At 46.9% G+C, this 46,420-nt stretch carries 40 protein-coding genes; 14 read left to right on the forward strand and 26 right to left on the reverse strand.

Annotated elements, in window-relative coordinates; genetic code table 11:
• The 9 genes from HA052_RS27430 to HA052_RS21570 form a co-directional block, all read left to right on the forward strand.
• Positions 1–183, forward strand: a 183-nt coding sequence (locus tag HA052_RS27430) for a hypothetical protein (RefSeq protein WP_206118995.1), incomplete at its 5' end; no start/stop codon positions are given.
• Positions 184–490: 307 nt separating this feature from the next.
• Positions 491–862: a hypothetical protein gene (locus HA052_RS21535; RefSeq protein ID WP_166453527.1), complete on the forward strand. Its 372-nt coding sequence runs from the start codon at positions 491–493 to the stop codon at positions 860–862.
• Positions 863–887: 25 nt separating this feature from the next.
• On the forward strand, positions 888–2,930 hold the full coding sequence (locus tag HA052_RS21540; RefSeq protein WP_166453528.1) for a type IV secretion system DNA-binding domain-containing protein: 2,043 nt from the start codon (positions 888–890) through the stop codon (positions 2,928–2,930).
• An 8-nt stretch (positions 2,931–2,938) separates the two neighbouring features.
• Entirely contained in the window at positions 2,939–3,409 is a 471-nt protein-coding gene (locus HA052_RS21545; protein ID WP_166453529.1) for a hypothetical protein, read from the forward strand.
• A gap of 2 nt (positions 3,410–3,411) precedes the next feature.
• Positions 3,412–6,900: a MobF family relaxase gene (mobF, locus tag HA052_RS21550; RefSeq protein ID WP_166453530.1), complete on the forward strand. Its 3,489-nt coding sequence runs from the start codon at positions 3,412–3,414 to the stop codon at positions 6,898–6,900.
• 157 nt (positions 6,901–7,057) lie between these two features.
• Positions 7,058–9,682 carry a type VI secretion system Vgr family protein gene (locus tag HA052_RS21555; RefSeq protein WP_166453531.1) on the forward strand — a complete coding sequence of 875 codons (2,625 nt, stop codon included), beginning with the start codon at positions 7,058–7,060 and terminating at the stop codon, positions 9,680–9,682.
• A 3-nt stretch (positions 9,683–9,685) separates the two neighbouring features.
• On the forward strand, positions 9,686–10,537 hold the full coding sequence (locus HA052_RS21560) for a hypothetical protein (RefSeq protein ID WP_166453532.1): 852 nt from the start codon (positions 9,686–9,688) through the stop codon (positions 10,535–10,537).
• Positions 10,527–11,087 (forward strand): DUF3304 domain-containing protein, encoded by a 561-nt coding sequence (locus HA052_RS21565; protein ID WP_166453533.1) that lies wholly within the window; start codon positions 10,527–10,529, stop codon positions 11,085–11,087. The genes HA052_RS21560 and HA052_RS21565 overlap by 11 nt, the downstream gene beginning before the upstream one ends.
• A complete protein-coding gene (locus tag HA052_RS21570) occupies positions 11,084–13,195 on the forward strand; it encodes a phospholipase effector Tle1 domain-containing protein (RefSeq protein ID WP_166453534.1) in 2,112 nt (703 codons plus the stop codon). Before HA052_RS21565 ends, HA052_RS21570 begins: the two co-directional genes overlap by 4 nt.
• Positions 13,196–13,210: 15 nt before the next feature.
• On the opposite strand, the gene HA052_RS21575 is transcribed toward HA052_RS21570, so the two are convergent.
• Genes HA052_RS21575 through HA052_RS21600 form a run of 6 tightly spaced genes read right to left on the reverse strand, consistent with a single transcriptional unit; the run spans position 13,211 to position 19,182 of the window.
• Positions 13,211–14,116 (reverse strand): hypothetical protein, encoded by a 906-nt coding sequence (locus tag HA052_RS21575; RefSeq protein WP_166453535.1) that lies wholly within the window; start codon positions 14,114–14,116, stop codon positions 13,211–13,213.
• A gap of 4 nt (positions 14,117–14,120) precedes the next feature.
• Complete coding sequence (locus HA052_RS21580) at positions 14,121–14,453, reverse strand: hypothetical protein (RefSeq protein ID WP_166453536.1); 333 nt, start codon at positions 14,451–14,453, stop codon at positions 14,121–14,123.
• 27 nt (positions 14,454–14,480) lie between these two features.
• Positions 14,481–15,860 carry a conjugal transfer protein TraN gene (traN, locus tag HA052_RS21585; protein WP_166453537.1) on the reverse strand — a complete coding sequence of 460 codons (1,380 nt, stop codon included), beginning with the start codon at positions 15,858–15,860 and terminating at the stop codon, positions 14,481–14,483.
• A 15-nt stretch (positions 15,861–15,875) separates the two neighbouring features.
• Positions 15,876–17,456 carry a hypothetical protein gene (locus tag HA052_RS21590; RefSeq protein WP_166453538.1) on the reverse strand — a complete coding sequence of 527 codons (1,581 nt, stop codon included), beginning with the start codon at positions 17,454–17,456 and terminating at the stop codon, positions 15,876–15,878.
• Positions 17,453–18,007 (reverse strand): hypothetical protein, encoded by a 555-nt coding sequence (locus HA052_RS21595; RefSeq protein WP_166453539.1) that lies wholly within the window; start codon positions 18,005–18,007, stop codon positions 17,453–17,455. The genes HA052_RS21590 and HA052_RS21595 overlap by 4 nt, the downstream gene beginning before the upstream one ends.
• Entirely contained in the window at positions 18,004–19,182 is a 1,179-nt protein-coding gene (locus tag HA052_RS21600) for an SEL1-like repeat protein (RefSeq protein ID WP_166453540.1), read from the reverse strand. The genes HA052_RS21595 and HA052_RS21600 overlap by 4 nt, the downstream gene beginning before the upstream one ends.
• Before the next feature lie 148 nt (positions 19,183–19,330).
• On the opposite strand from HA052_RS21600, the gene HA052_RS21605 reads away from it, so the two are divergent.
• The 3 genes from HA052_RS21605 to HA052_RS21615 all read left to right on the forward strand — a co-directional run bounded on the left by HA052_RS21605 (position 19,331) and on the right by HA052_RS21615 (position 22,008).
• Positions 19,331–20,845, forward strand: coding sequence for a GspE/PulE family protein (locus HA052_RS21605; protein WP_166453541.1), 1,515 nt, complete (start codon positions 19,331–19,333; stop codon positions 20,843–20,845).
• Complete coding sequence (locus HA052_RS27435) at positions 20,842–21,486, forward strand: hypothetical protein (protein ID WP_206118996.1); 645 nt, start codon at positions 20,842–20,844, stop codon at positions 21,484–21,486. Before HA052_RS21605 ends, HA052_RS27435 begins: the two co-directional genes overlap by 4 nt.
• 159 nt (positions 21,487–21,645) lie before the next feature.
• Complete coding sequence (locus HA052_RS21615) at positions 21,646–22,008, forward strand: helix-turn-helix domain-containing protein (RefSeq protein ID WP_166453542.1); 363 nt, start codon at positions 21,646–21,648, stop codon at positions 22,006–22,008.
• Between the two features lie 1,443 nt (positions 22,009–23,451).
• Here the strand turns inward: HA052_RS21615 and HA052_RS21620 are convergent.
• The 20 genes from HA052_RS21620 to HA052_RS21715 form a co-directional block, all read right to left on the reverse strand.
• On the reverse strand, positions 23,452–26,538 hold the full coding sequence (locus HA052_RS21620) for a conjugal transfer protein TraG N-terminal domain-containing protein (protein ID WP_166453543.1): 3,087 nt from the start codon (positions 26,536–26,538) through the stop codon (positions 23,452–23,454).
• A 6-nt stretch (positions 26,539–26,544) separates the two neighbouring features.
• Positions 26,545–28,050 (reverse strand): conjugal transfer protein TraH, encoded by a 1,506-nt coding sequence (locus HA052_RS21625; protein WP_166453544.1) that lies wholly within the window; start codon positions 28,048–28,050, stop codon positions 26,545–26,547.
• A gap of 4 nt (positions 28,051–28,054) precedes the next feature.
• Positions 28,055–29,032: a conjugal transfer protein TraF gene (gene traF, locus HA052_RS21630; protein WP_166453545.1), complete on the reverse strand. Its 978-nt coding sequence runs from the start codon at positions 29,030–29,032 to the stop codon at positions 28,055–28,057.
• A 10-nt stretch (positions 29,033–29,042) separates the two neighbouring features.
• Complete coding sequence (locus tag HA052_RS21635) at positions 29,043–29,588, reverse strand: S26 family signal peptidase (protein ID WP_166453546.1); 546 nt, start codon at positions 29,586–29,588, stop codon at positions 29,043–29,045.
• Positions 29,585–29,968 carry a hypothetical protein gene (locus HA052_RS21640; protein WP_166453547.1) on the reverse strand — a complete coding sequence of 128 codons (384 nt, stop codon included), beginning with the start codon at positions 29,966–29,968 and terminating at the stop codon, positions 29,585–29,587. Before HA052_RS21640 ends, HA052_RS21635 begins: the two co-directional genes overlap by 4 nt.
• 30 nt (positions 29,969–29,998) lie before the next feature.
• Positions 29,999–32,599 (reverse strand): TraG/VirB4 family ATPase, encoded by a 2,601-nt coding sequence (locus HA052_RS28160; RefSeq protein WP_166453548.1) that lies wholly within the window; start codon positions 32,597–32,599, stop codon positions 29,999–30,001.
• A gap of 42 nt (positions 32,600–32,641) precedes the next feature.
• Entirely contained in the window at positions 32,642–33,049 is a 408-nt protein-coding gene (locus HA052_RS21650; protein ID WP_166453549.1) for a hypothetical protein, read from the reverse strand.
• A gap of 28 nt (positions 33,050–33,077) precedes the next feature.
• Positions 33,078–33,758 (reverse strand): TraV family lipoprotein, encoded by a 681-nt coding sequence (locus tag HA052_RS21655; RefSeq protein WP_166453550.1) that lies wholly within the window; start codon positions 33,756–33,758, stop codon positions 33,078–33,080.
• Positions 33,755–35,056 (reverse strand): TraB/VirB10 family protein, encoded by a 1,302-nt coding sequence (locus tag HA052_RS21660; protein ID WP_166453551.1) that lies wholly within the window; start codon positions 35,054–35,056, stop codon positions 33,755–33,757. Before HA052_RS21660 ends, HA052_RS21655 begins: the two co-directional genes overlap by 4 nt.
• Positions 35,053–36,039 (reverse strand): TraK domain-containing protein, encoded by a 987-nt coding sequence (locus HA052_RS21665; RefSeq protein ID WP_166453552.1) that lies wholly within the window; start codon positions 36,037–36,039, stop codon positions 35,053–35,055. The genes HA052_RS21660 and HA052_RS21665 overlap by 4 nt, the downstream gene beginning before the upstream one ends.
• Complete coding sequence (locus HA052_RS21670; protein WP_166453553.1) at positions 36,036–36,632, reverse strand: TraE/TraK family type IV conjugative transfer system protein; 597 nt, start codon at positions 36,630–36,632, stop codon at positions 36,036–36,038. Before HA052_RS21670 ends, HA052_RS21665 begins: the two co-directional genes overlap by 4 nt.
• Positions 36,622–36,996, reverse strand: a complete 375-nt coding sequence (locus HA052_RS21675; protein WP_166453554.1) for a hypothetical protein — start codon at positions 36,994–36,996, stop codon at positions 36,622–36,624. Before HA052_RS21675 ends, HA052_RS21670 begins: the two co-directional genes overlap by 11 nt.
• Entirely contained in the window at positions 36,986–37,459 is a 474-nt protein-coding gene (locus HA052_RS21680) for a hypothetical protein (protein ID WP_166453555.1), read from the reverse strand. Before HA052_RS21680 ends, HA052_RS21675 begins: the two co-directional genes overlap by 11 nt.
• 78 nt (positions 37,460–37,537) lie before the next feature.
• Positions 37,538–38,050 carry a type-F conjugative transfer system pilin assembly protein TrbC gene (gene trbC / locus HA052_RS21685; protein WP_166453556.1) on the reverse strand — a complete coding sequence of 171 codons (513 nt, stop codon included), beginning with the start codon at positions 38,048–38,050 and terminating at the stop codon, positions 37,538–37,540.
• A 9-nt stretch (positions 38,051–38,059) separates the two neighbouring features.
• On the reverse strand, positions 38,060–39,082 hold the full coding sequence (locus HA052_RS21690) for a TraU family protein (protein ID WP_206118997.1): 1,023 nt from the start codon (positions 39,080–39,082) through the stop codon (positions 38,060–38,062).
• Between the two features lie 2 nt (positions 39,083–39,084).
• The gene (locus tag HA052_RS21695; protein ID WP_166453557.1) at positions 39,085–39,729 is read right to left on the reverse strand and encodes a conjugal transfer protein; all 645 of its coding nucleotides are present in this window, start codon (positions 39,727–39,729) and stop codon (positions 39,085–39,087) included.
• Between the two features lies 1 nt (position 39,730).
• On the reverse strand, positions 39,731–40,312 hold the full coding sequence (locus tag HA052_RS21700; RefSeq protein WP_166453558.1) for a lytic transglycosylase domain-containing protein: 582 nt from the start codon (positions 40,310–40,312) through the stop codon (positions 39,731–39,733).
• A gap of 4 nt (positions 40,313–40,316) precedes the next feature.
• Positions 40,317–40,565 carry a hypothetical protein gene (locus tag HA052_RS21705; RefSeq protein ID WP_166453559.1) on the reverse strand — a complete coding sequence of 83 codons (249 nt, stop codon included), beginning with the start codon at positions 40,563–40,565 and terminating at the stop codon, positions 40,317–40,319.
• Positions 40,558–41,271 carry a DsbC family protein gene (locus HA052_RS21710; protein WP_166453560.1) on the reverse strand — a complete coding sequence of 238 codons (714 nt, stop codon included), beginning with the start codon at positions 41,269–41,271 and terminating at the stop codon, positions 40,558–40,560. Before HA052_RS21710 ends, HA052_RS21705 begins: the two co-directional genes overlap by 8 nt.
• A gap of 10 nt (positions 41,272–41,281) precedes the next feature.
• Positions 41,282–41,554: a hypothetical protein gene (locus tag HA052_RS21715; protein WP_166453561.1), complete on the reverse strand. Its 273-nt coding sequence runs from the start codon at positions 41,552–41,554 to the stop codon at positions 41,282–41,284.
• 924 nt (positions 41,555–42,478) lie between these two features.
• Between HA052_RS21715 and HA052_RS21720 the strand changes: the two genes are divergently transcribed.
• Together HA052_RS21720 and HA052_RS21725 are read left to right on the forward strand one after the other, a co-directional pair.
• A complete protein-coding gene (locus HA052_RS21720) occupies positions 42,479–43,687 on the forward strand; it encodes a DUF1173 domain-containing protein (RefSeq protein WP_166453562.1) in 1,209 nt (402 codons plus the stop codon).
• A 44-nt stretch (positions 43,688–43,731) separates the two neighbouring features.
• The gene (locus HA052_RS21725; protein WP_206118998.1) at positions 43,732–44,667 is read left to right on the forward strand and encodes a replication initiator protein A; all 936 of its coding nucleotides are present in this window, start codon (positions 43,732–43,734) and stop codon (positions 44,665–44,667) included.
• Positions 44,668–46,420: the final 1,753 nt, after the last annotated feature.

Genomic DNA, 46,420 nt, shown 5'->3' on the forward strand with positions numbered 1-46,420 from the left:
TTCGGCAAAACGGCGACGCTGCGCCGGGCGGATCGACCGCCCGTCACAACGATTGCGCCGGCCCGCACACGGTGGGTCAGTCCGACGCAATACGCCAGCTACTGCGCTGACGCGCAGCTGGCGCAAAATCAAAACCTTTGGCTCTATATCGTCCTGTTTGCTTCTTGCGAAAAAGCGATTTAGTTGAGGGGGTGTAGAAAAGCAAAAACAGAAAAAATTTTTCAGGGGGAGTTCCGTTTTTAGGGGTGATTCAGGCACGATAAAGCCGTGCCTAAACCACCCCTAAAAACGGACACACATTACGCACGCTTACGCTGTGTCTCCATTTGTGAGGTAAACATCTGATTGCAAAGGATAAAGTAATGAATACTTTATTGCTAAGGTGTGTTGCGTGTTCCTAAATTATATCAATAAAAACATATACTTAATTTGTATGATATTGTATGATGCTATAGTTTTAACTTCATAAAATTAGGGAGGGCAACTGTCCATGGCGATGGTAAGAAAAACGATCTGGATTGACAGCGATACTGTTGAGCTAGTTAAGAAAATTGCAGAGAAGCAGCGTGTTCGTGAATCGATTGTTTATCGCTCTTTGATCACGGACTCACTGCGACAACATGATGTGAGATTTGATCTAATTTTTGACAGGCTCAATGATATTTCTGAGTTGATAAAACACGGTAATGTCATGTCTGCAAGCGCACTTGTGGCTTCAGCAATGACAGATGCAGGATTGAAAACTGGTGATGGAGACAATGATGCATTTAAGAGCCATGTCAAGGCTGTTATTAGAACCGCAATAAGGACTGGAGAGGCCGTAGACAAGCAGCACTCAGATGGAACTCTTGTGCAAAGTTAGCAAAAAATTTTAAGTAGGAATTTATATGAAAAATTCAGGAGCTACGGATTCTGGTGTTGGTAGAGCGCTACTAACAACAAAGGTTAGGCTATCAATCCAAGCCGCTATCATGTGTTTCACTTTTGGCTGGATACCTGGTGTTCTACTTCCATTAATATTGTGGTTTTTTCTTGCCACTCCGAAAGATATTGATGTTGTAAAAACTGATTTTCTTATATCTGTTCTTGATAGCAAAGCCTACAGGAAATGGCGAATCAGGGATGATTTTGGTGATCGTAAAGTTGTTAGTATTGAGATAAATAATGGAAAAATAATTCAATACTTTTCGCCAGTTGAAATGTCAAAAATAATACTTTTTGAAAGCAAATCAATCGCATCTTTTAAGATGACTGTAATTGCTTCACTGCTCAGTGGGTTGCTTGGTCATTTATTGATTTGGAAGATTCTATCCAGGCTCGGTAGGAAAGGGCAAGAGAGCAAAAGATTAAGAGGTGCGGCTGATATTGTTTCAAATAAAATATTGAATAATATGGTGGAAAAAACGTCAGGAAGTAAGTATGAATTTGCCACAGTGAAGTTGCCAAAGATGGCTCCAATGAATGGAATAATGGCTCAAGGGTCACAAGGCTCAGGTAAGTCACTAGCGATACATGACTTGATGAGACAGGTATTTAAAAATAAAAAGAAATGTATAATTTATGACCATAGTGGTGAGTACTTCAGAGCATATTTTAGACCAGGGAAAGACTATTTTTTTAATCCAGCACTCATAGGATCTGTGCCGTGGTCTATTTTTTCAGAACTAAAATATGATTATGATTCTGATACTTTAGCTCAAGCTTTTTTGCCTCCAAAGGGTGGGGTACAAACAGGTCCAAATGCTTTTTTTGAAGATGCAGCAAGATCTCTATTTTCAGTAATTTTGCTGAGACTGAAAAAGCTAGGAGTAGAAAATACTTGTGATATTTCTAATGCATTCCTTGAGATGCCAGAAGATGAGATGGCAGAGCTAATCAAGCATTCTGTAGCAAGCTCCGCTGTTGGAGGAGACTCAAAAGGACAAAGGCAGGGTGTGATAAGTTCGATTGCAATTTATCTTAATGGTATTGCTGCGGTAGAACCTGGAAATTGGTCAATAAGAGAGTTTTTAGATAGAGATGATGACGCAAGGTTTTTCATCCTAAACACTGAAGATACTCAGGCTATGTTCGCTCCGCTTTATCGTCTTATGATAACTGTTTCTTTTTCATTGATTGCTGCAAAGCAAGAAATTGTGCACGAAGATTTGTATTGGTATTTCTTGGATGAGGTTTTGCAATTGGGCGATATAAAAATTGATAAAACACTTGCGACAATTAGAAAATTCGGAGTTTGCATTGCAACAGGGATTCAGAGTGAAAGTCAGGTATCGTCAATTCTGGGAAAGGATCGGTCTGAGACTGTTTTGAACTGCTTCAATACGATACTTCAACTTCAAAATAATGAGCCAAATATGAAGGAAAGAGCGGCAAAGCGGTTGGGGCACATGGAAGTGAGCGTAGTATCAACGAATCAAGCATTAGCTGTAAGTGATTGGCGTGATGGTGCTGGTTTGTCAAATCATGAGCGCGATAAATGGGTGGTAAGGCCGGAAGAAATTGGTGAACTATCTGTTTGTACTGGGTACATAAAATTTAGGGAATATCCCGTCTCAAAGGTAGACTATTCTTCTTGGTTAAAATCTGGATTTTTCAGAAAGTGCTATGCGGCCAGGATGACTGTAGAAGTGAATGAAACTCCACCAAGAGATCCAAAATTTTTGATCGAACAAGATGGGGAGGAGATCAAGCGAGTTTCCTTCCAAGAAGTACGTGAATCTATGAAAGCAAAAGTTGACGCAGGGTCTGAGGAAAGTTCTAGTAATAGCGCTGGAGGCGCTGCAGGTAAAGTTGTTGTAATAGAGGAAAATTGTAATGAAGCGGATGGGGTGCCAGAGGCTAAAAATGGGGAAAATGGAAAGGTTATTCCGATGATTAGAACAAACCAGCTGATCACTGACAATAATACAGGTCATAACCTTTTGGACTGAAATCTATCATGGAAAAAACTAAAAAAGGTGCCATTGTAATTTTATGCTTTGTAGTGGCTTTCATGATTTTCATCTGGCCAGATTTAAAGGATTTTGGTCATGATTGGATGTACGACTACAGCCCTACAAAAGAAGAGTTGATGCCCCCTGGATATCTAGAAAGTATTCGTGGTTATACTTTAAGACCTGAGCGCAATGATGCAAAATTAATTCATATTTCAGAGCTAAACGTTGTAGCGGTCAAGGCAGATGGTGTTCAAGTAACGTTCTACCTACGAAGCCGTAGTGAGAATGACTATCCATCATTAAGAGTGAAGCTAGTAAACGCAGGTCACAATCAAACTCGAGTCGTTGTCTTCGCGCCTAATGAGTATTCTCATGGAAATAAACTGCGATCTGAAAAGATTTCATTAATTGTTCCAACGATGCAGGGCGAGAAGGGAATGATTATTGAACCGTTCTATGTTGATGGTGAGTGATAATGATTTCATATAAACAAATTGGTGGTGGAAAAGGTGCGCCGACATCATCTGGAGCTGTCTCATACTATGAGGCGGCCTTCGTTGAGCAGGGTAGGGCGAGCAATGTCGATAATTACTACGCAAATGAGTTAGCTTTTGCCAGCTGGCAAGGAAAGACAGCGAAGCTTCTTGGTATGGCAGCTTCAGGAGTGACCCGTGATGACTTTAAAGCTCTTCTTGAAGGTAAGTTGAGCAATAAGGAGACTGGGGAGTTTTTTGACTTGTCTAAAGGAGCAGGGAAGAATCGTCGCTTAGGTTATGATTTTACTGTTTCAGCTCCAAAAAGTGTTTCTGTTGTTGCATTGGTTGGGCATGATCAACGTGTTATTGATGCTCATGTTAGAGCTAATCTACGGACCATGGAATGGCTGGAGAAGCATGGTGCATATGTCAGAGTTAAAGATGAAAATGGCCAAAATAAATTACAGGCTACTGGGAATCTAATCTATGCAACAGTTGGCCACGAAACCAGCCGCTCCAATGAGCCTCAGCTTCACAATCATAATGTAGTCATAGCAGCGACGTTTGATTCTGAAAAAAATAAATGGAGAAGCTTAACTAATGATGTTCTTCTTGAAATTAGATCTCAAGCGGATATAGTTTACAAATCTGAATTAGTAAGAGATTTAAAACGTTTAGGCTATCAAATCGAATATGACCAAGATGGAAGCTTTGAAATTGCTGGAATCAAAAAGGAGCAACTCGAAGCATTTAGTACAAGGTCAAAGGAGATCGATGCGTTATTGACCTCATGGGGCATTAATCCCAATACCGCGAGTTATGAAGAGCGACAGAAGGCAACGCTTGCTAGCCGAGATCAGAAGATAGAGCTTCCTCGCGATGAGCTATATAAACAGTGGCATGAAATGGCGGCGAGGTCAGGCCTGGATTTGTCATCCATAGTGAGGAAGGCACAAAGTCGAGAACAGGCGGCATCCAATAATCCTGATAAGGGAATGGATAGCAATCTTGGACAGAGCAAGGATGAGCAGCGAGATGCGCTTCATTGGGTTTCTTGGGCCGTTGAACACCTTTCTGAAAGAGAGCAAGCATACCGACCGGCGAATATTGAGACAACTGCTCTGACATTTTCAAAGGGTGACATTAGTATCGATAGGGCTGAGTGGGCTTTGGCACGCCTGCTCAAAGAAGGTGTATTAGCAGAGACGAAACAAACCTCTGGGGAGGTGTATGTTACTACAGCTCAAGCGATTAAAAGCGAATTAAATTTATTGAGCAGCATTCAGAATGGTAAGAATTCTGGCTGTGTTGTTATGAAAAATGAATTGGAATTCAAGGAAGCTATAGCCTCTTTCGAGGAACGGAAAACGGTTGAGATTGGAGTTGCATATAAGTTATCCAATGAGCAGGTTCAATCGGCACGAAACATTTTGATGCATGAAGATAAATATCAGGGAATTCAAGGCGATGCGGGTACAGGCAAAACTGCTGCCTTGGAAATGGTGTATGCGGCTGCAGCTGAAAAGGGATGGACTGTTTTAGGTGTGGCTACATCATCCAACGCGGCGAAAGAGCTACAAGAAAGTAGTGGCATTCCAAGTCAGACGGTTGCAGGGTATATATTTGATCGAGAAAACTCAATTAAAATTTTACAAGCAGAGATAGCACAACTACGTGATGAAATTAGTCGCAGTAGTGACACTAAGTCTCGATTTGAAACTGTTCAGCTAAATGCTAGTAGTGTCTCTCATGCATATCGCGATAAGCGCTACACCTTTGACTTGGAAAATGGCGACGTTTTTTCTTCGCCGGATTCTTTCCGGCAACGGATTGGTGAGAGAATATTGAGAGGATCCGAAAATTCCATTGAAGCATCAAGGAGAAATTTGGAGTTTCCTGGCACCGGTAATGAAGTTGTGCGTGCCCGTGCCTCTCAAGTCTTTGATGATATAAGAGGCAAAGTAGGTAGAGCCTTGACCTCATATGATCGAGTTGAAACAGCTGAGGCAATCTCCGCTCGAGCGGCTCTCTATTCCCAGAGGAATGACCAGGGGGAAATAATACAGAGAGATATAGAAAAGAAGCTTGCTGAGCTGGCAAATCTTGAAAAAACTGGCAACAGAGAAGGTAAGCAAACACTTCTTGTAATGGATGAGGCGTCTTTAACAGGGGTGAAAGACACCGCCAGTATCACAATGCTTGCAGACATGATAGGTGCTCGTGTTGTGTTTCAGGGGGATACAAAGCAGCATGGATCGGTTGCGGCTGGTAAAGCCTTTGTGCAGGCTCAGAAGGCAGGAATGAACACCTCTGTGCTAAAGGAAACACGCCGTTTTGATAACGCTACGCCTCAAACTCGACAGGCGGTAATGCTTAAAAGCCAAGGAAAGTATGGTCCAGCTTTGGATTCGCTTGATAGGATTGATGTGCCAAAGGATATGGAGTTGGCGGAAGTTGTAGCGAAAAGATATCTGGAGCACCTAAAGGATTTGCAATTAAAAAATATTCAAGCACCTAGAGTCGGTGTCGTCGCGTTAACAAATAAGGACCGGAAGCAAATAAATCTTGAGATCCATAATGAGCTTGCGAGAAATGGACTTATTTCAGATGCAGATTATAATAAGTACCATTTGGAGGATCCAAAGCTGACCGGGGCTGAAAAAAATCTGGTGAATATTTTGTATAAAAATGGAGTAAATCACTTCATATTTCATAAGCCATACAAAGATATTGGAGTGAAAAGTGGAGATGTTTTGCGAGTTGCGAGTTTGGACGTCGCTACAAACCGAGTTGAATTAGATTTGGGTGATGGCAAGACAAGGTGGATCAATCCTCATCAATATGAAAGGTTTTCTCCGGCAAAGTTAGAAAGCAGAAAATACTCAATGGGTGATCTTATTGAGGCGCGCGCCAATATTAAGAATGCAATTCTGGTTGATAGTGGTGAGATGCATAAAGTTTCCAATGGCACAAAAGGGGAAATTGTATCGATTGATAGAGATGGTATGTCAGTTAAGTGGAGTGATGGCAGCATAACAAAACTGGATAATATGCAGTCCCAATTTGTGGATCATGGCTATACACATACTAGTTTCAAGGAGCAAGGTGCCACTAATCATAGGGAAATTATTGCGGTAAGTGATACGGGTGCAAAAATATTTAATCGTGAGGCTGCAGATGTTGTACTTACACGGGCAAAAGATAATGCGGAGATTGTTACAACAAGTTATAAACGGCTACGGAGAAATGCTGATAAATCTGTAGTAAAAACGACTGCTATTGAAATTGAGAATGAGACCTTTGTTAAAGGAAGGGGGAGAGAGTTGAAATCAATCAAAAATATCAACTTCTCAGGCATTGATAATGCAATTGACAATATGAAATTACCGCAGGAAACACGGCAGTCTTCACTATCTCACCATGCTCCTTCTGAGCATAATAAGGAACAGAAGGTCGTTAAGGAAAATGGTCGTACTCTTGGAATGTAAATCCTTGACAAGTCTTACCTGTCCAAAAGTACGAATTAGCTGGTGAAGTTGTGGTTGATGGATTGCCTCAGCTAAAATTTGCAAATTAGAATGCCATTGCTATCTTTTTGTTGGTACCTGCGGCATCTAATCGTCTGCATTTAGACAGGGCTATCCGATGATCTCCTTCCCCCTGCTTACAAGCTTCGCCTCCGCCTTCAACCAGGACCAGCGCCTGCTCACCCTCAGCCTGGGCGACGGCAGCGTGGCGGCCGAGCAATTGCTGCCGCTGAGCTTGGCCGGCGAAGAAGGCGTGTCCCGGTCTTACGCCTACCAGTTGACCTGCCTGTCTCCGGACGGCAAGATCGAACTCAAGAGCCTGCTCGGCCTGCCGGCCCGGCTCGGCATCCTCGACGCCGCCGGCGCGGAGAGCCTGCGCTGCGGCGTGGTGTCCAAGGCCGAGTGCCTGGGCTCGGACGGCGGCTTCAGCCGTTATCAGCTGACCATTGAGCCGCCGTTCGCGCTGCTGCGGCACCGCGTCAGCTCGCGGGTGTTCCAGGATCAGTCGGTGCCGGACATCGTCACGCAGATTCTGAGCGAGCATCAGCAGGCCAATCCGGTGTTCGCCCGCGTCCAGACCCAGGACTTCAAGACCGGCCCGGCGTCGCCGCGCAGCTACTGTCTGCAGTACCGCGAGAGCGATTACGACTTCATCGTGCGCCTGCTGCACGAAGAGGGTTACGCCTGGCGTTTCGACCATTTGGACGGCGACACGCCACAAGTGCGCTTGGTCGCCTTCGACGACCCTTACAGCCTGCCGCCGGCCGACGTGGAGCGGGTGCGCTTCCACCGCAGCGACGCCACCGAGGCCGAAGACGGCCTGACCGAGTGGAACGCCCAGCGCCAGATCGTCCCCGGCGCCGTGGCTTTGGCCAGCTTCGACTACCAGCCGGTGCAAACCCAGCACAGCGGCGACGACAGCCGCATCGACCAGGGCCAGAACGGCAAGGCGCTGCAATCGTCCTTGAATGATTACGACCCGCAATCGCTGTACTACGCCGGCGACGCCGACCAGCTCAGCCACTACGCCCAGCTGCGCCAGCAAGCGCATGATCTCAACGCCAAGCAGTTCAGCGGCGGCGGCAGCGTGCGCGGCCTGGCCGCCGGCCAATGGTTTCGCCTGGACGACCATCCGGCCCACGACGGCGACAGCAGCGAACAGCGCGAATTCGTCGTCACCCGCCAAACCCTGAGCGCGCGCAACAACCTGCCGGCGGACCTCAAAGCCTTCCAAGACGGCAAAGACGCCCAACCCTTCCGCGCCGAGTTCGACGCCCAACGCCGCGGCGTGCCGCTGACCCCGGCCTACGCCCACACCGAACTGGCCAAGCCCAAGTCTCGCGGCGTGCAGACCGCCACCGTGGTCGGCCCCCAGGGCGAAGAGGTGCACACCGACCAGCACGGCCGCATCAAGGTGCAATTCCACTGGCAGCGGCCGGACGAACACCCGAGCATCGGCGCCAACCTGGACGACAAATCCTCCTGCTGGCTGCGCGTGGTCATGCCCAGCGCCGGCGCCGGCTGGGGCCACCAATTCATCCCGCGCATCGGCCAGGAAGTGCTGGTCGATTTCATTGAAGGCGATATCGACCGCCCAGTGATCACCGGCGTGCTCTACAACGGCAGCCACCCGCCGCCGGACTTCAGCGGCGCCGGCGCCTTGCCGGCCAACAAAACCCTGTCCGGCATCAAATCCAAGGAACACCAGGGCGGCCAGTACAACGAACTGCTGTTCGACGACACCCCCGGTGAAGTCAGAACCAAGCTATCGAGTGAACCGGGCAAAACCCAGCTCAACCAAGGCTTCCTCACCCATCCGCGCAGCAACGGCAAAGCCGAGCCGCGCGGCGACGGCTTCGAACTGCGCACCGACAGCCACGGCGCCATCCGCGCCGGCCACGGCCTGCTGCTGAGCACCGAAGCGCAGAACGGCGCGTCCGGTAAACAGTTAGCGCGCGAACAGGCGCAAAGCCAGCTGGACGCGGCCCTGGCTCTGAGCCAAAGCCTGGGCGACACCGCCAGCGGCCAGCAGGCCGACACCATGGAAACCGGGCCGGAAGAAATCGGCCCGGACAACGCCAAAGCCGCCAAGAAAACCGAAGGCCACCTGCAACACCAGGCCGCCGCCTTGAAAGCCTGGGAGGCCGGTTCCAACACCGACAAGGACGGCAAAACCGCCAAGGACCAAGCCGGCCAACAGCCCTTGATCGTGCTGTCCGCCCCGGCCGGTATCGCCAGCCTGAGCCAGCAAAGCCAGACCGTGGCCGCGGGCAGCAATCTGGACCTGGTGGCACAGCGGGACACCAACCAAACCTCGGGCCGGCGCTGGATCCACAATGTGGGCCAGCACATCAGCTTGTTCGTCGCCGGGGTCAAGGACCAGATTGCGCTGAAGCTGATTGCCGCCAAGGGCAAGGTGCAGATGCAGGCGCAGAGCGACAGCATCGAGGTGACCGCGGACAAGGATGTGACCGTCACCGCCTGCAAGGGCCAGCAGCTGTGGAACGGCAAGAAGGAGATTCTGCTGACCAGCGGCGGCGCTTATGTGCGGATCAAGGACGGCAAGATCGAGCTTCACGCGCCCGGCACCGTCAGCTTCAAGGGCGGAAGCCACGATTGGAGCGGGCCGGCCAGCATGCACCCGCCCTTGCCGCAGTTTCCCAAAGGCGTGTGCGTGGAGTGCATGCTCAATGCCTTGAAAGCGCGCAGCCCCGTGGCGGCGACCACGCCGGGGAGCGCCTAAGCCATGTTCCTGCAAAACCCCCACGCCGCCGACCTGTCCATGCAAATCGAAGCCTGGATCGCCCACTCCCCGGCCGCCCAATATGGCTGGGTCGTGGATGGCTGCCAGCTGGAGTCCGGCGACTGGCGCTGGCTGCGCCGCCACGCGCCGCCGTTTGAACCAGCGTATGCTGAAGGGCCGATGGAAGCGCTGGGCGATGCCGGCATCCTGCTGTGGCCGGGCGACGCGCGGCGCCAACTCTGGTGGCCGCAATGGCTGGCCCGCGCCTCGGGCCGGCCGCTGCTCAGCCTGGCCGAATACCGCCCCACCCCGCCGGACAGCGAGTTCTGGCACTGGCTCAGCCAGTTGGACACAGAGGACGGCGCCTGCCTGGTGCTGCGCATTGCCGACACCCATGCCCTGGCCAACGCCCTGCCGCTGCTACAGGTCGAACAAGCCGCCGCATTGGCCGGCAGGCTGGCTCGCTGGGGCTGGATAGAGCGCGATGGCAGTTGGACCGGCGTGGCGCTGCCCGATGCCGCGCCGGGTCCGCTGCCGCCACGGCTCACCTTCAGCGCCGAGCAGTTCCGGCAACTGATGCGGCGCGCCCAGCCGGACATGCTGCTGCCGGTGCTGGCGCATTTCGATGTGGCCTTGCCAGGGCTGGCGCCTAACCGCCTGCACCAGCAATTGCAGCGGCTAGCCGCCACGATGGACGGCTATGGCATTGCGGACACCCCCAGCCAAGCCTTGTTCGTCGCCACCGCCTTCGAACGCGGCGACGACTTCCACCAGGCGCCGGAATGGCAACCCTACTGGCGGCAGACCCGCGCCGGACAAACCTGGATTCGGATGCAGGCCACTGATGAACGATAAGGAACACTCTATGCAGTTGGGACGCTTTACTTTGCTCATTGCCATGCTGGCCACGTTAACAGGATGCTGGGAACACGAGCCAATCGGCGTACCCGTCGCCAACTACAACTTCTCGCAGCACGATATCAATTCAGTCTGGGTGAATGGGAAATGGGCCGGTCTGGTTCGTGTCGAGGAGGGCGGTGCTCAAGCGGGTTGGGTGAGCCTGCCCGCCACTTACCAACCTGGCATCACGGTTACTGTGGACTGGGAGCGCAACGCTTGCGTGCATGGAACCTCCGAATGCGCCAAGCGGGATAAGGATGGGGAAATCATCCAGGTGAAGTTTCGCAAAACGGTTGCCGTACAGCCTTATGACGCAAAGGACGTCGCGGAACTGCAGCTGGCGTTCTTGCCGAATGATGAGGTCCGGGGATATGCAGATGGCGCGCTGTTTTCCTATGAGAAACACCCATCAAGGAAAGAGTTCGGTGGTTTGCTGGCACAAGGAATGCGCCCGCTTGAAAGTCTTTGGCCGAGAGCAGGTATTAAATCGGAGGCTTCGCGATGAGCACACAGGATGCCTGCGCGCCTCAGGGGGCGGAAACCCTGACGCAAAAAGCGAAGCGCTTTCAGACTAAGGCGGCGCTGACCGGCGACACTGGCAAGCTGCAAGCCAGTTGCAAGCGCGATGTCTGGGCGACTTTCTTTTTTGATGGCACCAATAATAACCGCGACCGCGATCTGATCGAGCCGGTGAAGAAAGGTCGGCCGCGCGCGCTCTGCGAGCACTCCAATATTGTCACTTTGTTCGAGTCTGCAAAAGCAGATAATGAAACCTCCCACTTTGCTTACTATGTCCAAGGTGTCGGCACCGTCTTCAAGGAGATAGGCGAAGATACACCCAATGACTCCGGGCTATCTCTAGCCCAGGGCGGCCAGGCTAGGCTCAGCTTTGCCTATTACCAGCTATGCAATGCCATTCATATCGCATTGAGAAAAGTCCCTTTGTTCAAGGGCGATGACTTCAAAACCGAGCTCAAGGTCAGTAATCAGTTGGACCAGAGAGTTCCGGACTTCACCAGCCTGCAAGCGATCCAGCAAAAGCTGGCCGCCGCCATCGGCAGCAACAAGAACACGCCCAAGATTCAAAGCCTGACGGTGGCGGTGTTCGGCTTCTCGCGCGGCGCGGCGGAGGCGCGCGCCTTTTGCCGCTGGCTGGAGAAGTCCAGCCTCAAGGACGGCGATGGCTGGCTGTTTGCCGGCTGCGTGCCTATCCGGCTGCAGTTCCTTGGCCTCTTCGACACCGTGGCCTCGGTGGGCCTGGCCCACTCTACCCCGCTGGCTGGCCGGGCGCCGGGGCGCTCCGGCAGCGGCGTGATGGATGGGCAGATGGGCTGGGCCACGCCGGACATGCTGAAAGTGACCCGCTTCACCCGGCAATGCCGGCATTATGTTGCCGCGCACGAAGTGCGTTACAGCTTCCCACTGAGCAGCATCCGCCATCAGGATGGCGGCATGCCGCCGGGGGCGCTGGAAGTGGTTTACCCTGGCTCCCACTCCGATGTGGGCGGAGGCTACGGCCCTGGCGACCAGGGCAAAGCGGTGGGCCACCGCCGCAAACTGCTCAGCCAGATCCCGCTACTGAATATGTATCAGGATGCCCGCAAAGCCGGAGTGCCGTTACTGCCTTTGTCTGCGCTCAAGGATCTTCCTGTCAGTCAGGACTTCGAGTGCGATCCTGTGTTGATCAAACGCTTCAATGCGTATATGGGGTGGGCCTGCGGCGGCGGCGGCCTGGTGGAAGACAAGCTCTACCACCATCTCAAAAAATACTGGCACTGGCGCGTGGTGACTTCACCACGCTTCATGCAGCAGGACTGTATGCAGCAACTGGGCAAGGGCGCCACCCTGCGCAGTGCTCGTGCCGACAAGCAGGATCTGGAAGACATGCGTGCCAGCGAACAGGACTGGCAAGGTGATCTTGGCAAAGCGGAGGGCGAGGCCGGCGGCGAGGCGGCGGAGCTGGTGCGGCTGCAGCTGGCCGCGGCCAAGCTGACGCTGCCTAAGGAAGTACACGACTTCTTTGACCAGCACGTCCACGATTCCCACGCCTCTTTCTACATGATAGGTCCGACCACCGCCTGGCAGCGGCAAAAGCGGGTGGCCGCTGCGCGCAAGGCCAAACGCCAGCAGGGCCGCGGCCCCAGCGGCTTGCCGCTGGGTGGGCCAAGCTCGTATCAGCAGAAGGTGCTGGACAGCGCGCTCGGCAGTTCGGAAGCCCCAAGCCAGATCGACGCCTCCAATTTCCCGGTGGTGAGCGACGACGACTACTTCGACCTGGTCAAATCTGACGGCATGCCCGGTGTGATTGCCGCCACCATGACCAATACCCGCCGCGAAGTGGGCGGCCATGGCCACCAACGCGCCACCTTCGTAGGCAGCAAGGCGCATTACGGAAAGGCCCAGGGCAAAGCGATAGACTTGATCGCCCAGGACTCCGCCCGCATGCGGCAAGACCAGCTGGCGCGGGACTATGCCGAGCAAGTGCGCAAAAGTAAGCTTGCATTTGAAAATCAAAAAACCTTTCTACAAAGGCAGGGCTTGCCCATCCATCACTTGGAACGCATGCACCAGAAAGACCTTGAGCAAATTGGCAAACTCTACCGTTCCCAGTAAGATTGAATTTTAGGACTATTCCTTATTACACTTTTCTTCTCTCACGCATTGGTCCCATATGGATTGACGTAATGAAAAATCGGCACGGCGAGAAGCTTCAATATTTTCTATTGAATCGTCGATGCCAAAGGTCATCACAATAGCCTTGGACAACGCTGTTTCTTCGATCTCCTTGGATTTTTCATTTCGGTAAGCAATGACAACTTGTCCAATCCGCAGTTGATCACCTGTAGTTACCTTGCGAACCTCAACCTCACGAAAATTGCTGAAATCAACATTTGGTAACGGAATCGGTGCGAGGGCTTTCCCGAAAGTTCGGGTTGCCTGTTCAATATCAGCTGAAAGGCCTGTTCCAAGGGTTAAAGCACTTCCCGTGTTAACACCAAGCTTGCCCATTGAAAGCAGCGTGAGCCCAGTTGAGAGGATGCCTCCCAATATTTTACGGCGACCTGTGCTAGCTTCTGCCCCCGCTGGGTTTCCATTGTGAATCACAGTAGCTTGAAATAACTTTTTCTCCGCTTCAATGAAAGAATTCATCTCAGAGGGGGCTAATGAGTAGGGAGGGTGGAAAAAAGTGAAATTTATGGACTTATTTGTGTAGTCCGCGCCCAGTGCTAGCAATTTAGCATCAACAGACTTAGCGACCGGATCTGTAATACTCTCACGGCTACTGAAAATAGAAGTTGGCCCTCCATCTCGGATCTGACCTGAAGAGTCCGCGAATTTGAAAGCTACTAGCTTTTCTTTAATCGTTTCAATGCTGTCTTCGTTTCTAGACTTATCGCTAGACCAGCTATCAATTGGTCTAATGACCAGAATGTAAACCTCTGGCGTATTGAATTCAATAGGTCCAGCCTTTATGGCGAGAGAGGGAACGAGGAGTGAGGTCAATAAGATACTTTGCAACCAAAGGCATTTCATTTCTTTAATCCTTAATGTGAAGGCGCTTTTTAACCCGATCACAAGATGCGGCTTGCTTTGCGAATGCTCCGATTTTGTTGTTTAGATCATCGCTAATGGCATTGGCCTGGGAGAGGTTGTTTTTAAGATCGGCAATAGTTGCGTCGCCACTGATTTTCTCTTTTTGAAGTTCGCTAATTTCATCTTTGCTATTTTTTAAATTGATTTTTAAGCCTTCCATATTTTTCAAAAGTTCCGTGTTCTTAGAGTATAGCGTGTAACTGAAGTATGCAAGGCTTCCAACAGTAAACGCAGTCAGAATAGAAGCTGTAAATATGGCAGCAGTTTTGGATTTCATTTTTAAGACTTTCATAGGTTACCCAATTTAGTTGTATGAAGGTATTACTGGAGAGTGTAAAGTTTGAGAAGACCCCCGAGGGGTGGATTGCATAGCTGGAGTGTAGTTTCCATTGATGTTTGTAGGTAAGTTAGAGGTTGCTTTCTCTACGACATCCTGTGTGAATTCCGAAAAATTGATTTTTGTGAAATCAATTTTATTTAATTGCTCAACGGTCAAGCCACCACAGTCAGATAGGTCTAAACCTAGTTGCGGCTTGCCTTGAGTATTAATGATTTTTGAAAGAACAGAATTAAAGGAACAGTAATTGTCCTGCCATTCCATGCATGTACCGAGTACTTTGTTAGAGCAAGTCTCATCAATGAAGTAAGAGAGCCTGGCGCCGCGGTGCATTGAAAGCATTATTTCATCTTGCGTGCAGGATCTAAGGTTTTGTATGACGGCCATTGCAACCATTGCACCAAAAACATATGGATTAAACGATAAATAACCATTGCTGCCAAAAGACATTAATTGAGTATTTGCGCCCATAAGGCCGGAGCCGGCAGTAAAGGTACCCGTGCTATATGTAAATCCCCATGCTCCTACTGAAAGTCCATTGCTTGCTAAGTTTGTACCAACAGTGCCATTACTCATCATGTTAGAAGCCATAGAGTCTGTCCAACCATTGGTGAACATAGCGTCATACATATAGGAAGAAGCCATGTCTATTGCTTTTTCCCCGGCATATTTTACAGCACTACCGGCAACACCAATCGCCGTACTCATCACTTGCGAGTTGCTCTGCGCTTGTGGCGAAGTGGTGCAACAATTTTTAATGCCTGCATACCCTTTTGTACATTTTTCTTTTACCCCAGAGAATATATGGCCATCATTATAAACCTGAGCTTCTCTCATCATTTCTTGAGCTATCGCCGCTTTTGAGAAGGAATTATTAGTATTGATAGGTGTTGGGTATTTATTAGGATCAAATAGACCACTTGAACAAGACATTTGCTGGCTGCTTTGTGCTGGTTTAGTTTGACATTGATACGTATAAAGCCAACTAGAGCAAGCCCCTGTCTCTGCAATTTTATCAGAGCAAGTACTTGAAACTACTGAGCATGAGCTATTGTTTTCATAGGGGGTGCAAGTATTGACTGGTACAGGCTCATTGCATGCATAGCTATATCCAAACTGCCAACAGCTTTGGGGGACGCTAAGCGCTCTAGGTGGAAGTTTTGCTCCAGCCAAACAAATGGTGCTACCTGTTGAATCAGTTTTACATGGAGTCGCATCCAAACAAGTCTTTGAGTTAGGGATTAGAGTGCAGGCCCCTGGCGCGTACTGGTCAGCATGTGATTTGTAGCTCCAAATTGACAGAAGTGTAACCAGAAATAATCTTGGGTGTATGAAATTGTATTTCATGAATTATGCCCAGAATTAAGGTGTGTCAAGAGAGGAGCCTGCCGATCTCTCAAATGCGCCGCAGGTATTTACCCAGCTTGTTTGAACCGACCGTATAAAACAAACTCCGCTGATAGGATCTGAGCCATCGACACAAGAATAGGTAATTGTTGCTGGAGTCGTTTCAGTAGATATACAGTTTTTGCCAGACAAAACGGCCCCAGTTGGGCATTGATAGTCCGGCGTCGCTGGAGTTGTAGTAATTATTGTCTTGGTACAAGTTTGCCCTGAAAGTTGCCCGCCATCTGGGCAAGAGTATGTGATATTTGCATTCGATGATTGAGTAATAACGCAGCTGGCTCCGGATTGGCTACCACTTGGGCATGTATACCCATTTATGATTGCAGACGATGTTGTGGATTGTGAGCAAGTGGCACCAGAGAGCGTATAGCCAGCAGGACAAACAGGCTGCTTTGGAACAGAATGCAAGCCACCAACATATGGTCTTGCATAATAACACATGCCGTTATTCATTAAATTTGTGAATGCTTCTTGAAAAGGAATCCCAATATCAGGACATCCTTGCGTAGAAGCTGTGGATGTTATGTGAATGCAGGTATATTCTGCATGGTCGGTAAAAATTTCTTTAAGAATATCGCCATTCTTACATGTGTAGCTCGGCTTGGCTGGGACAACATTTGTAGAAGTACAAGTGGTCCCAGATAAATTAGCACCTGAAGGACAACTAAAAGAGACTGCCGCAGAAGATGTTGTTGTATTTGTTAGCTTGCAGTCATATCCGACAAGCTGAGTACCTGCAGGGCATACAAATGTTTCTTTTGCTGGGTCTGTTTGACTAGAAACACAATAGCCATCTTTTAGAGTGCCAGATGGGCAGATACTTGCTGGAATGCCTGGGGTCTTTGTGATTGTAATATTGGTATTAAGATATTGAGAGCACTGCTGGCCAGATGTGACTCTTGTTTTATTACATGTTGCGCTCTGGTATTGAGCGGGAGTATTTTGCGTAGTTTGAACAACGCAAGAAGTGTCGGGATTTAACCCCGCATTTTTTATGGCTTGAGACGATGAGTTAAAAATACTATCAGTAGGCTTTAAATTAAAATCAAACTTACTTTGTCCTTGACCAAAGGTACCTTCACAGCTGGGTTGACTTGCTGTTGCTACTCCGGTTTTACCAAGGATTTTACTCTGTTCCTGATTCGGTGAAATGCAGCGATTTGATAAAAAATTCACAGCAGCGCAATTTTGATCTTTATATGCGTCACCACTCCCTGGAATATAGTTTGCGCATTCATCCATTGCTTTGTTTCCGAGCCCACTCAAACCAAAGGCTTGAGCCCCAGAGAGCGCACTAGATCCTGATGTCGGTTTTGAAAAGCCTCCTAGGTCCGCCGGAGTTGATGTAGGAATACTTGTCGCTCCAGTCCACGCGGAAGAGTTAACACCTGAAGGATTGACCACTTGATTTTTAGAGCTTGGGGCAAGGGATTTAGCGAAAGCTTGTCCATCAGCATTTGCATCAGCAAGGGTTGATTGCGATGAGAGGCTAGTGATGGCTATCAGAAAATAACTCACCTTTAATTTTAGGCTCATTTTTGTAGTCTTTCCGATTCCGGGTGACTGGATGGAGCTGACTTCAGTTCTTTGTTTCTAGACCATTCAGATGGGGTTGCCTTGCTGCCCGCTGCAATAGCTTCTTGAATGGCAGCTTCAACTTCCTGGGTATTATGTGCCGAACTACCATCTTTACATTTGTGACCAGGCGGGACCAAGTGTGGATCGTTTCCGCAAACTTGCCATGGCGGCAAGCCATCTTCGCAGATATTGATTTGCCCTCCTAGTTGAGGCCAGGCAGTATTTGAAGCTGCTTGATAAGGAATAAATAGAACTCGACCGCAGCGTTGTTGTTGTGTAAAACGCTTAACTCTTTGGGCTTGAAGTGTTATTGGCCCTTTGTTGTTGGTTAATTTTTGAAGAGCCATTATTTGAGATGATAACGCTTTGTTAGTGGGCATGGCTGATTCAGCACTGCCATTAACAAGTGCTTGCACAAAAAAACTAGGAAGTATTTCACCTGAAGCTCTAATTGATTGCGAACTAACAAATAGAAATATTGATGAAAGTATAACGTGGCTTTTATTCATTGCTGGCTCCGTAATTGAGGCTCAAATACATTTACGTCCAATTGTGTAAATGGTAGAAATGGAACACCCCAAGAGTAGTGATATTGATTTGCTTTACGTATGCGGCGTAGCTCAGGGATTTCAACAACAGGAAAGCCAGAAAGTCCTTTAATAGCTTGCAGGTCTTTGCTGGAGAGAGGGCTAGATGGATTTAAACTCAATATCTGTCGATAACAGCTCTCAGCCATTGTATTCACGCCTTTGAAGTCCTGCTTTCGGATGTATGCTTTTACTAGTTGATATTTGCAGTATGTCTGTGTCGCGTCTTTTGCCGCATAACCTTGAGAAATCTTCGTAATTACGTCCAGGCCAGAATCGACTCCGGATGAAAGTGAATCCCTTGCCAATATTACCCGTTGAGAGGGATTATGCTTGGAGCTAAATGCGGCCAAACTGAGGCTTGCTAGATTAGAGGCACATCCATTTGCATATTTAAGAGCATTGGCTCCGTCATTACGTCGATAATAAACAAAGCTTGCCATGCCGCAGACTCTGTTCGAAAGCTCAGGTCCAATAGCGCTGGCTTTCGCTAGAAGCTGAAGGCCCAGTTTTTGATTAGGCGCCACTCCTTTTCCATATATATACGAAAGCCCCAAATTTAATAGAGCAGGCTGATAGTTTCGGGCTGCTGCTGCGGAATAGTATCGGTTTGCAATGCTCATGTTCCGACGTGCTCCGAAAACGCCATGCTCTGAAGCAAACCCCAAGAAGTTCAGTGCTTCAGGGATATCTAGCGAAGCATATTCTTGCAACTTGACCAGCATGTCGTGCTTTTCACTTGGTGATGCTTTTGGCAAGCTGAGTATTCTCCAGACGATTTCGTCGCCTTTTTCACTTACCGTTACATGCTTACCATGAACAATTCCGCTCGCAGCCTGGTTGAGCCGCGGTAACAGAGCTTTAGCACGAGCCACGGCTTCATCTCCGATGCGGCCCATGATCGTTTTGTTCTGCATGTCTTGCTGTTGTTGAAACTGCTTGAATTCATCGCTATCAAGTGCTGATCCAAGATTCTCTGTATTAGAATTGCTAACTTTGTTAGCCGGGTTAGCAAAAATAACCCCATGGCAAGAACTCAAAAATATAAACAATAACAAAGACTTAGTTGTTGATGTGTTGATGTTGTGCGTGAACATGGCTAGCTCGCATTTCGAAATTTTAGTATAATATTTTATCACTTATTTTGAATTTTTTCAGCTGAATTCGCTTTGTGTCAATATTTCAGATGAAATAATTTTATCTTTTCAACATTGTTCTGCATTCCTTGCAAAGGATATTGATGACATGATTACCCCTGATCAAGAAGATGGATATCCAATACCGCACTTTTCTGAGTTTGATAAATTATCTCAGCATGAGCAAAATGAAATAATGGTTTTGAAAAGCGGAAACACTCCTGAAGCGACCATTGAACGGCTGCTTTGTAGAGTGTTTCTTTATGCTATCAAAACCCGATCTGCTGATGTGCATATAACGGCAACTGGAGATTCCCTGAGTCCAAAGGTGCAGCTATCTGTAAAAACACCTGGCGGGCTTTTAAACTTTCCTTATCTTGGACCCGCAGGTAAACACTTTCGAGATAAAATGTTTCAACTTTGCAATACCGCAAATGGTGGTACAACTCCTCCTCTTATTGCGACGCGATTTGACATGACCCTGCCTGAGAGCTTTGCTCGTGGTTTGGGACTGCAACCAATTGAGGGGACACCATACCAAGTTGATATGCGTGTGCAATACAATCGAACATTTCGTGGATTCTCCTTTATAACGCGATTACTCGATCAGCAAACTGCTCCTAAACTTGAAGAATTTAGATTGACTCAAGCGTTACTTGGCGAGATTAAAAAGGCTTTAAACCAGCAGGCAGGACTTTTTCTTGTTACTGGGCCAACCGGCTCTGGAAAATCAACCTTTCTTAAAGCCTGTCTTGATTATCTTAATAATGGCAAGCGTGTAATTTATACTGTCGAAGACCCAGTTGAGTACACAATTAGTGGAGAGGCTCCAATACATCAAATTCAAGTCAGCGGGGAGGTAAAATTTAGTGATGCACTGAGGGCCGGTTTAAGATCTGCTCCAGATGTCATCTTTATTGGTGAAATTCGTGACGAAGAAACTATGCTGATTGCTATGCAAGCCGCCCAAACCGGGCACTTTGTTCTCGCGACACTTCATGCAAATACAGGCATTTTAACTGTCAGCCGTGCTCTGGACCTACTTAATAATAAAGCCCAAGATGCTCCACGCTTGGCAACGACACTAAAGTTTGTCGTAGCGACAAGGCTTCTGAATATGTATGAAGGATCTACAGTTAAACGCGAATTGACATATGCGGAGGCGTCTTGGCTAAAAAATAATGGGATACCAGCCACTTTGTATGTCAATGAAGTAACGGGCGTAAAGAATGGGAAGAAAGTATCTGTGATGGAGGCTTTTTATGTCGACAGCGAGATGCAAGATCGTATTGCAAGCCCTGAATTCAGGTCAGAAGATATTTATAATATTGCAAAGGAACAGATACAGTATGAGTCTCTTCCTATGGCAGGCGCCCGAATGGTTGACGAAGGGTACTGCATTCTAGATGAGTGCTCAACAATGCTAGAAGGTGATCGATCTGCACAGCACAGCCTTTCTATGCGTGCTCTAATGGCAAAGACAATGGGAATCTCTCTTGGCGATGTTTCTAAAACGCTTGACGCTTTTTATTTGGCGCGTCAGGCAGGGGGTACTCCCCATTTGGAGGACTTTGTGAAAGGGTTAAACCACGATATGCCTGTTTTTGAAATGGAAAAAAAATGAACTCAAAGAATATCCCGTTGATTTCCGTGTTTTCTATACTTCTGGGTATGTTTCCGCAGACAGTTCAGCCTGCTCCAATTGGGGTAGGGGCTCAAGAGCAAATCAGGCCATATCTACAAGTTAAGCAAGTGCCAGGAGATGAGAATATTGTTCGGGTTTTTTTCTCTCCAGGTTGTCAATTTTCAAAGCAATATTTTCAGTTTTTTACAAATCTTGAGCGTACTTTGCCTGAGCGGAGGCGGTTCTTATTCACGCCATTAGTCAATAAAGGAGATGGTTTAAGCTATGCCCTTAGTGTTTTGGCTGTCGAGCGTTTCTACCCGGCCTACACTAACCACTTTATAGAGGCATCGCTGATTGGGGTGCAAGATCGTGGACTCTCGGCGAGGAACTGGGCTGCAATTGATAGAGTCGGTAGAGCTGCCCATCTTCCTAAGCCAATTTCAAAATTGGTGTATGACAACATCGATGTTCTGAGGAAGGACCTCCAGGTAACTCTTGAGGTGCAGCAACGACTAGGGGTCACCAATACGCCTTCGGTCTCAGTCGCTGGTACTTACATCATAACCCCCGAGTTCACTGCCGGGGATTCGAAGATGTTCAGCCAACTTGTCAATGCTGTGATATCGATGTCATATTAGAGGGGCGGTTGGCTGCAAATTTACATATTTTCATAAATCTGTTATCAATGCAGGACTAGCTGTGTGTTCTAATTAAAAACACAAATGTTTATCATTTGCGTTTTTTCGGTATCTTTTTTAAGATATGTTTAACTCAACTATAATTGATACTTATTCGACATGCTGACTGAAGACCAACGCTACCAGATTCTCATGGCGCTGAGCAAAGGCTATGCCGATACGGTCATCGCGAAAAATCTCCCTGGCGTCACTCACATGCAGGTTTATCGCTATCGCTGTAGCATGGGTATAGCGAGTGAGACGGTGCTAGAGAACCGCTACAATGAATGGATGAAGCTGGTGGGGAAGGGGGTTGCTTTAGATGTTATTGCTGAAAGATATCAGGTAAAACAAGGAAGCATCTCGATCATGTTGAAGCGAAAGAAAGGTTTCACCGTCTCAGACTTAAAGAAAGCACAACAAAAGCATCAGGAAAAGGCCGCAGGCCAGAGGTTAGAGCCTAGTCCATTTAGCAAGGTTTAAGCGAGCTTGCCTCTGTGCTAGGCCAAGGGCATACCTAGTGGCCAAAAGTATGTCCTGTGACATCGACACCACCAGACATAGGGAGGCCATTAGAGTTTACCGTTGGGCCTTCTCCCGGCGAGTTGTCTTCGAACTCGGCGCCATTGTCAATTTTGAGTCGCAGCACCCATAAGATGCGTATGTAGTCTATTTGTCCGTTTACGTTACGTTCTATTTCAAAAAATTTGCGCATGTAGTCTCTCCTTAGCAGATGTTACCAGGCCCGTTATAGCTCGGCCTACGTGCACTCAACCTTATCAGGTCGCCGGATGGAAGTCCTGACGGTTATTGCCAGAGTATGACTCCACCGTTGCAGGGGGTGATTATTGGTCTCTGCAATTAACTATAAAATGCATTGTGCATTATAGTTATCGAATGGAGTGTAGGTCAATCTATTGGTATGCCTAATCCCGCTGTGATCCCTCCGATCTGACCGCCACCGTATCACCCCACAAACCTCTTCGCGCGGCTGGCGCCGTAAGCTGATGATGTGTTCCTGCTGCTGGTGGGAGTTAAGGGGCGCAGGCCCGTCCGCGACCAGGTGCTTCACACACGAGATCCGCTCCGTCGCTGGCGGCCGCCGGCGTTGCTGCCTGGCCAGCGCGCGGTGGTGGCCACCTGGAGCTCGAGGGCATCGCCGGCGCCCAGGCCTGTGCGAGGCCCACCTGGTGCCTCCTGCGCGCCGCCGGCGCCGCAAACCAGCTGTGGGCGGCCAAGTGCTTCACACAAGGGATCCGCACCGGCGCCGGCGGCCGCCGGCGTTGCTGGCTGGCCAGCGCGCGGTGGTGGCCACCTGGAGCTCGAGGGCATCGACGGCGCCCGGGCCTGTACGAGGCCCACCTGGTGTCTCCTGCGCGCGGCCGGCGCCGCAAGCCGATGATGTGTTTCTGCTGCTGATGGAAGTTAAGGGGCGCAGGCCTGTCCGCGGCCAGGTGCTGCACACACGAGATCCGTACCGTCGCCGGCGGCCGCCGGCATTGCTGGCTGGCCTGCGCGCGAGGTGGTGGACCTGGAGCTCGAGGGCATCGACGGCGCCCAGGCCTGTACGAGGCCCACCTGGTGCCTCCTGCGCGCCGCCGGCGCCGCAAGCCTGCAGTGGGTGGAGGTCAGAAGGCGCAGGCCAGGCCAATAGCTGACCTCGGCTAGATGCTGCGCACAGGAGATCCGCTCCGGCGCAGGCAGCCGTAGACATTTGGTTATGTGGCATTGAGATTGTGCTGATCACTCGCAAGCAGGCCCACTCTGTAAGGGGGCTGCTCAGCTATGTGCAGGCACTTTTCACGATCTCGTGTGAGGAGAGGCAACTGGTGTTGCCAGGCTAAAACGAGAACTCCAAAAATAAAAGGAATTCCGCTTAGCCTGGCTTAAGCAGGCCTTTGAAAATTAGGCCATGTAGAGTGCGTCCTACTTTTTCTGATCTAATCGAGTCCTTGTATGCTGGTTGTCATCGTCTACGATGTTTGTGACATTGTCTGCAACATTTTTAGCCGTCCTGATAGCCGTTCTATCTCCATCACGACCCAAGCCTGCTTTCTTTGCGATAGCTTCATTGTGTGTGACTTGATTGCCAATACGTTCATTTTGGCTATATACACTGTCGGCAATTGCTTTCTTAAAGTCATCAGAGCCAGGTTCTTTATGTGCTTGTAGATTGCTGTTTGGCACTGGCAAGGAGTGAGTGTTAGATGTAGAAAATTTTCTTGTAGAGTGAGGCTGACTAGTCGACGAGGCTTGGCGATATTGACTTCCTGAAACGGTGTTTTGATGGCTTGGAGAATTACGCCCATATTTTTCCTGAGTATGTGCTAGTTGCGGCTCAGAAGAACTTGCCGAGCGTACAATAGGCTGCAGGCCGGTAGCATCGTGAGGCTGACTAATGCCAATCGGTTTATACGCGGTATCAGGTACACTGAACTGGAATTGGGTCATAGCCTTGGCTTCATTAGAGAGGTAACGCAAGGCTTCCAAACGCTGCTCAGGTGCAGCCGCTTCATCTTGGGCCATCATAACGGCCGCTCGGTGTCTAACAACAGCCTGACGGGCTTGATCGCTGCCTAAAAGTTGGGAAGATGTACCCGAGTTCATACCCTCTGTTGCTTTTGACATATACTCGCTCATGGAGCCAGTTTGCTCCAGTTTCGCGCCATTAACAGCCTGAAACATTTTGTAATCACTGTTGCGTTGCGAGTGTAAGCCAATTTCATCGTCCCCGATTTTAGCCGTTGCAGCAATAAAGCTGCTAGAGCCCCTCACTGCAGTACTAGCAGTCTCACTATCAGACTTACTTTCACTTAAAGTTTTTTGGAAGCTAGTTTGCTTAGCCAGCGACCTTTCAAGATTGTGAGATGATTCAGAGCCACGACTAACGACTTTTGAATTATCAATTACATCATGAATAGAGTGGGTCAGGGCTTGCGAATCTTGAACTTGGTGGTCTTTACCAGTTCTTTGGTCGCGGCTTAGCGCATCAGTAGCTTGAGTGTTTGTACTCGCAGATGCACCTGCACTAACTCCTGCGCTAGCTCCATTAACGCCAGCTTTTACGCCGGCACCAACGTTCATCGATGCAAGAGCTTGGTTGGTGTTTGTTTCGTTACCTGCGACCGAAGTAGAAGATGATTTGCTATCCTGAGTTCTCATTGCCTTTTCATAGTTACTATGGACTGCCTCACCTGTTCTGCGATCCACGCCAACACGCGAATAGTCGCCAGTACGAAAAGCCTCTCGCCAATCTTTCAGGTTTTGTTGGCCTTCGGAAATTGTTTGTTGCCGTTGAGTAACAGAAGCAAGAGTTCTGGATTCTTCTTTGGTTAGATTTCCAAAATGTTCGCTCGTGGATGCCATCGGCTGGGCCCCTGCAAAAGTCATCCTTGCCATTCCTCCGTCGAGCATTTGCGCAGAAGCCATGGCTTCACTACGAACGATTGGCGCAGGCGTCATTACTTGAGGAGCTACAAGCCCACCAGTTGAGTTATCACGGGCAGATGACTGTTGTGTGCTTGCCATTGCACGAGTAGCTCCGCCAAGCATAAAAATAGAAGCAATGATGGCAGGTAAACCTGACATCAATTGCGATGCCGTACCTATTTTTAGACTGAGCGCCTTGTAAGCTTCAATAGCAAGCGCTGGAGAAATAATCCCCCCTTGCCGAATTGTTGTCATAAAGTCAGCTACATTTGCATAAGCGATTCCATTAATAATTTCAGCACCAACACCTGTAACAAGCTGCGGCCAAACCATCATGTGTGTAAAACCAACCATGTGTTTCTGGGCGCTAGTACCAGAAAACATCATAAAAATCCACACAACTGGTCCTAGGCCGATAAGTAAATCAATAACCAAGCTCCCAAATTGCCCAGCATACTGAAGCATTTGATTTTCATTAGCCGCAGCTCTAAGGTTATTGCGTTCCAGTTCATTCTTCTGGACCATGCCTGCCATGCATTGGGCCTTATTTGTCGAATCAGCCTTTATGCAATCAAGATTATTGGTGACCGTTTCGTCAAAAAGCAAATTAATCAACTCTGCATTGGCTGCTGCGGCCCCTCCCGCTACTACCTGTGCAATAGAATTAGATTTGGCAGATATCGTGGCTTGATACCGCGAAGATAAATTGTTGAATGAAAAATCAGTTGCTGGATTAATTTCGTCTGATGAATTTACTGCCCCCTGTACCACGCGAGCGAATTCAGGAGAAGAAAGTGCATTATCAATATCCTGAGCAACTTGAATCGCTGCATCTGTACAGCTAAGAATGATTTGAGAGTTAGGTTGAAGATCTGGAACTGTGCCAGTTTGGTTTTGTGCTGCGGCATAAAGTAAGGCTCCTACGCCGGTGGGGAAACTGGTATACCCTGAAACAGCAAGCGAGCGGGATTGATTGGCGCCACTATTCCCTGCATTCATTACTTGGGAGCGTAGACGCGCGTAGTCAGTTCCTGAATTAGAGTTTAAGCAGGATGCAACAACTGAGCTAATTTCGGAGTCAATCGCATTTAGTCGAACAACAGTACTCCTTGCGCTTAACAAAACTTTAAGTGGGTTGATGAAACCATTCGTCCCCGCGCTAATTGCATCATAATTCGTTCCCGCCCCTTGGAAGGCCGTGGAAACAACTCCCGCGATTTCATGAGTCAAGATACTTGCAGTTGATGGGATGATGGCGATTACGACAGGGACGTTGGAAATTAGAGACATCGCACCTGATTTTGTGCTTTCTAATTGAACATCAGTTTTTAAAGGAGGAGCTGTTAGCGAAAAAGCAATAAGCATTGGAATTAGCACCCCAAGAGAGCCGTTGCTTAAATTCGCTGAAAGAGCATTGATCCCTAGCTGGACAGATGTCTTTGCTGTGGTTGTTAGAACCGAATAGAGAGCAGCAACAACGGCAAAACCCCAGATGAGCACATTTTGTTGACACACCATAGCTACACCATTAAAAATGGTGTTTAGGATAGATATGTCACCGGTTGTGTAGACAAGAAATTCCATATTAGATTAACGGTTGGTTATGTTAGTCAGCTTAGCACTTTCATTCATCTCTATAACGATTCTTGCGACTGTCTCATCTTTTATGCAGCGCTCCCTTAAATTTAGAGTGTCTTGCCGTAAATTCTCAATTGCTCTCTTTTGGTCATCTGTGAGGGCGTATGAGTTGTCGCTCTGAATGCTATTTGCACCAAGATAAATTGAAGAGCCGAGCTTGGCAGCTACACATTCAGTAATATTCCCAGCTAGTCTATATGCAATAGAGTAACGCTCATCAGGGTTTGATGTTTTGCTCAGAAGAGCAACAAGACGATTACCTGCTTGTTTAACAAACTGAATTTGATTTGGTGAGAGTGTTACGCTTGTGCCACTATTAAATTTTCCCAAGATAGAAGTCGGCTGAACAGCTGCTAAGCCACCGGTAGTGTCTCCGGATCCAAAGAGCATCGTGTTAACCCAGCCACGAACACCTACGTAATTAAAATTGTCCTTTTCCATGAATGTGCAAATTTGCGGGTCAAATCCCCCATTTCCATCGCCGTTTGGATTACGACACGAGTAAAGTTTGAGCGGAGTTGATGGCTCTGCTGATCCAGGGCCACCACCGTCAATTAGATTTATCATTGAAATAGTCGGAGGGCTAGAGCAACTAATGCGAGGAATGTTATTTCCCGATTGACTTTGTGAGGTGGTACTGACACCTTGGGCATTCGCACCGGCACATGGTACTCCATCTATTCTATAACCTAGCATGCTGTAAAGAAGCCGGTTATTCAATGAGTTAGGGTTAGTGGGATCATCTGCTGAACCATCAGGGTTCCCGAGGCCGGCAAGTCCCATTGTTGAGCTAGAACCAGAGGCGAGGACTGCTTTTACAATTTGATTGCCGACCCGTGGATTGACTCCACCTGCTTTTGAAAGGTACTGATTCGCGTCAGAGAGGTATTGAGTAAGACCCCCAAACATATCAGAAAACATTCCGCTATTAGTTGAGCCCACAGCACCATCGCCATTTACTGCATTTGAAATCGCCGCTTCAGCAGGATCAACCAGCATATGAGCAAGGTTGCATGAGTTTTTGGCAAGATTGTTAAGATTCTGCATCAGAGATTGAAACTCTGTGATCAACTGATCCAGTGAGGGAGAGATGATCTTAATTGCAGCTTTAAACGCCAAACCTGCTGCATTGCTTGCTACACTGCGGAATATCTGAATTAACTGTTTACCGTTGATGAAACTGAAAGATCCACCGTATAAGTCAACTCCTCCACATCCGGCATCAAGCCTCGGAGGATCAAATGCCACAATATTTGCATTCTTAATAGGGGTTCTCATTTCAAAAGACCCGCCGAATGCCCCCATCCGATCCCTGGATGACAATTGTGATGGAGCAGTCGCATTCGACATGAACATGCTTCCAAGGTCACCTAAAATCCCTGCATTGCTTTGATAAGAAAAGCACAGTAGCACCAACCCTATTAAGCATTGATTTTTGTTGGATGTCTTAGTCAGCATATATTCACCTATATTGTTTCATCAGTATGGGGTCCATGATCTGCTTAAACGTCTCAGGTCTATTCGGATCAAGACGTAAGTTTTGCAAGTCCTGGTTAGCTGAAACACCAATATTCCATATGTCAAGAGTCTTTGCAGTGCTTTTACTTAGTAGGTTCGATCTAAAACCAGCGAAGGCAATTTGTTTTACTAGCTCATCTTCTGCATAAAACCCCTGAGAAATTATTAAGTACTTATTGGGGTCGTCTCCATTGCTATAACTTTTTGGGGTGTTAACAAAAACGATGCTTGGTGTCAGTTTTAGTCCAAGTTTTTTCCACAATCCATTATCTTTTACCATTTTACCTGTGTAATTGTCTGGCAACCTACCATCAATAGAAACAACAAGTGACTCCATCCCATAGTCCTTTTTTAGCATGCTTATAATGGGGAGTTGCATTGCGCAAAAATGACAAGACCGGTCAATGAATACCATGAGGCCACCAGTTTGGCTTAGCTCTTTTACTGCGGCCTGTTGAGCTTGTTTGTCAGCTCGACGGACAGATTCAGCTCCAACGCTAGCATAGGGAATCCTGTTGTTTTCATTAAGAAGCGGGTTCATGTCATTAACGGCTGTTACGGCATTTGAAAATCTTTGAGCCTTATCAAGAATAATCCTCTTCGCATACAAGTAGGCATTAATGTTTTCTTTTGTAGGCTTATCAATTGCGCGTTGTTCTAATATGGGGTAGTTGTTTTTTAGCCATTCAACGGTCACAGGTTGTTCACCTTGCTTCTCAGACGGAGTTACCCTGGCCCGTGGTTTTGGCTGCTCTAACTGCTTTCCAGGAACCACTCGTGGTTGGTAGTGCAAAAATTTATCAGCGTAGGATTCATCTAATATGCTCGGCTGGCTCGCATAAATTTTAGTGCACCAGCTTAAGGCACACATCACTACAAAAATCACCAAAACATTTAATTGATATTCAGAGTAGCGTGTCATCAGCAAGCACCTAGAAGAGTCTGTAACCAAGCCCAAGTATTTTGTCGGCTTGCATATAGCCCCAGTATCTAGAATCGTCACTTAGAGGGTGTGTTCCAATCAAAAATAGCATGTTCTTAGGAATTATTTCATTTCTTGTTAGATCTTGGATACGTTTATTATACAGTTTAGAAAGAGGTAGCCCGTTGGCAACTATACTTCCATTTATTTCGATTCTACCATCGGCAAAAATTCTCAAACGGTCTCCTGAAACGCCTGCAATTCGTTTCATCACATATGGGGCCTTCACATATGCAAGGGCCGGAGGGGGAGGGAAGTACACCAGTTCACCGTGTGAATAATTTGTATGCGGTCCTTTGACCAGAAGGGCTGCTTTAACATCTGGTAGACATCTTTCCTCCCTGAAATCGAAACCAAGCATAACTGGTAGCTTTTCTCTGCTCCAAAAGATAATTGAAAGGCCAAGAACAGCGATTAAAGCTCCCCAGAGTGCGTCGTTCTTATTTCTGGAAAATGAGAAAGCTACCGGCTTGAATGATCTTTTTGCCGGTTTCATTTTGCTTTTTCCTTTGCTGGTACTTTAATAGGGTCTGAGTTTTTAACCGCTGCTCGGAGTTCACTAGTGATATCAATCGTGCTACCTGGTAACGCTGCAATGTGCATATTGCCGCGCTCATCACGTCCAGTATCAATTACAACGTAGCCTTCGTCAGAGTATTTTTTGAGAACTGCGAGGATTGGCTGGCTTACCTCTTTGTTTAGTGTCGCCTCATCCATTCCAGGTCTATTCATAACAGCATCAAAAATAACGGCCCCTTTTTCTACAATGGCGTACTTCCCTGTTGGTACTTCAGTTTTTCCTAAATAGAATGAAATGGCGCACAGTATAATAACCCCAAAATATGGAATATTTCCAGCGAGGATGTACTTTTTCATGAGTTGTTCCGCTTGAGTTGAGGTATATTATTATTGCTTTATTGAGAGTATTTTTTCTGTAATTTCTTCTAATAATTGCTCAGGTGAGATTTTTTCAGTGCCTCTGATGTTGTCTATAAAGTCTTCAATCCAACGGGAACGTCGTCGTTTTGTATTTCCCATGATTTGATCAAGTGCGGAAATTGGATCCATCCCTTGATCCATGAGTTCAAATACTTTGACTCGCTCTTCTCCCTCTGAGCTGAACATCGCGGCAACAAAACGATCAAGATATAGTCGGACTACTTCATAGCTATCATCATTCATGATCAAAAGCTCGGAAAAAACGCCTTTCCTAGTTGTAACGTCGCGAATCAATCGCTGGAAATATGGGTCATCTTTAAAACGCCCACCAATAACTTTTTCCGAAATAGCTTTTTCTATTTCTTCAATTTCTTGCTGCATAACAATCTTGTAGTTAGATTGGCTCAGTATGACTTCGCCGCCTTCCGTACCTGGTAGGTCGCGAGGGGATTGCGTGATTATCCAGGTTGAAAATTGATCTTTCCGTCCTTTGCGATACAAGCCATCCAAAGCCTCTGCTGCGCGTTTATCTTTTAAATGATGCGCCGCCTCATCAATAAAACAAATTTTTGGAATGCCAGTGAGTTTCGCCATTTGACTGAGACTTGTATTCATTGTAAAGAACATGACTACTTTGTGAAGGTGAGGATCCCCTTCCAGTCCCTTCATTTCAAATACGGTAAATTGGCTATTAGGGTTAAGTGTAGATGGACCCCTGAAAAAGGCACCGCGGGTTGGCGACTCGATAAAGGCTCGTAAGCGTGGAATAAGATTGGTGACAGCAATAATAATTTGTTCTTCACGTTGAGCATCCGCGGTGTTGCGTTTTGTGCTCTCCAAGCTCTGAATAACATGCTCAATTTCGGTGTATCCAGGAGTGCTGGCATAAGCTGACTTGACCGCTTCTCGCATGGCAATACTGGCCATTGGATCCATGTTGTCATCTTCATATGCCATCAATAACAGCAGTGCTGTTATATTCTCCATCTCTTGGTCAAATGCCGCATCATCTAAACCAGTAAAGGGGTTGAGAGATGGTTTGTTGTAGGCATTAATTCTGAAGTCAATGAAATCACCATCTACCGATCGACAAAACTTTTCGACTGAGCGGCCATTATCAAAGAATAAAACTTTTACATTGTCTGCCAAGAGATTAAGAATAAAATATTGCAAAGCAACTGTTTTGCCTGCGCCACTTTTTGCATGCAACATGCCGTTGTAATTGCCGTTTGACCTAAATGGGTTGAAATAATATGTCTCGCCGCGACGGGTAATGAATGGCGAACCACTTACTCCATTTATGGGATCTGCATTGCCATGCTGGTCACCATAAATTGGGAGAAGACATGCCGCACTGCTTGCGGGCATTATTGTCTCGCAAGCAAGTTTTTTTGCAATATTATTCGAGTAGTTTAACGGTAAGCACTGAACGAAACGTGGTAATAAGTCATCTACAATTTCACGTGCATCATATTTCATTAAGTCAAGAGAGGTTTTTAGTTGCGCTCTTGCATGAAGTGCTTCTTCTCTGCTTTTTGCAAAAACGAATATGTGTGTTGAAGTGTAAACATATTTGTCATTTTCATTTGAGCAAGCCTTTTGAAGATTATGTAGATCTTTTAGCGTTTCTTTAGTATCTTCATCTCCTAATTTGAAAGGTAAGGCTTTACCGGTTCCGCTTCTAGACTCTATTGCTCGTTTTACTCTTTCTGACTCTTTTCTTTGTTGTGCAACTCGAATTGTTGTATTAATAATGAATGGCGTATTTATTCTATGGCCGCCGCCTTCAGCAACAGTACCTTTATTCATTGGTGCACCGATCAACAAGTTCATCATGTCGTGAGTAACTTGCTTTGGATAAGCTTTCGGCGTTACCCCGGCGCAAAAAACGTCATTGGAAAGGATGCCAACATGTGGTAATCGGAAGTCGAATTTATCTCCGGGACCATATGCTTGATAACGGACTTCAAGCATGGGATCCATTTCTACATTTTGTCGAGGCGTGAATATTTGGCCGAACATCCTATATACACCTAGTGTTTCCCCAATGGACAGTACTCTTGCATCGTGAAAACCGCAGGAACGAATACTTGTCAAGAACGCTGTTTGGTGTTGCTCTGCTTCATCAAGGGTTTTTCTGGAAAGGTCACCAACAGGTATGCTTACAGTTAAAATAATCGTCTTTTTATTGAGGATCGGCATATCTTCTTGCCAACCTACAGTAAGTGCTTTTTCTAGAACACTTGCTTGCCTATAGAGCAATTCTTTGATTACTGAATTCGACGTATTTTTTCTTTGTAAATATTTATTAGGTGCAGAAAAGTCAGGAGGTATTATTTCAGAGTGTTGAATAATAGTTTCGTCTGGAACGCTTTTAAACATGTTTACAACAACACTTCCAAACTCGCCCCCACCACCTGTCAAAGGACTCATTTCATAAACTTTACCAATATATAATGGCTCCCCCGGTGCTTTGGTGACAATCAAATCATCGTGGTACGTTTCGAGGTGGATAAAACCGCTTGCATATTCGGTCTCAATTCGTGGGGGGGAGTTTACTTGTTTCACTGTAATCCTCGCTTGCGGGTGCTAAGCACCCGCAATCAACTGTTAATATTTAGAATTAGTGTTTAAATTTTTGATACGCAGATGAGGTGTGGCCAACTCTAACTTGAGAGTATTTTGCATGGCCGGCCGCGTTGCAGTCGCCAGGGTCGTGATAGCCGACGGGGCCAGGAAAGCGCAAGCAATGATGCTCAAAACGACCATAAGAAACGTATATCCCCTCCCATGCGATAACTGCCAGATCCCACCAATAACGGCGACCAAGGCTAGCCCAATAGCAAAGTCACTTTGCAGCATACCTTGAAGGTAGGTAACCACCGTTGTCCATACACCTGTAGTGGGTGCCACACCACTATTCATCGCCCCCATGGAGGTAAGTACAACAAGAGGTGCAATGACAGTTGCAGAAAACAAAGAAGATTTCGAAACTTCTTTTTTAAGAGCCATTTCCATGAAATTGATTTCCTTTTTTGGTTGTTGATTATTCAGGTAAAGCACTATCACCATTTACAGAGGGCGATGTCTCTGACTCAGGGGCGCCGTTCACATTTGCTGTTGCTGGCTGACTGAAATTCTGTTGTTGGGTTTGAGTTGGTGGAACCTTAAATTTGGCTCCAGTTTTTTCCACCTCGATAGAAGAGGCATCTTCTTCTCTATGAGGGTAAACGTTTGGGTTTATTCCCCCATCTTGAGACCGATTAACTGCCGTAAATCCGGCCCACTTGTTTCCACGAATCTCACGGTATACCACTGAACCTTCATTTAATGTATCGTTTTCATCCACCCATCTTTTAATCAAGGTTCGCTGAATCACCGGCCCTTCACGAACGGGCAAACCTGCAATAGATGGCGCGGTGATCCGCTGGTGAGGAAGCGCTCCCAAATTTACTTGAGCCGCAATGTTTTTATTCCTGCTTGGCTCTGGTGCGATCTTATTTAAGGCATCAACCTCAGAGAGGTTGAATTCGCGGTCGAATCTGCTGGCGGGAAGAGGGCCGCTTGTGCCAGATTCGACTGCTTTAAATGATCGACAATGAGGGGAGTTTGGATCTTGTTTACGATTGCAATCCCATTTGTCGTCTCCCATTGGTGTAAACATTGATGAGCAGCCAGTCAGAGCCGTCGCAAACAAAATAACGGAGATTGAAATTACTTTGGTCATGCTTTGCGAGCCCCATGTTTAATTTTTAGTTCAACACTCTTCTTTAATATCCACGTGACACGTGTGCCGGCAGTAACTTCAATTACAGGAAATGTTTCAGATGCGTATTGAAGATAAAATCTGGATAGGGCTGCTGTAGCCTGGTTGGCCCCCTGACCTACCGCCGATTGAATCAGCATGTTTGGATTTGGGAGATTGTATTGCTGAGTTCCCCCTGTGGAGTTCGAGTTGTAAGATGGAACTGAGCTAGGGGAGAATGCAGAGCTCAAGCCACTTGCCATGCCAGTCAAAGCAGCTTGCATTAGAATCGATCCCTGCTTGCTGACGACATGTCCTGCAATTCCTTGAGTTCCATCTACATCCAACCCGTAGGCTTGAATCTCACCCTCCCATTCACGGCCATCTGGAGCGATGCAGCTAATGTTCTCTGTAATCACGTTTACTCGTTCTGCACTAAGATTTGCAATTCCATTTCCGCCTACAAAACAATCACCTAAGTGGGCAACCTTGTAGCCATTAGGTAGAATGGCATTTCCTTTTAAGCGGGAAACAAATGGAGTTCCGACGCTAGTGGCTGATTGAACCGATCCAACGGCCCCTCCCGACGAACCGGACGGGCGAGCCATAATGCCTGACAGCATAACGGCTTCAAGTGCGGAGTTCACAGGTATGATCAAAGCTGGTTTTTCGCGCTTTACTGGTGATTTTTCAATTGAACTTTTCGTGGCTTCCCATATTTTCTGTTTCGGAGCCTCCACCGAGCCCCGGCCAGGGGAAGGATTAATAGGTAGATCTGATTTTGGAGCTTCTTTAAGCGGCGTATTAGCGTTATCTGAGGAGTCAAAGCTAACAGGAGGCAGCTTGCTGTTCATATCTATGCCGTTTTGTGTGACACCTGGTTGCTGTAGCGGTGTTGCCGTAAACGTGACTTCAGATGAATTATTAGTAGAATTTGAAGGGGTGGATGTTGCTTGTCCTCCATTTCCTTTCATTCTTTGGATTTCATCTTTTAAAGTTTGAATTTGAACAGTCAAATCCTCTAGGCCTTGATTTCGATTATTGATCGGTAGAACTCGTAAGTGACTTGGATCCGAACCTAGAGAGGGTTCTCCCCCTTCCACTCCTTGGGCTTTTGCTTGTGCAGCTGCGACTTTGGCATCTTCTGCTTGTTTGACATTTGCCACATTGCGCTGATGGTTTATAAACCAAATAGCTATAGCCGCAACAATTAGAACAAGAAAAAGCCCTTTCATTTTCTTGTCTAAGGAATTCCAGTCATCTTTGAATTTTTGAATCATTCCTCGGCATCCTTTCGAGTCATTACAAAGATCTTGGCGCTTTCCCCTGAAGCTAAAACTGGTTTTGGATGAATTGAAATAGCGGCAACTGCGGGGCTATCAAATTCTGACTCCATTAATTTTGCTGGAGCAGCACCTGGGTTTGTCGCTTCATAAACAAAAATGTCATTTGAAAAACCACTTAGCTTTTTCAGAGGAGTGATAACTAGCCCATGCATGGCAACAGGGCCTATGCCTTTATCCCGCGAAAGATCAATAGCGGTAAAGCCTGCAGGTATACCACCTGTTGCAAGGGTTTCCATTATGTCCTGAATATTTGCTACATAACTATCACTCCGCTTGGCCCCTGCTTTGTTTGCAGACTTATCGTGGTCTTCAATCAATATCGTCTGAGCGGGAATATCCTTGGGCACTAGCAACAGAGCAATGACTGTGCGATTTGGCGCTTCAATAAATATTTGCTCAGGATGCTTCTCGTCGGGGTTAAACTTCGGATCAAAAGAAACATATATGTTATTGGACTCTTCACTTTTATCGATAATCAAAGAACTTCGGCCCACAATTTTCGGATTATCGAAGGGTAAAGTTACCAAGTTCGGTGAGCTCTTGCTAAGCCAAACAGTATGTGATGATCCATTAAAAAAAGGTAAAACGCGTGCTCTGGAAAAGTCCAAAGCTCGTGCATTGCTTCCTTTGATCGTCATTACACCGGGAAGCTCCATTTCCGGCGCCGCTGTTTGCCGGATTGCGAGAGACTGCTCAACTCTACGAGTGGGCTTTGAAAAATGTTTTTTTGATTTGCCTTTTGTTTTTTTGTGGGTTACTGGATTATGCCCAGGTGGGGGGGCTTGATTAATTTTGGAAATAGTTGCGGTGTCTGCAGGTGATGTATCAAATTGAGTGCTGTCCTGAGCGTTCGCAGCAGATAGTCCTAGGCAAGCGAAAGCCAACAGTGAATTACGTAAAACAAAATATCGCTTCATTTTTTTATCCCCTCTTGCCATTTTGAATCATGCGCCCGCTCACCAGGGTAAGAGATGACATCGTCCACCCAAAGACGGTAATTCTCCATCCTGACCTTATATTCGAACACATACATTTGAACGGTATCCTTCGCCGCATTCACTGTGTGAACTTCGCCAATCACAAAGTGTTTATCGATCTTAGGGTCATAGTCATACTGGCGCAAAACAAAATAATAGCTACCCAGCTCACGTTGACTTGTAAGCCGGTGAGCTTTTGCATCCATTTCTTTAGAAATTTTTGTGTAAACGGCCGGAGCTAAATAACTTTGAACAAATGACTTTTGATATTCTACGTTGGAAGGGTTTATTTGAACTAGGTTTGAGGTTACTGCGCTCAAAATAGCCCTTTGGGATCCTTTGTCCATTGAGCTTTTTTCAATTGTTGCTTGATTTGGCATCCCCGGTGTCTCTTGAATTATAATTGCGCTTTGGCTTGCAATGATAAATGCAAGAATGACAATTGTTGTAATTGTACCAACTAAAGAATACGTCAGCAGAGAGTTTCTATTCCGAAGTTCTGCCAACGACTGGGTTCTAGTATCAAGATTCATTTTTTTTGCCTTTAATTATCTTGTCTACAATCATTTTTGCTGATTCAGGATTAATTGGTTTATTGTCACCGATGAAAACCTTACTTTGTTTGTTTAATGCATCGGAGTATCCAAACCACCCTTTTGCGAATAACCAACTTCTGAAAAATCCTGGCAGTTGTGCTTTTTTCCAGGAGAGCCAAGATTTATTGATAATATAGCTTGCGATAGGTATCCCTAAATAGAATTCAGGACCAAATTTAATTCCTGAAAACAAGCCGGCGATTCCTCCGAATATTAAAAGATATGCCTCTTTCAACTCTACTCCGGCAAAGGCTACACCTGCCTTACCATTTTCTGGAATGTACTTAGGATCATTTGCCATCTGATTTGACCTCGAGTTCATTGCTCCAACAAGTAAGGTGATCTTTCCAATTTTTATGTTCTGAGAAAGCTAATTCCGGTACGCAAATTTCGTTTTCACGAATGACAACTTTTGGCCAAGCAAGATTTAAGAAAAACGATCGTCTATGAAGCCTGTTACTTGAGCGAAATTGTTTTTCCCATTGCGAAAGCTTTCTTTCACGCAAAGACTCCAAGGCAAACTGTTCTTGTGGCGAGAAGAAGACGAACTCTGTTCTTTCCCGTTCTTGCATCAGGATCGGGTTAATCGCTGGGCGATTGTCATTTGGAGTGTCTTGATAGATGTACTGTCCGCCAGCTTTCGGTTCTAGGTTTACCCAACCGGCGGACTCAGAGGAGGAGGGAATGAAGTTGGCTTGCTCAGCGGCGGTGCTACCGGCCCCCAAGCAAAAAGTGATGAGGAGGGCAACGCAGGAAGTTTTCATGATGTAACAAGCCCATTTTTCTTTCTGAAAATTGAAATATCAGTATGGGCATATTAAACCACGATTGCACTTTTAAGGTCAATTATTAATGAAAGCTTTGGTGTAAATCTGCTTGGCGCGGGCTCTCATTTCAGCTTGGGTTGATTGTTGGGCTATGCGTTTTAATGCGTCAGCTAGAGCAATGTCTCCACTAATTTTCACAAAATCCGCAGGAGACTCGCTGTCTCCTTTCGCAAGTACAAAAGTGGGTACCTCATGGATCTTGTAACGCTCGAAGAGCTGAGGATAAATTTGCCACTTTGTTCCTCCTCGTTTTCCGCAACACGCAGAATTGATACTTTGAATTCTGTCTCGAGTTGTTCCAATCGAGGTCTGATTCCCTTCAAAGCCAGCTAGTATCATTGGAATTCCTGCCTGTTGTGACTCTTTGGCTAAAGCGATAAGTGTCGATGAAGGCATCTTGAGCGATACGAAAATGTAACTGTTCCACTTTGGAGGTCGCATGGACTCGTATAAGCTTTGTGCTTGCAGTTCCCCGCACAGAAGTAGGAGCGATAGCAATGCAAATTTAATTTTTGGTAGTCTTGTCATGTAAGCTCTTTATTTAAGTGGCGCACAACAATCTTTGCGGCTGAATACGAAATATCCATACTCCTTGTCCTGTGGCCTAGCAGCTCCTGCTTCCTGCAAGGGAAGAGGGCGTCCAATTGGTGTGCACATGTTGTCAGGGAATGGAAATGTGCGATTTGTTTTATATTGTCTCTTGTCCATGATGAGCTGAGGAACTCCCATAGCTCCGCAAGATTGTAAGGCATCATTTCCGGCAGTTGATTGCATTGCTCCAGCCGCATGAAGTTTTGCCAAAAGGCGAGTGATCATTAGATGAGATACCTGCTCAGGTGTGGTCATGCTTGAAACATTGCCTGTGAGTGGGTACATCGGTCCCCAGGCTCCAGCAACCCAAAACAATGTAGCACTCGGAAAATTCATAGATGCCATGATGGCATCTGGCATTTCTGCAGCTATCGATGGCACGCCAGCAAATGGATATGCGTAAGGGGTTAGAATTAACGACAGACTATCGTCATTCCACGTAGGATCTGCCCAACTGATGAATGGAACATCAAATGAGCGATTATCAAGACAGGGTGATTGAGTAATGACCCCAAGCGCTGTCATAACGGGGTTTACATACTCATTGGCATGCATAAATGCTCCTTTATTTTTTCCTCCTAAATGAGCATTTGTGTTTTTAATTCCACCATATTCGTCAGCATTATATGGAGGACTTATATTAACCCCTCCAAGTAAAGGCATACATCCAGGTGTATTAGTTACATCAACCATATAGCGTGGCTCCCAAAATCCAATAGGTGTTCCAGCGCTTAGATTGTTGATGCATAGACATATTGGTACTTTACTCGCTCCGGTATCATAATCATCTGCCGTGACACCGAAATTTACGGAGAGTCCTCCAATTGTCATTGGGAACATGCAGTCATAGCATATGTCCGAAATCAAATTTGGGAAACTACCATTGCACGTACCTGGAGGACCTGCCGTGCTGTCTAGGCCCATGCAGGTAAGAATTATAAATATAAATCTTTGAATTTTAGATGTCATACTTACATGCCATACTCTAAAAGAAGTTTGTCACCCTTCTGACTAAGAATCACGGGGACGCTGTTTAGATTAATGCCATACAGCATTTTAAATGAATTTATTATGGCCTTACGTTGATCAAAATAAAATGGAATATTTTGTCCCGTCGGCCACGAATAGCCTTGGTATTTGACCCTCAAGTCAAAGGGTGATCCCGCAGTGAGAACTATTTTGAGAGGCTGTGATCTACCTTTGTTGATTGCGTAATTGACTTGTTTCTGATCTCTGCCATCTATAAATATCAAACCTGTTTTTAGTGGTGTGATCTTAAGCGGCTCAATTACAGCTCCCTTCCTGACAATTACCTTTCCTTTTATGTCTCGATAGTCACTAGGGACAGTAAAACGTAACTCTCTAAGTTCCTGACGTTTCCCATATGATGTTTTTATTCCTAGTGGTGCAGGGTGTTTAATTGAATCAATTGTTTTTGCACGATAGTCTTGCCAAAATTTAGCCAGTTGCCCGGATTTTTCTTTTTTTCTTATTTCCTCTTTTATTTGTTCTCTAGCATCCTTTTCCGGAGCAAATGTTGGAGCTTGTTTCCCGAGGTCTTCCGCTGCGGAGAGTACAGTATTGAAAATTAATAAAACAAATAGTTTTGTTCTCATTTCAATACACCTTCATCTTTGGGGTGTGGCTTGTTTCAGGGGAGGAAATTTCTTCCTCTTTTGATTTGTTAAGTGGGTTATCAAACCCCGTCAATTTTTGGCTGTTTTTAGATACGATTTGTTTTTTTGAATAGTATCGCAACGCGACACGATTTGCGTACACCCCTCTTGCGCGTTCTCTTTTTTTTCCCCAACCAGCACCATAAGCACCAACGGCTCGCCATGTGTACCCGTACTTACGAATAGCTTCATGAAGTACCCAGGCTCCGAGATGAATATTAAGGCAAACATTATTTATCACATCATCTCGGCTGATTCCATATCGAGCTAAGGCGGGGAATAAACTTGAGTTAATTTGAGCCATTCCATAGTCCGTTGATCCATCTTTATTATGATGGATTGCTCCTGGCTGGAAGCTGGACTCGCCTTCTACGATTGTCATGTATAGGCCGACATCTACATGGTAATGCCTAGCAGCTTGTTCAAAGCATTCCGCATATATGCCGGGCCCTTTTTTGGATGTGGCGCCTACTATCGGAGAGGAAACTGCAAGAGCTATGGCAAGAAGGGTGTGTAGGCGCATTTGGCTATCTTCCTTTGATACGTAGGTGACTCATAACCAACCATCTTATAGCCACTTTTGTTGCTATCAGTGTTTCTATAATCAGTCCGAATATTGAAAAATATGCACCTACGGCAATTACAAAAGATGCAATAGGACCAAATGCTGATGCTGTGTATACGACAAATACACCTGTCAGGATTGTTGAAACAGCTAAGATATGTAAGCTGGAGTATTCTCCAGTTCCAGATAGCCATTTTTGAATTTTATTCATTTGTTTCTTTCTTTGCAGCAGAAACTTTTAACTGCCCCTCTATCCTGTCTGCATCTATGGCGCCAGGTATGATAGTTCCATCTTCAAATATTATCGAAGGTGTACCATTAATGCCAAACTTTACACCTAGGTCGATATTTCTTTGAATTGGGTTTTCACAGTTTCGGTTCTTGGGGATGGTTCTGTTAAGCAAGTAAGCCCTCCATGCGGATGCTTTGTCTTTGGAGCACCAAATTGACTCAGATATTTTGGCCGCATTTGGATGTAGCTGAGTAAGAGGGAAAGGAAAAAGAAATATTGAAACATTTTTTAGTTTTGTAAGTTCGGCCTCCAAACTTTGGCAATAAGGGCAATCTGGATCAGAGAATATATAAAGCTTGCGTTCTCCGGTGCCAATTTGTATCGCATCTTCAGTTTTTAATAACGCTATGTTTACTGATGGCTTGTTTAATTCTCTAAGACTATTGGTGAGGGATGTATTTGTTTTTAGGTCAATGACCTCACCATTAATCATTATAGAAAGATCTTCTGCGACAAATATAATGTCGCTATTTTTTACAACTGACCAATACCCTGGGAATGCAGGTGCAATTTTTGCATCTCGCGCAAAGGGGTATCGCTTAATGAATTCACTACGAAAATCCCCAGCATGGCAAGTTGCAGTTAAAAGAAGCAGAGAAAGTATTTTGCTTTTGAAGTCTATCAAGGCTGGCCCTTTATGTTTGAGATATAATCACTGTGACACTCGATATATTGACGCAGTGAGTTTTAATGAAATCAGTAAGCGAATTTAAACTGGCCCATACGCGGGTCGTCTTTCTTCTTGTAGAAAGAACATGCGGAGCAGTATTATTTTTAATAACTACTAGAAGAATGTAGCCATAATCCTCTTTTTTCACTTGCACTGATGAAATATCGCCTGGGACTTTAGCTAGTAGCTTAAACTCATTCTCTGTGAGCGAACCTACTATTTCAGTGCTTGGATTCAATTTGAATTCCTTATTCAAGGATTCAGTTAACCTTTTCTAATAGTTAACGTCACTGTAGGTAATCTCAAACCCTGTCGTTTCAAAAAATCAACCAGTGTATTGAGGCTGGACCACGATCTTGGTCTATTCCTTTGCGTATATAGTGTAAAAACTCCCTCTTTCCACTTAATGTGCATTGTAATAATGTGACCACTTTCGACTTCTTCGATGACTACCGATTCAACTAGTCCATTGACGCAAGACATGTTGAAATCTTGTTCGTTGATTGGATTCATGCAAGTCCAGCTCCAGTTGTTGCAGAGCCGAAATCGTACCATGCACATACCTGCATTCTACGCAATACTAACATGACTTACAATCAAAACAACAAAATTGATAATTTGATTTTGACAAGGATTTGCTATCCCAAATAGTTGTTCACTACGACCAGGGAACTTGCCAGGGAAATACATAGAAGCCCAGTGAAGAACAACATGTTGTGAGTGCCGCAGGTCGTTCTCCAGACTCTGTAAGAGAGGTACAGCATACCTAAGCACAAAGCCTTGAAGATCATGATTGTCGGTGCAAATCCGATGTGGTTAGCTATTGAAATCAGAATTTCATTGACTTCAGTGCGCGTAGCTGCAGCTTGCAGAGTGCTATGCAGATCGAGTACTTGAAGGAGGGCCGATGCGGCGTAGAGGAAGGGAATCCATTTGGCTGAAAAGTGTGTGGTTTGTGCTGTTCGATTGCTCAGAGATGGCATGGAGTGGTCTTGCGTCTAGTAGAAATGGCTGTGATAATCGTACTAGATTTGCAGTTTTGCAAGCCAATTTTACAGTGTGTAGCTACCTACATATGTGGATTTTGATGGTCTTGTAAGTCATGAAGACCGCCATGAAAGCCCCTTGTGGCATAGGCTGTAGCTCGATATGAGAGATAACAATGCGAAAGTACAGGTTCGGCTCTAGAGAGATCCAAAGCGACGATCCCTCATTCCCCGCTGCAGTTGAGGCGGCATACAAAAACAAGAACTCCGTGCGAGCAGAGTGTCTCTGTAACCCTCCTGCGTGCTTGCCAATGTATGTCACTAAGCAGAATGACCGATATATCCTCAAGCGGATGCCTAACACAGGGGAGGGCCATGCATCGGGTTGCGACAGCTATGAGTCTCCAGCGACTCTATCTGGACTTGGCCAGGTTCTTGGCTCAGCGATCAAGGAAGATCCCGACAGTGGATTGGTGACGCTTAAGTTTGATTTCTCTCTTAGCAAGGCCGCGGGACGAGCTCCACCAGCCCCGTCAGATAAGCAAGGTGACACAGTAAAAACTGATGGAACTCGATTGACTTTGAGAGGGACACTACACTACCTGTGGGACCAGGCTGGTCTTACTCGTTGGATGCCTGGTATGGTGGGAAAGCGTAGCTGGTCATTGGTTCGGCACTACCTTCTTGAGGCTGCTCGCGACAAGACAGGTAAAGGCTTTGACTCCTTCGAGCGCCTTCTCTATATCCCTGAGCCCTTCCAAGCCGAGAAGAAGAGTGAAATAGCTCAACGCAGAATTACTCGCCTACTCCCTGCTGTTGCACAATCAAAGGGACCCCGTAAGTTGATGATAGCAATTGGGGAGATAAAGGCTCTTGAACCGAGTAGATATGGATATAAAATCATTTTCAAGCACTTGCCTGATTATCCCTTTATGCTCAACGAAGATATTTATAACCGGCTAAAAAAACGTTTTTCATCTGAGTTAGAGGTTTGGCAAGGTCTTCAACAGTCGCATCTTATCTCTATTTCTACTTTTAGTTTAGGCACGACGCATGTTGCTTCTATTGAAGAAATAGCATTAATGAATGTTACTGAAAATTGGATTCCATTTGAAGGTATGCTTGACAAGGTATTAATTGATGCAATGACAGAAGATCATCAACGTTTCACGAAGGGTCTTCGGTATAATATGCCTGCGTCTAAGCCTTTGGCTTGCTTGTCCGCTCTTGATACTACCCCTCCTACTGCTATGTATATTGTACAGCCCGGCAGTGGTGAGGAGCATGAGGCAGAACTTAATGAGTTGATTGACAGTAGCACACAATCGAGTTGGCTTTGGGTAGTAGAAAACGGGGAAATGCCATTACTCCCTCGCGCTCATTAATTTTCGCTCGTAGGCTCTAGGTATTTATAGAAAGAAGCATTCCAATGGTGAACCAAGCTTTTGTAAATGAAGGCGAGATAATGGATCCAATGCAGGGTGACCTTTTTATTTGTGATGTTGCAAATTGGACAGTAAAAGACGACCTTGTCTCAATGGATGTGCCAATATTTTCCTTATCAAAAGGAAAAGATTCTGATATCAGGCAATACAAGAGGGGGGATAGAGTTTTAAGGGTGATCCCTTCTGGCGTAGGTGCTGCAACTGTTTTTGATAAGGATTTATTGATTTATGCCATGTCTCAAGTGATTGCTGCAAGAAATCAAGGGAGACCTGTTACAAAAGAAGTAGAAATTAATAGTTATGATTTTTTAATTGGGACTGACAGAGGCGATGGTAGAAATTCCTTCGAGTCCATCGTTGGGATGTTACGCCGTTTAAAAGGTACAACTATTGAAACAAATGTACCAACAGGCAATGTTATTCAAACAACTGGCTTCTCGATGATTGAAAAATACACCATTTTGTCCGAAAAGAAACGAGTAGGAAAAAATGGAGAGGAAGTGTCAAGAATATTAAGCTTCACAATGACATTCTCTGATTGGGCTTGGAATGGCATGATGGATTATGAGATACTCACTCTTCATCGTGGTTATTTCAAGCTTGCAAAACCAATAGAGCGTAGGCTATATGAGATTGCTAGGAAATTCTGCAGCGATAAAGCTTATTGGAAAATAAATATCGATCTTTTGGCCGAAAAGGTTGGAACCTCACGGCAACGATTTAAATTCAGAGATGATCTTCGTGATGTTATTCGTAATGATTGTCTCCCCGATTATCGCATTGCTCTTGATGTAAATAAATCGCCTGATGATGTGGTCTTCTATACGAAAGACTCTGCAAAACTTGCAAAGGCTTTATTGGGCTCAAATTCTGATGCCTTGATTTGGTTTGAATCGTTGCTAAAAAAAGGAAATGTTTGACTATTAGATTTTATATAAAGCTCTATTCGGTTAAATTTAGAGCGCTTCCACTATGTGGGAGCGCTCTTTTTTACGCCGCGGAAAAGATACTGCTCATAGGCCTGCTTGCAATGCTAGTTGCTTCTGGCTAAGCACAGGCCCGGGCGCCGGCGATGCCCTCGGATTCAGGTGGCCACCACCTCGCGCGCTGGCCAGCCAGCAACGCCGGCGGCCGCCGGCGCCGGTGCGGATCCCGTGTGTGAAGCACTTGGCCGCCCACAGCTGGTTTGCGGCACCGGCGGCGCGCAGGAGGCACCAGGTGGGCCTCGCACAGGCCTGGGCGCCGGCGATGCCCTCGAGCTCCAGGTCGCCACCACCGCGCGCTGGCCAGGCAGCAACGCCGGCGGCCGCCGGCGCCGGTGCGGATCCCGTGTGTGAAGCACTTGGCCGCCCACAGCTGGTTTGCGGTGCCGGCGGCGCGCAGGAGGCACCAGGTGGGCCTCGTACAGGCCTGGGCGCCGTCGATGCCCTCGAGCTCCAGGTGGCCACCACCTCGCGCGCTGGCCAGCCAGCAATGCCGGCGGCCGCCGGCGACGGTGCGGATCCCGTGTGTGAAGCACTTGGCCGCCCACAGCTGGTTTGCGGCGCCGGCGGCGCGCAGGAGGCACCAGGTGGGCCTCGCACAGGCCCGGGCGCCGGCGATGCCCTCGAGCTCCAGGTGGCCACCACCGCGCGCTGGCCAGCCAGCAATGCCGGCGGCCGCCGGCGACGGTACGGATCTCGTGTGTGCAGCACCTGGCCGGCGTCTTCAGGCGTTCACCAACTGCAAGAAGATATCTTTTGGTTGTGGCACTTTTGCACCCTGGTTGGCCCTCTTCTCTAGGCCCTCAAATTCGAATTACTGGCCTTCCATGACCGGAGATCGTGGATGCGCTAAACCGGACAACGCGGATGAAAAAACCGGATATCGTGGATGTCGCTCTCAAACAAAAACACTCTATAAGCCAATCTCCTAGGGCGTCATGAGGACAATTCCATATTTTCGAGTCAGAACTCCACTAATTGCATTCGTTATGCCCCACCGGATATCAGGGATGCGTTGCACCGGAGATCGTGGATGGTTTCTGTAGTTATCCACAAAAAGTAAGGGGCAGCCGGACAACGCGGATGAAAATACCGGACAACGCGGATGATTTTGACCGGACAACACGGATGCCACCTACCGGACAACGCGGATGCCTATTCCCCCTGCAAGCCAGTAACCAAGGGGGTTTGCGGAAGTTTTACTACGCGCGCGCGGTTTTTTACAAGTCTATTACTCTTTTACGAAATCAGCGGGCGCAAACGCCCGCGCCGCCTCATGACTCGCGGCAAAGCCGCTCGGGCCGGCTCAAACCCGGCCGCTAAAGCGGCCGCCACCCGGCCAAGAATGTGCGCCTACGGCGCAACCACCCGCCACCGGTGTGGCCGTACCGGCCACGGCGGGTAAGCTACTCCCCACTACCAACTTAAAATGAGAATAAGAATTAAAGGAGCGTCGTCAACGACGCAACCGCCCGCGTAGATGTGGCCTACGGCCACGCGGGCCTACATAATTACAATCCATAAGCAGATCTAAGGTTCTGGCCTAAAAGGCCAGAACCTTGACCCGGACAAAGGCACGGGCAGACCGACTCTTCGAGCCAGCCTGCCCGGCCAGCCGGGCGCCTGTGGGCGTCTGCAAAATATACCTAGATTGACTTACGTAAATGTCTACAGGAAGGGAGGGGAGGGG

The organism is Chromobacterium fluminis, from assembly GCF_011602385.1.
Lineage (GTDB): Bacteria > Pseudomonadota > Gammaproteobacteria > Burkholderiales > Chromobacteriaceae > Chromobacterium > Chromobacterium fluminis.

Coding starts and splice junctions, on each gene's coding strand:
- HA052_RS21680 (WP_166453555.1), bottom strand. CDS start 37,459: ATGAAAACTTCCTGCGTTGCCCTCCTCATCACTTTTTGCTTGGGGGCC.
- HA052_RS21555 (WP_166453531.1), top strand. CDS start 7,058: ATGATCTCCTTCCCCCTGCTTACAAGCTTCGCCTCCGCCTTCAACCAG.
- HA052_RS21605 (WP_166453541.1), top strand. CDS start 19,331: ATGATTACCCCTGATCAAGAAGATGGATATCCAATACCGCACTTTTCT.
- HA052_RS21620 (WP_166453543.1), bottom strand. CDS start 26,538: ATGGAATTTCTTGTCTACACAACCGGTGACATATCTATCCTAAACACC.
- HA052_RS21670 (WP_166453553.1), bottom strand. CDS start 36,632: ATGAATCTTGATACTAGAACCCAGTCGTTGGCAGAACTTCGGAATAGA.
- traF (WP_166453545.1), bottom strand. CDS start 29,032: ATGACACGCTACTCTGAATATCAATTAAATGTTTTGGTGATTTTTGTA.
- HA052_RS21695 (WP_166453557.1), bottom strand. CDS start 39,729: ATGAGAACAAAACTATTTGTTTTATTAATTTTCAATACTGTACTCTCC.
- HA052_RS21625 (WP_166453544.1), bottom strand. CDS start 28,050: ATGCTGACTAAGACATCCAACAAAAATCAATGCTTAATAGGGTTGGTG.
- HA052_RS21590 (WP_166453538.1), bottom strand. CDS start 17,456: ATGAGCCTAAAATTAAAGGTGAGTTATTTTCTGATAGCCATCACTAGC.
- HA052_RS21600 (WP_166453540.1), bottom strand. CDS start 19,182: ATGTTCACGCACAACATCAACACATCAACAACTAAGTCTTTGTTATTG.
- HA052_RS21595 (WP_166453539.1), bottom strand. CDS start 18,007: ATGAATAAAAGCCACGTTATACTTTCATCAATATTTCTATTTGTTAGT.
- HA052_RS21580 (WP_166453536.1), bottom strand. CDS start 14,453: ATGAAATCCAAAACTGCTGCCATATTTACAGCTTCTATTCTGACTGCG.
- HA052_RS21560 (WP_166453532.1), top strand. CDS start 9,686: ATGTTCCTGCAAAACCCCCACGCCGCCGACCTGTCCATGCAAATCGAA.
- HA052_RS21565 (WP_166453533.1), top strand. CDS start 10,527: ATGAACGATAAGGAACACTCTATGCAGTTGGGACGCTTTACTTTGCTC.
- HA052_RS21700 (WP_166453558.1), bottom strand. CDS start 40,312: ATGCGCCTACACACCCTTCTTGCCATAGCTCTTGCAGTTTCCTCTCCG.
- HA052_RS27435 (WP_206118996.1), top strand. CDS start 20,842: ATGAACTCAAAGAATATCCCGTTGATTTCCGTGTTTTCTATACTTCTG.
- HA052_RS21575 (WP_166453535.1), bottom strand. CDS start 14,116: ATGAAATGCCTTTGGTTGCAAAGTATCTTATTGACCTCACTCCTCGTT.
- HA052_RS21720 (WP_166453562.1), top strand. CDS start 42,479: ATGCGAAAGTACAGGTTCGGCTCTAGAGAGATCCAAAGCGACGATCCC.
- HA052_RS21690 (WP_206118997.1), bottom strand. CDS start 39,082: ATGACATCTAAAATTCAAAGATTTATATTTATAATTCTTACCTGCATG.
- HA052_RS21640 (WP_166453547.1), bottom strand. CDS start 29,968: ATGAAAAAGTACATCCTCGCTGGAAATATTCCATATTTTGGGGTTATT.
- HA052_RS21535 (WP_166453527.1), top strand. CDS start 491: ATGGCGATGGTAAGAAAAACGATCTGGATTGACAGCGATACTGTTGAG.
- HA052_RS21545 (WP_166453529.1), top strand. CDS start 2,939: ATGGAAAAAACTAAAAAAGGTGCCATTGTAATTTTATGCTTTGTAGTG.
- trbC (WP_166453556.1), bottom strand. CDS start 38,050: ATGACAAGACTACCAAAAATTAAATTTGCATTGCTATCGCTCCTACTT.
- HA052_RS21615 (WP_166453542.1), top strand. CDS start 21,646: ATGCTGACTGAAGACCAACGCTACCAGATTCTCATGGCGCTGAGCAAA.
- HA052_RS21725 (WP_206118998.1), top strand. CDS start 43,732: ATGGTGAACCAAGCTTTTGTAAATGAAGGCGAGATAATGGATCCAATG.
- HA052_RS21675 (WP_166453554.1), bottom strand. CDS start 36,996: ATGGCAAATGATCCTAAGTACATTCCAGAAAATGGTAAGGCAGGTGTA.
- HA052_RS21660 (WP_166453551.1), bottom strand. CDS start 35,056: ATGATTCAAAAATTCAAAGATGACTGGAATTCCTTAGACAAGAAAATG.
- HA052_RS21650 (WP_166453549.1), bottom strand. CDS start 33,049: ATGGAAATGGCTCTTAAAAAAGAAGTTTCGAAATCTTCTTTGTTTTCT.
- traN (WP_166453537.1), bottom strand. CDS start 15,860: ATGAAATACAATTTCATACACCCAAGATTATTTCTGGTTACACTTCTG.
- HA052_RS21540 (WP_166453528.1), top strand. CDS start 888: ATGAAAAATTCAGGAGCTACGGATTCTGGTGTTGGTAGAGCGCTACTA.
- HA052_RS21705 (WP_166453559.1), bottom strand. CDS start 40,565: ATGAATAAAATTCAAAAATGGCTATCTGGAACTGGAGAATACTCCAGC.
- HA052_RS21570 (WP_166453534.1), top strand. CDS start 11,084: ATGAGCACACAGGATGCCTGCGCGCCTCAGGGGGCGGAAACCCTGACG.
- mobF (WP_166453530.1), top strand. CDS start 3,412: ATGATTTCATATAAACAAATTGGTGGTGGAAAAGGTGCGCCGACATCA.
- HA052_RS21665 (WP_166453552.1), bottom strand. CDS start 36,039: ATGAAGCGATATTTTGTTTTACGTAATTCACTGTTGGCTTTCGCTTGC.
- HA052_RS21655 (WP_166453550.1), bottom strand. CDS start 33,758: ATGACCAAAGTAATTTCAATCTCCGTTATTTTGTTTGCGACGGCTCTG.
- HA052_RS21635 (WP_166453546.1), bottom strand. CDS start 29,588: ATGAAACCGGCAAAAAGATCATTCAAGCCGGTAGCTTTCTCATTTTCC.